This is a genomic window from Marisediminitalea sp. (assembly GCF_984433645.1).
The window spans coordinates 1-42,724 of record NZ_CFIDRX010000016.1; the positions used below are offsets into that span (position 1 = coordinate 1).

The 42,724-nt window shown below is 49.6% G+C and carries 42 protein-coding genes and 1 pseudogene; 15 read left to right on the forward strand and 28 right to left on the reverse strand.

The features are described 5' to 3' along the window. From AC4MRN_RS03870 to AC4MRN_RS03890, 5 genes are all read right to left on the reverse strand, one after another. On the reverse strand, positions 1 to 477 hold a 477-nt coding region (locus AC4MRN_RS03870; protein ID WP_491202555.1), incomplete at its 3' end, for a hypothetical protein. A 251-nt stretch (positions 478 to 728) separates the two neighbouring features. Next, entirely contained in the window at positions 729 to 1,256 is a 528-nt protein-coding gene (locus AC4MRN_RS03875; protein WP_255051612.1) for a DUF6436 domain-containing protein, read from the reverse strand. Continuing rightward, positions 1,256 to 2,734, reverse strand: coding sequence for a methyl-accepting chemotaxis protein (locus AC4MRN_RS03880; protein ID WP_155016252.1), 1,479 nt, complete (start codon positions 2,732 to 2,734; stop codon positions 1,256 to 1,258). Before AC4MRN_RS03880 ends, AC4MRN_RS03875 begins: the two co-directional genes overlap by 1 nt. A 255-nt stretch (positions 2,735 to 2,989) precedes the next feature. Next, the gene (locus AC4MRN_RS03885) at positions 2,990 to 3,961 is read right to left on the reverse strand and encodes a zinc transporter ZntB (RefSeq protein ID WP_491202556.1); all 972 of its coding nucleotides are present in this window, start codon (positions 3,959 to 3,961) and stop codon (positions 2,990 to 2,992) included. Then, positions 3,958 to 4,836: a mechanosensitive ion channel family protein gene (locus tag AC4MRN_RS03890; RefSeq protein WP_073317370.1), complete on the reverse strand. Its 879-nt coding sequence runs from the start codon at positions 4,834 to 4,836 to the stop codon at positions 3,958 to 3,960. The genes AC4MRN_RS03885 and AC4MRN_RS03890 overlap by 4 nt, the downstream gene beginning before the upstream one ends. Positions 4,837 to 4,952: 116 nt before the next feature. Between AC4MRN_RS03890 and AC4MRN_RS03895 the strand changes: the two genes are divergently transcribed. Together AC4MRN_RS03895 and AC4MRN_RS03900 are read left to right on the forward strand one after the other, a co-directional pair. Further along, complete coding sequence (locus tag AC4MRN_RS03895) at positions 4,953 to 5,474, forward strand: YceB family lipoprotein (RefSeq protein WP_370242600.1); 522 nt, start codon at positions 4,953 to 4,955, stop codon at positions 5,472 to 5,474. 4 nt (positions 5,475 to 5,478) lie between these two features. Continuing rightward, positions 5,479 to 6,351, forward strand: coding sequence for an ATP-grasp domain-containing protein (locus AC4MRN_RS03900; protein WP_490711376.1), 873 nt, complete (start codon positions 5,479 to 5,481; stop codon positions 6,349 to 6,351). Between the two features lie 41 nt (positions 6,352 to 6,392). Here AC4MRN_RS03900 and AC4MRN_RS03905 read toward each other — a convergent pair whose 3' ends face one another. The 4 genes from AC4MRN_RS03905 to AC4MRN_RS03920 form a co-directional block, all read right to left on the reverse strand. Continuing rightward, complete coding sequence (locus AC4MRN_RS03905; protein ID WP_491202557.1) at positions 6,393 to 7,676, reverse strand: DUF3300 domain-containing protein; 1,284 nt, start codon at positions 7,674 to 7,676, stop codon at positions 6,393 to 6,395. A gap of 123 nt (positions 7,677 to 7,799) precedes the next feature. After that, positions 7,800 to 8,417, reverse strand: a complete 618-nt coding sequence (gene ribA, locus AC4MRN_RS03910; RefSeq protein WP_073318621.1) for a GTP cyclohydrolase II — start codon at positions 8,415 to 8,417, stop codon at positions 7,800 to 7,802. A gap of 91 nt (positions 8,418 to 8,508) precedes the next feature. Continuing rightward, entirely contained in the window at positions 8,509 to 8,838 is a 330-nt protein-coding gene (locus AC4MRN_RS03915) for a hypothetical protein (RefSeq protein ID WP_491202558.1), read from the reverse strand. Continuing rightward, positions 8,826 to 10,250 (reverse strand): protein adenylyltransferase SelO, encoded by a 1,425-nt coding sequence (locus tag AC4MRN_RS03920; RefSeq protein WP_488801883.1) that lies wholly within the window; start codon positions 10,248 to 10,250, stop codon positions 8,826 to 8,828. Before AC4MRN_RS03920 ends, AC4MRN_RS03915 begins: the two co-directional genes overlap by 13 nt. 126 nt (positions 10,251 to 10,376) lie before the next feature. Between AC4MRN_RS03920 and AC4MRN_RS03925 the strand changes: the two genes are divergently transcribed. Further along, a complete protein-coding gene (locus AC4MRN_RS03925) occupies positions 10,377 to 11,051 on the forward strand; it encodes a glutathione S-transferase (protein ID WP_488799432.1) in 675 nt (224 codons plus the stop codon). A gap of 54 nt (positions 11,052 to 11,105) precedes the next feature. Here AC4MRN_RS03925 and recQ read toward each other — a convergent pair whose 3' ends face one another. Continuing rightward, the gene (gene recQ / locus AC4MRN_RS03930; protein WP_487964959.1) at positions 11,106 to 12,959 is read right to left on the reverse strand and encodes a DNA helicase RecQ; all 1,854 of its coding nucleotides are present in this window, start codon (positions 12,957 to 12,959) and stop codon (positions 11,106 to 11,108) included. Positions 12,960 to 13,086: 127 nt separating this feature from the next. Here recQ and AC4MRN_RS03935 point away from each other — a divergent pair, with 127 nt between their 5' ends. Further along, entirely contained in the window at positions 13,087 to 14,424 is a 1,338-nt protein-coding gene (locus AC4MRN_RS03935; protein ID WP_490711378.1) for a magnesium transporter, read from the forward strand. Between the two features lie 39 nt (positions 14,425 to 14,463). After that, positions 14,464 to 15,351 carry an EamA family transporter RarD gene (rarD, locus tag AC4MRN_RS03940; protein ID WP_491202572.1) on the forward strand — a complete coding sequence of 296 codons (888 nt, stop codon included), beginning with the start codon at positions 14,464 to 14,466 and terminating at the stop codon, positions 15,349 to 15,351. Positions 15,352 to 15,391: 40 nt separating this feature from the next. Here rarD and AC4MRN_RS03945 read toward each other — a convergent pair whose 3' ends face one another. Next, positions 15,392 to 16,432 (reverse strand): zinc-dependent alcohol dehydrogenase family protein, encoded by a 1,041-nt coding sequence (locus AC4MRN_RS03945; protein ID WP_491202559.1) that lies wholly within the window; start codon positions 16,430 to 16,432, stop codon positions 15,392 to 15,394. A gap of 144 nt (positions 16,433 to 16,576) precedes the next feature. Here AC4MRN_RS03945 and AC4MRN_RS03950 point away from each other — a divergent pair, with 144 nt between their 5' ends. Together AC4MRN_RS03950 and AC4MRN_RS03955 are read left to right on the forward strand one after the other, a co-directional pair. Further along, positions 16,577 to 17,044, forward strand: a complete 468-nt coding sequence (locus AC4MRN_RS03950; RefSeq protein WP_491202560.1) for an Lrp/AsnC family transcriptional regulator — start codon at positions 16,577 to 16,579, stop codon at positions 17,042 to 17,044. Positions 17,045 to 17,218: 174 nt separating this feature from the next. Next, the gene (locus tag AC4MRN_RS03955) at positions 17,219 to 17,668 is read left to right on the forward strand and encodes a nuclear transport factor 2 family protein (protein WP_491202561.1); all 450 of its coding nucleotides are present in this window, start codon (positions 17,219 to 17,221) and stop codon (positions 17,666 to 17,668) included. 14 nt (positions 17,669 to 17,682) lie between these two features. Here the strand turns inward: AC4MRN_RS03955 and AC4MRN_RS03960 are convergent, their stop codons facing one another. The 4 genes from AC4MRN_RS03960 to uvrD all read right to left on the reverse strand — a co-directional run bounded on the left by AC4MRN_RS03960 (position 17,683) and on the right by uvrD (position 23,119). Further along, the gene (locus AC4MRN_RS03960; protein ID WP_491202562.1) at positions 17,683 to 19,047 is read right to left on the reverse strand and encodes an MATE family efflux transporter; all 1,365 of its coding nucleotides are present in this window, start codon (positions 19,045 to 19,047) and stop codon (positions 17,683 to 17,685) included. Positions 19,048 to 19,068: 21 nt separating this feature from the next. Then, positions 19,069 to 19,521 carry a MarR family winged helix-turn-helix transcriptional regulator gene (locus tag AC4MRN_RS03965; protein ID WP_370242591.1) on the reverse strand — a complete coding sequence of 151 codons (453 nt, stop codon included), beginning with the start codon at positions 19,519 to 19,521 and terminating at the stop codon, positions 19,069 to 19,071. Between the two features lie 180 nt (positions 19,522 to 19,701). Further along, complete coding sequence (locus tag AC4MRN_RS03970; RefSeq protein ID WP_491202563.1) at positions 19,702 to 20,940, reverse strand: GGDEF domain-containing response regulator; 1,239 nt, start codon at positions 20,938 to 20,940, stop codon at positions 19,702 to 19,704. Between the two features lie 10 nt (positions 20,941 to 20,950). Further along, positions 20,951 to 23,119: a DNA helicase II gene (gene uvrD, locus AC4MRN_RS03975; protein WP_491202564.1), complete on the reverse strand. Its 2,169-nt coding sequence runs from the start codon at positions 23,117 to 23,119 to the stop codon at positions 20,951 to 20,953. Between the two features lie 295 nt (positions 23,120 to 23,414). On the opposite strand from uvrD, the gene cysE reads away from it, so the two are divergent. Continuing rightward, positions 23,415 to 24,224 (forward strand): serine O-acetyltransferase, encoded by an 810-nt coding sequence (gene cysE, locus AC4MRN_RS03980; protein ID WP_073317324.1) that lies wholly within the window; start codon positions 23,415 to 23,417, stop codon positions 24,222 to 24,224. 104 nt (positions 24,225 to 24,328) lie between these two features. Here the strand turns inward: cysE and AC4MRN_RS03985 are convergent, their stop codons facing one another. From AC4MRN_RS03985 to AC4MRN_RS04020, 8 genes are read right to left on the reverse strand one after another with little or no spacing between them, the layout of a single operon-like run. Then, the gene (locus AC4MRN_RS03985) at positions 24,329 to 25,048 is read right to left on the reverse strand and encodes an HAD-IA family hydrolase (RefSeq protein ID WP_491202565.1); all 720 of its coding nucleotides are present in this window, start codon (positions 25,046 to 25,048) and stop codon (positions 24,329 to 24,331) included. 23 nt (positions 25,049 to 25,071) lie between these two features. Next, complete coding sequence (gene xerC / locus AC4MRN_RS03990) at positions 25,072 to 25,995, reverse strand: tyrosine recombinase XerC (RefSeq protein WP_491202566.1); 924 nt, start codon at positions 25,993 to 25,995, stop codon at positions 25,072 to 25,074. Then, positions 25,995 to 26,693, reverse strand: coding sequence for a DUF484 family protein (locus AC4MRN_RS03995; protein ID WP_491202567.1), 699 nt, complete (start codon positions 26,691 to 26,693; stop codon positions 25,995 to 25,997). The genes xerC and AC4MRN_RS03995 overlap by 1 nt, the downstream gene beginning before the upstream one ends. Then, positions 26,690 to 27,520, reverse strand: a complete 831-nt coding sequence (dapF, locus tag AC4MRN_RS04000) for a diaminopimelate epimerase (RefSeq protein ID WP_491202568.1) — start codon at positions 27,518 to 27,520, stop codon at positions 26,690 to 26,692. Before dapF ends, AC4MRN_RS03995 begins: the two co-directional genes overlap by 4 nt. 36 nt (positions 27,521 to 27,556) lie before the next feature. Beyond that, on the reverse strand, positions 27,557 to 28,807 hold the full coding sequence (gene lysA, locus AC4MRN_RS04005) for a diaminopimelate decarboxylase (protein WP_073317308.1): 1,251 nt from the start codon (positions 28,805 to 28,807) through the stop codon (positions 27,557 to 27,559). Then, complete coding sequence (gene lptM / locus AC4MRN_RS04010) at positions 28,807 to 28,959, reverse strand: LPS translocon maturation chaperone LptM (RefSeq protein ID WP_139241476.1); 153 nt, start codon at positions 28,957 to 28,959, stop codon at positions 28,807 to 28,809. The genes lysA and lptM overlap by 1 nt, the downstream gene beginning before the upstream one ends. 52 nt (positions 28,960 to 29,011) lie before the next feature. Beyond that, positions 29,012 to 30,079, reverse strand: coding sequence for an MJ1255/VC2487 family glycosyltransferase (locus AC4MRN_RS04015; protein ID WP_073317305.1), 1,068 nt, complete (start codon positions 30,077 to 30,079; stop codon positions 29,012 to 29,014). Between the two features lies 1 nt (position 30,080). Continuing rightward, positions 30,081 to 30,599, reverse strand: a complete 519-nt coding sequence (locus AC4MRN_RS04020; protein WP_084526120.1) for a phosphatase PAP2 family protein — start codon at positions 30,597 to 30,599, stop codon at positions 30,081 to 30,083. A gap of 205 nt (positions 30,600 to 30,804) precedes the next feature. Here AC4MRN_RS04020 and rraA point away from each other — a divergent pair, with 205 nt between their 5' ends. Further along, positions 30,805 to 31,290, forward strand: coding sequence for a ribonuclease E activity regulator RraA (gene rraA / locus AC4MRN_RS04025; RefSeq protein ID WP_073318612.1), 486 nt, complete (start codon positions 30,805 to 30,807; stop codon positions 31,288 to 31,290). Here the strand turns inward: rraA and AC4MRN_RS04030 are convergent. The 3 genes from AC4MRN_RS04030 to mpl are packed head-to-tail and all read right to left on the reverse strand — an operon-like array spanning position 31,287 to position 34,090. Next, positions 31,287 to 32,084 carry a S1/P1 nuclease gene (locus AC4MRN_RS04030; protein ID WP_155016234.1) on the reverse strand — a complete coding sequence of 266 codons (798 nt, stop codon included), beginning with the start codon at positions 32,082 to 32,084 and terminating at the stop codon, positions 31,287 to 31,289. The two genes, rraA and AC4MRN_RS04030, sit on opposite strands and share 4 nt — an antisense overlap. 21 nt (positions 32,085 to 32,105) lie before the next feature. Beyond that, on the reverse strand, positions 32,106 to 32,726 hold the full coding sequence (locus tag AC4MRN_RS04035; protein WP_073317300.1) for a flavin prenyltransferase UbiX: 621 nt from the start codon (positions 32,724 to 32,726) through the stop codon (positions 32,106 to 32,108). Between the two features lie 11 nt (positions 32,727 to 32,737). Beyond that, positions 32,738 to 34,090: a UDP-N-acetylmuramate:L-alanyl-gamma-D-glutamyl-meso-diaminopimelate ligase gene (mpl, locus tag AC4MRN_RS04040; protein WP_370242582.1), complete on the reverse strand. Its 1,353-nt coding sequence runs from the start codon at positions 34,088 to 34,090 to the stop codon at positions 32,738 to 32,740. Between the two features lie 201 nt (positions 34,091 to 34,291). Here mpl and AC4MRN_RS04045 point away from each other — a divergent pair, with 201 nt between their 5' ends. The 4 genes from AC4MRN_RS04045 (at position 34,292) to AC4MRN_RS04060 (ending at position 37,086) form a co-directional block, all read left to right on the forward strand. Continuing rightward, positions 34,292 to 35,260, forward strand: coding sequence for a class 1 fructose-bisphosphatase (locus AC4MRN_RS04045; RefSeq protein ID WP_073317294.1), 969 nt, complete (start codon positions 34,292 to 34,294; stop codon positions 35,258 to 35,260). 119 nt (positions 35,261 to 35,379) lie between these two features. Next, positions 35,380 to 35,913, forward strand: a complete 534-nt coding sequence (ppa, locus tag AC4MRN_RS04050) for an inorganic diphosphatase (protein ID WP_155016231.1) — start codon at positions 35,380 to 35,382, stop codon at positions 35,911 to 35,913. Positions 35,914 to 35,986: 73 nt separating this feature from the next. Next, on the forward strand, positions 35,987 to 36,469 hold the full coding sequence (locus AC4MRN_RS04055; protein WP_255051585.1) for a DUF3299 domain-containing protein: 483 nt from the start codon (positions 35,987 to 35,989) through the stop codon (positions 36,467 to 36,469). Positions 36,470 to 36,552: 83 nt separating this feature from the next. Beyond that, the gene (locus tag AC4MRN_RS04060) at positions 36,553 to 37,086 is read left to right on the forward strand and encodes a PH domain-containing protein (RefSeq protein ID WP_370242579.1); all 534 of its coding nucleotides are present in this window, start codon (positions 36,553 to 36,555) and stop codon (positions 37,084 to 37,086) included. Positions 37,087 to 37,285: 199 nt separating this feature from the next. Here the strand turns inward: AC4MRN_RS04060 and AC4MRN_RS04065 are convergent, their stop codons facing one another. Then, positions 37,286 to 39,268 (reverse strand): alpha/beta hydrolase family protein, encoded by a 1,983-nt coding sequence (locus AC4MRN_RS04065; protein WP_491202569.1) that lies wholly within the window; start codon positions 39,266 to 39,268, stop codon positions 37,286 to 37,288. 378 nt (positions 39,269 to 39,646) lie between these two features. Here AC4MRN_RS04065 and AC4MRN_RS04070 point away from each other — a divergent pair, with 378 nt between their 5' ends. Next, positions 39,647 to 40,507, forward strand: a complete 861-nt coding sequence (locus AC4MRN_RS04070; protein ID WP_491202570.1) for a CPBP family intramembrane glutamic endopeptidase — start codon at positions 39,647 to 39,649, stop codon at positions 40,505 to 40,507. Here AC4MRN_RS04070 and AC4MRN_RS04075 read toward each other — a convergent pair. Beyond that, positions 40,504 to 42,132, reverse strand: a complete 1,629-nt coding sequence (locus AC4MRN_RS04075) for a family 43 glycosylhydrolase (protein WP_491202571.1) — start codon at positions 42,130 to 42,132, stop codon at positions 40,504 to 40,506. The two genes, AC4MRN_RS04070 and AC4MRN_RS04075, sit on opposite strands and share 4 nt — an antisense overlap. A gap of 392 nt (positions 42,133 to 42,524) precedes the next feature. On the opposite strand from AC4MRN_RS04075, the pseudogene AC4MRN_RS04080 reads away from it, so the two are divergent. Further along, a pseudogene (locus AC4MRN_RS04080) lies at positions 42,525 to 42,724 on the forward strand (ammonia channel protein); the annotation flags it as partial.

Below are 42,724 nucleotides of genomic sequence, written 5' to 3' on the forward strand. Positions count from 1 at the left end.
AAAAGGTACCAGCAGTACCAAGCCTGCAGCCGGTATCATCCAATGCAGATCGGTCTCGTAAGGGATCAACCAAGGGGCTTGCCAGGTAACCGCAAGCACTTTTTCAACGGGGGAGTCTATGCCGTAAGCCCTGCCTCCGCTTGTCGCTATTTGAACGCCGACCAGCAGTAACCAGGTAACAGGAATGCCAACCAGCGTTGAAGCAAGGTTGGATATGCTCACTGTTTTTAATGACTGTCCGAAGGACAAAGACAATCGCTGCGCACAATAAACGGACTCGATAAAGATAATGGGTAACAGCGACATGAGCAGGGCAGGCATCGCCAGAAATAGCATGGGCACGCCTGCGTTAGCGTTTGCCGCAAAGGGAAGCGCAAGGAAACACACCGGCAATACCAATATCCATGATTTTAACTTGCGCTGTCTATTTGGATGTCCGGGTAAGGAATCGGGATTGCGCTGAATAACGGGGAGCATTGGGTTGTCATCCTTGTTACACCAGTTGTTTACAAAGCTTTAGTGAATATTTTAATTGCAAAGTTCCCTTAAAATATCAGCGAGTGCTTTTGGACTATTGTTTGCCTCATTGGGGAGATGAAAGTCCAGAAAAAAGGAATTAGTGCCGAGGTGGATAATTGTGCCCTGTAGACAGTAGCTATATAGAAAATTGGGTAAGGCTGATTAGTGAATCAATTTTTGACTATCTATTTTATGAAATAACTGCGTGTCTACACATTACAAAAACACCCGCGGGCCTCAGTGTTTACCGTAGCCCCGAAGTACTGCTCAGTGGTGGCGATTCGGGCAATATCGTCCACTAAGTCATTGCCCGTAAAGCAGCCAAAACCCGTTGCATAAGGGCCAACATAGCGCAGATTACCGTTGTTATCGATAACAGCAAGGGCGGGGAAGTGGCTGATGAGTTTGCCAATGGCCGGATTTTCAGACAGCGACAAGGTGTTAAACTCATAGCCTTTGTCGGCGAGTGATTGGGTTATATCGTATTGATGGCCCTTGCTAAGGTCATTGCAAAAGCAATTGCTGTTAGCGCTAAGATGCACAATAGAGCCGTTGCTCACACCTGCCTCTTGCAACATGCCTGTAAAAGCACTATCGAAGTTCTGCTGGCTGGCAGCTTGCGCTAGTGAGGCGTCTGGATCAAAGTCCTGCATCTGATTACTGTTCGCTATGAGCAGGGCAACCAAAATAGCGGTTGCCCAAACGCCAACCAGTATCGTTGTTGTACGGCTACTCATTACACTACAAAACGTCTTACCATGGTTTGCAGTGTCTGACACAGAGTGGCCAACGATTGCGACTTTTGCTCCAGTTCCGCGGCGGTACGCGCTTCCTGGGTCGCCAGCTCGTAAATTTTTGCCGTGCTGGCCGCTATCGATGAGGACGCAGTTTCCTGTTCAACCGCCGAGGTTGCGACTTCCATCATGTTGTCCGAGGCCGCCTGGATTTTAGATTCGATGCCTTGCATGTGCGTGGCTGCGCGGTCTGATGCGCTTACTGCTTCGTCAACCAGTTCGATGCACTGATTCATCTGCGTCACTGACGACGCTGTGCTGGCCACTAATTGCTCGGTGATGGTAGAAATCTCGTCGGCACTTTCTTTAGAGCGTATTGCCAGGGTGCGGACTTCGTCAGCAACGACGGCGAAGCCCCGACCGTGCTCGCCGGCACGGGCCGATTCAATGGCTGCGTTAAGCGCAAGCAGGTTAGTTTGTTCCGCTACGGCGGTAATTGAACGCATGGAATCAGAGATACTGGCGCATCGCTCGTTCAGCTCCTGGTTGGTTTGCGCGGCACTGTTTAATCTGTCGCGCAATGAGCTAATGGTGGTCTTGGTACTTTCAACGGACGTTCTCGACTCTGATGTGTTCGCTTTGGCTTCCTGAGTGATGTCATTGGCTGCGTTAGTGCGCTCAGATGTGTCTTGCATGGTGACCGCAATTTCTTCCGATGCGGCGGAAATACTTCCGATTTCCTGATGACTCTGCTGGGCGTGCTCACTTAATTCCCGGGTAGCATTTTGCATGAAAGCACTAGTGTCAGCTACGTCATCTGCAAGCTTGGCGGCATTGCTCACCAATTGGCGTATAGCATCCAGTAGTTCGTCAAAGGTGCGCATTACGGGCACCGATTTGTCTATTTTCACCGCAAGGTTGAGACTTTCTTTGTCGCGAATGATGTCTGCAATGGCGGACTCCAGCAACGCGCCCCCTACACCGTCTTCATGACTGCGTTTGGTCATGTACATCAGGGTCAGGCCCTCAGCAAGGGCAAACGCGGCATGCAATAACAAAATGGAGAAGGTGATGTGGTTTTCTTCGAAAATGAATACCCCGGAACCGCCTGCTTGCATGAAAAAGAATAAAATATGGTGCACCGCAACCGTGGCAGTTGAGGTTGCAATGATGCGCCAGTTGCGGAAGTAAGCCAGCATGGCGAGCAGAACAAAAATCTCGAAATGAATTTCGATAAGCCCAAATGCCTGATGGATGTGCAGTGCCGTCATCAACTGAACGCCAATGCCAACAGCATGTCCGCTTATCTCTGATTCCGGGTTAGCATAGCTAAGGTACAAAGGGAGCGCGATAATCGGAATACCCAGCCAGAACGCTATCATTAGCTCGCCGGTAATCAATCCGATGACTACTGAGATAACCAACTGAACAATCAGAATAACTCTGAATATTTGATGGCCTTCTTTAACCCAAGAGAACATACAACACACTCCAATTTGCCCGTTACACGCTAAGTGTAGGACAGCATTTACAACTCGCCAGTTAATTCACACAGCTTACGCACCGTCAGCAAAGGGAGCCTTGATTCGAATCAACTGACCATGAGAAAAAGTAAACGAGATTCAAAGACAGAAATAACGAAGTAAGTAATTATTAAATAAGGAAAAGGATCAGTCGATTAACCAAAAGTATGAAGGCGGGCATTGTTTGCCCGCCTTGAATGGTTTGTTAGCAATCTATAGCCAGCGTTTCCATAGCATGGCAATGAGCATGACAACGGCAATCCCGCCCATAGCCATCATGAGCGTTGTAAATGCATCAGGGGCTTCGGTACCTGGCAGGCCGGCCACGTTCATACCAAATACACCGGTTAAAAAAGACAGTGGTAAAAATATGGCTGTGATCATCGATAGCACATACATGCGAATGCCTTGTTGATCAGCTATTTGGTTGCGTAATTCGTCCTGCAATACCAGTGAACGTTCCCTTGCCAGGTCGAGATCTTCAACGTAACGAGTCATGCGGTCGGCTTGGTCGCGCAATTCAAAAATCAAGCTGTCGTTGATCAGGTTTGGCGTTCGAATCAGCGTGTCCAGGGCATCGCGTTGCGGTGCCAGGTGGCGTCGAATAATCGCGGTTTGTCGACGTAACATAGCGAGCTGCTGTCGATCCTGTTTATTCAGGGCATCAGCTGTTTCGTATTGAGCAAGCTGTTCGTCAATATCTTCGATTTTGTCGTGTATGCGGTCGGCTATGCGGGTAAGCAAAGTGACTAGCAGCTCAGCAGTCGTCGCCGGGGCCTCGCCGCTTTCAATCATTTCCCGGGTGTCCTGCACACTCATCAGACGACGGTTCTGACGTCGCGCGGTCACCATCAGGTTAGGGGTTAACCACAAGCGCAATGACACCATATCATCGGGGTCTGCACCTGGATTTGCGTTAATGCCACGCAGGAAAATCAATGCGCCTTCTTTTATTGGCAGCACGCGCGGACGGGTTTGCAGTGCCATCAGGCTATCGGCCACTGAAGACGGCAACGCGAGGGTATCTAATAGTTGCTCGGCATCAGACTCGTCAGACTGCAAATGAACCCATCGATAGGTGTTAGGGGCAATCGGTGTGGTGATGGCTGCTTTATCTACCGTGGCAATGGTGCCGTCAACGCTAATATCGTACGCCCATAAAAAGGCCTGGTCTGCATTGCTCATGCATTTTCCTTAGGAGATTGAACAAGTTGTAACGTACCATCCAAATGCACATCGCGCTGCGGGTAGGCAATAACGATGTTGTGTTGGTTAAACAGTCCGTCGATGGTAAAGCGAATGTCACTGCGTATTTTGCGTAAATCGCGCTCTGCCGTGGCATTGATCCAAAAATACACCTCAAAAATTAAAGCGTTATCGCCAAAGTCATCAAAAATCACTATGGGTTTGGGCTCGGGCAGAATTTCAGTTTGTTCCAGTACTGCTTGTTCTATAAGACTGGCAACCAGCTTACAGTCTGAGCCATACGCCACGCCGACTTTTACGGTGGTTCGGGTAAGCAAGTCAATCAGCGTCCAGTTGATCACCGTGTTTTCCAACAATTTGCTGTTCGGAATAAGCATGTGTACTCCGTCGACACGGCGGATTCGTGTTGAACGAGTATTAATAGCTTCCACCACGCCGCGCGCGCCGTCGACCTCCAGTACATCTCCGATGCGGATGGGGCGTTCCCACATGAGTATCCAGCCAGAGATGAAGTTATTGATAATGTTTTGCGCACCAAAACCCACACCAATCGCTACGGCGCCCGATAAAAAGGCGAACGCAGTCAGTGGCACATTCATCATATCCAGCGACGTGACGACCAGAATAGCCATGGCCAGGATATAGAAAATACGTTTAAACAGGTGAATGGTATCGGGGCTGGCACCGGACGAGCGCAGGCGATAGGTTGCCAGGTGCGCGAGTTTTCGAATCACCCAGATGCCAACCACATACAGCAGTGGCACGGCTATCAGCCCGCCAGTAGTAAACGTGATGTCGAACAGGGTAAATAACTCTGTAGATAAAAAGTTTTTAACTTGTTCAAATGTTTGCATGGTTAAAACCGTTGGATGTATTTGCGCCACATAATACTGGCGCAGCCTCTGGCGGGGCAATTCTTTTATACAAAAACATGTTAGAATGCGGCAAATTTACTGGTGTCTATGAATCTATGAAGTACCTCTTTGCCGGCGCATTGGCGCTTTGTTTGTGGGCCGTTGGCGGTATGCATCAGGCACACGCATTTATGCTTACCTTGTCTGAGTCACAGCTAAACGCCATGGTGTCTGCTGTATTTCCGCAAACCCGGGTGTATGAAGACACCCAGTTCACATTTTCTAACCCTGCTGTCGACCTTGATCCGCTGGAAGATGAAATCAGTGTGAACGTGACCGTCCTGGCAGAGCGGGATGGTTTACAGCTAAAAGCCACAGCGACATTGTCGGGTGAATTGTTCTATCACGCGCAATTGGGTCAGTTGCAAATCAAAGAGCCGACACTGGATGAACTCGAGTGGGCCGAACACGGTAATCTGGTACCCGAGTCGCTGTTAAACAGCCTGAAGCGAATGGAAGGCAAACGCTTCCCGGTAATCCTGTTGCTCGACTTCGAACAGTTAGACTTATCGGCCTGGGGTATCCGGCAGCCCAAGCGAGTCGAAATCACGCCAAACGGCCTGTTGATAGAAATCTGATCCCATGAAAAAAATCGCGTTTCTGTCGATGGACAGCCTGGAAGACTTTTTTGTATACGACGACCTACTCATCGAGCCGTTTGCCAATAATGGCTATGACGTCGAAACCGTGTCGTGGCGCAACAGCAGTTGGGATTACAGTGACTATGAGTCGGTTATTGTGCGCAGTCCGTGGGACTATCAGCAGGCACCAGAGGCCTTTATGGCTTGCCTGGAGCGGATTGCAGGGCAAACTCAGCTGATAAACCCGTTAGCGCTGATGCAATGGAATCTGGATAAGCGCTATTTGCGAGACCTGGAAGCCAGTGCAGTGGCTGTACTACCGACTATTTGGCTTGATGACTACGATCATGACTCACTCGCCGGTGCTTTTGCCGATTTCGATTGCGATGAGATTGTCATCAAGCCGTGTATCAGTGCAAATGCCGACGATACTTACCGTTTAACGCGCGAATCGTTGTCGGCTCAGCAAGACACACTGGCTGCTGTCTTTGCCCGTCGTCCAGCTATGGTTCAGCCGTTTGTGACCAGTGTTGTTGAACAGGGCGAAGTGTCGTTATTTTATTTTGCAGGTGAGCTAAGCCATGCCATTCTGAAAACGCCTAAACAAGGTGACTTTCGGGTGCAGGAAGAGCACGGTGGCAGTCTGGCAGTGATATCTCCTGATCAGGCAATGCTAAACAGTGCAGAGCTGGCTTTGCAGGCGATGCCAACTGAGTATTTGTATGCCCGGGTAGACTTGCTTCAACACAACGGACAGTGGTGCATTATTGAGTTAGAGCTCATTGAACCGTCGTTGTATTTTAATCTGGATACGCACTCTCCTCAGTGCTTTGTAAGTGCTTACTTGCGATATATGTCTAATAAAATAAAGTGACAAAAATAAGGCATACCGAGGTATGCCTTATTACTTTGCAGTTAGTGTTGCTTAGAGTGTTGCCTGTTATTATGCGACGCGCTTTGACGCTGAGACTGTTTTACCTGGCGTTGCTTAGACGCCTGACGTTGCTGCGACGGTTGACGGTGCGCTGTCGTTTCGCGCTTCACCTTTCGCTCGTGCTTTTCCTGTTTGTATTGCAGCTTACCGGGTTTAGAATGTACCGGCTGCGTTGGTTTGTGTTGCTGCGCGACATTTGGGTGTGCACGTTGTGGGTTCACTGCCCGGTGCTCAGCGGCCTGGCGTTGAGGCTTATTGACCTGGGTATAACGTTTTTGCTGTTCGCGAGCGGTCGGCTTATGCGCTTGCTGTTTAAGCTTTTTCTCTATTCTTTGCTGGTGAACCACAGGGCGAACCAGGCTTCTGTCAGGCGCTTGTGCCGAATGATAACGCACGGTCTTGTGCTGCTTAATTACCGACGGCTTACGTTCAACCACGCGGTGCGAATAGCGGGCATGTCGGTTGGCACTATTGTGTTGCCAACGATGGTATTCCCGCACGTTGTAACGCTTACGGTAAGACACACTTGGGTAGTGATGAACGGTTCTGTGACTAACAACAATATGGCGGTCTGGCCAGAATATATGCCCGAAGTAAAAGCCCGCGCCAATGGTGACCCGACTTCCCCAGTAAAAGCCATGATGCAAGCGCACGTTCACATAGCCTGGCCAAATGACCGGGGCGATTGGATGGTGCCAGTGACCATAGGTGATCATTGGATCATAATAGGGCACATACACTACGCGAGGCTGACGCGGCTCTATAACAATGACCCTGTCTTCGTAGCTAACGCGCTGGTAGTCGTTAGTTTCCAGGTTACCGTGCTGCCAGGCTTGTAAACGCAGCGCCTGAACCCGGTCCAGTACCCAGTCCTCATCGGTGAGTACAGCATCACCTACTGATTCCAGCCAGTTCAGGTCCTGACTCATGCGCGACAGAATATCCGGAAATGGCACCAGGGCCTTCACGCTGGGATCCCAGGTTTTAGTATCAAGCAGCTCGGCCAGCGTATCGTCACTGAGATTGTCATTGCTCTGCTGCCAGCGCTGGGCATCAATGACCTGCAGCGGGTAGGTACTGGCTATCAGAATATGGGTAACCACAGAATCAGGGTACAGGGCAATCGGGGCGAGCAGGGCGTCGAGCTCGGCTTCAGAGACGCGTTGGCTCTGCACCAGTTCGGTTGATTCAGGGGCGCTCATGGCCTGAACCTGTGTGCTTCCCAGCAGGGAAATCAAAATCAAAGACAGGATGCGTTTGTGCATACAGACTCCTCGCGCAAATGCGCTGTGTAATTGGTCTGTATACCGTTATACGCGTGGGTAAATTAACTTTACCTGAACCAAACACAACTCGTTGGTTCAGGTTTACACGCCCGTTAGAGGGGGTTAGTCACCGAGGACATGCGGATCAAATGCATGACCCAGTTTTTCGGTTTTGGTGCGGATATAGTGTTTGTTGTCTTTGGTTACGCCGTGATCAATGGGTTTACGCGCGACCACATTAATCCCTAGCGCTTCCAGCGCTGCCGTCTTGCGGGGATTGTTGGTCATAAGCTCAACGTTTTTGACCTTCAGGGTATCCAGCATCACTTTACACATGTCGTAGGTACGCATGTCGGCATCAAATCCGAGGTGTTCGTTTGCTTCTACCGTGTCCATACCGTTATCCTGCAGGTGGTATGCGCGGATTTTGTTGATTAAACCAATGCCCCGACCTTCCTGGCGCAAGTACAGCAATACACCGTAACCACGCTCCACAATGTTTTCCATTGCCCGTTCCAACTGGAAGCCACAATCGCAACGCGTTGAAAATAAGGCGTCGCCGGTTAAACATTCTGAGTGGATACGAATCGGCACAACGTCGTCGGGTTGCCAGGAACCATAAGACAGAGCAACGTGTTCAGTGCCACCCTCTTCGACAAAACCATGAATGGTAAACTCGCCTTTGCGGGTGGGGAGTTTGGCTGCGCTAACAAAACGATACTGTGGGGATGTACTGGTCATGAAACTCAATGCCGGTTTAAATCTGACTGTGCTATATGGGGGTTGGGCGGCCCTTTGCAAGGCCTGTAACTGATTTAATATAGCACTTTTTTCATTCATTAGCCACGCGGCAGAGCAATGCTTGCAGCGCCTCAGTGGCGTTTTGGTAATTCTGTGTGTAACCCGACGGGGTGAGCCACATGGCCTCGCACAACCATTCGGCTTGCAGTAACAAATCCATATCGGGGAGTAAATATCGGGCCTGCGCCCGGTCTGCGCCCCATTCCAACTCCGTGGGCGGCTGGTCGAAAACCTTGCCGAGTCCTTCACATAAACGGGTAAATGCCAGCGGCGTGGCTGGCAAGGGAAGGTTGATCATCAGTTGGCCATTGTCACTTAAACTGAGTGCTTCAGTGAGGCATTGCGTGGTTAACTGCTGCATGACAAACTCACTGTTTCGCTGCTGTCATCCGGCTGTTCAAAAGGCTCGCTTGCTGTTGTCGACTGATACGGCGTCTGCAACGCTAGCAACAATTGCTTTGCAATCGAAAAATCGCCTTGTTCTGCCGCTGCAATGGCTTGCTGCAGGGTATGGGTACGGGCAATCACCGCAGGGTTTCTGGCTAGCATGCTTGCCTGGCTCTCAGTAGAAGACTGGCGGCGCTGACGATAGTCCTGCCACCATCCGTCAAAGGCATTGCGGTCGATAAAGTGATCGCGCAGCGCCGGTGTTAATGCGTCGTGGTCGGTACTGGCAAGCCATCTGAAGCTTTGCGTGTAGTCGATAGGGTTTTGAGCCAGCATCGCGAGCCACTGATTCAGACAAGCCTCGTGCTCTTTGTCGTTGTCTAAGCCGATACGCGCCAGCATGGTTTGGCGATACACAGCTAAAAAAGCAGGTTCAAACTGCGTCAGGCAGTCTTTGATATCATCAATACTCATGTAGCGAGAAAACGCGTACGCCATGGCATTTAAGTTCCACAGGGCAATTCCGGGCTGGCGATCAAAAGCATAGCGACCTTCGTGATCAGAATGATTAAACACCGCGTCCGATTTAAATTGCTCCATAAATGCATACGGGCCATAGTCGAAAGTAATGCCGTGAATCGACATGTTGTCGGTGTTCATTACCCCATGCACAAACCCATGTACCTGCCACAAGGCTACCATTCTGGCAGTGCGTAATGTAATTGCTTTCAACAAGGCTTTGTGGGGTTCTGCCTGCGACGCACAGTCCGGGAAATGGCGTGTCAGGGTGAAGTCCATGAGCTTGTCTAAAATGTCGAACTCTTTGCTGTGAAAGTAGTATTCGAAGTGCCCGAAGCGCAGGTGACTGGGCGCCATTCTAATCATCATGGCACCCGGCTCGGGTAGTTCCCGGTATACGCGTTCATTGCTTGTGAACATACACAACGAACGTGACGACGGAATGCCGAGATGATGCAAGGCTTCAGAACCAATATATTCCCGTAACGTTGAGCGCAATACGGCCCGGCCATCGGCATGACGGGAATAAGGCGTCTGCCCCGCACCTTTGAGATGCAGATCAAATTGCGCCCCCTTGTCATCGGTCACTTCGCCAAGCAGTAACCCACGCCCATCACCCAGATACGGATTCCACTGACCAAACTGGTGTCCGCCATATTTTTGCGCCACCGCCTGTTTACCGAGGGCGCCCTGCTCAGAAAAAATCTGTTCAATGATCCCCTGGTCGGTAAACCAGTCGGTTGGTAAATTGAATTGCTCTGCCAGTGCCGTATTTGTCAGGCATAAAGTCAAATCGCTGAGCGGTTGTGGTGTGACTGCACTGACGGTTTCAGACAGGTCGGTGGCGTAATGGTGACTTAGCTGCATAGAAAACCCAAATACTGATTATGTGCGTATCCTATCATTGAGATGCGCATTTCCGTAATCAAACAATCTGTTGATCGGTTTGCGGTGCCTGGGCGTATACAATAGGTTTATATTAAAGGAGCCATCATGACAACTTCACCGGAAATCGTACTTCACCATCTTAACAACAGCCGCTCTCAGCGTATTCTCTGGCTTCTGGAAGAACTGGGACTTGCGTACACGGTGAAACACTATCAGCGCGATGCAAAAACGAATCTGGCTCCGGCCGCGCTGAAAGACGTGCATGCACTAGGACGCTCGCCGGTGCTGACCCATGGCGATCTGGTGTTGGCGGAATCCGGTGCCATCATTGAGTTTCTGGTAGACACCTATGCGCCTCATTTAAAACCGGCGTCAACGGCAGACTTAATGCAATATCGTTTCTGGATGCACTTCGCGGAAGGAAGTCTGATGCCGCCGTTAGTTGCCCGCCTCGTGCTCGGCAAGGCCAAGGAAAAAGCAGGTCCGTTTTTCATTAAGCCTATTGTAAACAAGCTGGTCGACGGCATTATTGCTGCCTATTACGGCCCTAATCTTGAACAAAGCCTGAAATACGTGAACGACTACCTGTCTGATCACGAGTGGTTTGCCGGCGATGCACTGAGCGGCGCGGACTTCCAGATGAGCTTCCCGCTTGAGGCAATGCAAGGGCGCGTTGGAAAAGGTCTGTATCCGGGCATAGACGCATTTGTTCAACAAATACACGCGCGTGAAGCCTACCAGCGGGGGCTGGAAAAAGGCGGTGAATACGCTTACGCGTAGCCTTGTTTGCTTCGTATCAAATGGGACATTGTAAGGGGTTAAAAGCGCGGTGACTTAGTCGTCGCGTTCCAGATAGTCCTGAATCAGTTGTAAAAAGGCGTCGCCGTACCGCTGCAGTTTGGTTTTGCCCACGCCACTGACTTCAAGCAGTTGGGCTTCGCTGGTGGGTTTGGCGTCTGACATTTCAGCCAGGGTCGCATCACTGAAAATAACAAAAGGCGGTACATCGTGCTCCTGAGCAAGGACTTTTCGCAAATGTTTCAGACGAGCAAACAGGGCTTTGTCGTAGTTTTTCAGGGCGCCGCGCGCGGGCTTATCCTGTTTGATTTCCAATCGTGGTGTCGCCAGTTCCACTGGGACTTCGCCTTTTAATACTGCCCGGGCGGCTTCTGTCAAACGTAACACTGCATGGTTAGCAACATCGATACGTACATAGCCCCGGTGAATTAACTGGTTAATAATATTGTGCCAGTACTGGTCGCTTTGCGACTTACCAATCCCCCAGGTCGAGAGCTTTTCGTGGCCGGATTCCTGAATGCGTTTGTGTGATTTACCGCGCAGCACGTCAATGACGTATTGTGTGGCAAAGCGTTGCTCCAGTCGAAGAATACAGCTGAGCACCATCTGTGCCGTCACCAGTCCATCGAACGGACGGGGCGGATCCAAACAGATATCACAGTTACCACAGGCTTTGTCACTGAATTGCGAAAAGTAGTTCAGCAGTACCTGACGACGGCAGGTCTGTGCTTCCGAGAACGATTCCATGGCACTGAACTTCTGGAGTTCAATCGCATTGCGCTCGGCATTTTCGCCCTGGTCAATCCATTGCTTCACCCGTGCACTGTCTTTTTCGTCGAACAGCAACATGGCTTCCGCAGGCAAACCGTCACGCCCGGCCCGGCCGGTTTCCTGATAATAGCTCTCAATGCTACGCGGCACGTCATGGTGAACAACGTAGCGAACGTTGGATTTATTGATGCCCATACCAAAAGCGACCGTGGCGACCACAATGTCGATTTTATCGGTAATAAACTGCCGCTGAACAAAGGCGCGTTCATCTGCCTCCATACCCGCGTGATAGGCCGCGCAACGCATGCCCTGGCGGTGAAGCTTGGCGTTTAAATCATCCACCTTGGCGCGTGAATTACAGTAAATAATCCCGCTGCCATCCTGTTGCTTGATATAAGTAACAATCTGGTCAAAAGCTTTGTATTTTGGCACCACCCTGTAGCGAATATTGGGTCTGTCGAAGCTTCCCCGATACACCAGTGGATCGATTAATCCTAACTGAAGCAGGATATCTTGCTGCGTTGTGGTGTCTGCCGTGGCGGTTAAACCAATGAGGGGCACATTCGGAAAGCGCTGCTTGAGTAAGCCTAACCCCCTGTAATCCTGACGGAAATCGTGGCCCCAGTGGGACACACAATGCGCTTCATCCACCGCGAATAAGGCAATCGGTAACGATGCCAGCATATTCAGAAAATACGGTTGTAACAAACGTTCAGGCGACACATATACCATGTCGTATTCGCCGTCTTTCAACCCTTGCGTGGTGCTGTGTAGTGTTTCCGGATCCAGGCTCGAATTGATATAAGCCGCTTTTACACCGGCTTCACGTAATTGTTCAACCTGATCCTGCATGAGAGAAATGAGAGGCGACACCACAATGCCCGTGCCATCGCGTACCATGGCCGGGATCTGGTAACACAGCGATTTTCCGCCACCAGTGGGTAACAATACCAACGCATCTGCGCCGTCAATCAGTTGTGCTATGACTTCAGCTTGCCCATCGCGGAACTCGCGATAGCCGAAGGTATCTTCCAATACTTGTTGGGCACGCGCGAGCGCCTCGGTGTTGTCCGAGGGGAAATCTGACTGTGGAGCAGGGGATGGGGATGTCGCTATCATTGGGCGAAGATTTTACGCGTTTTTGAGGAAATTATCAGGCCTTTTTAAGATCAGTTTTTCCCATTCGGAATTTAAGGAAAAGTGCTATAGTGACGCCCAGTTAACTTGTACCTAGGCGGAGTGCTCTATGGCCGAACCATTACCTAATCTGATTGAAGAAATTGTTGCCGACAATGGAAATGATGACATGCAATCGGTGGCGGAATCGTTACTGCCCGCAGAACATGTAGAAATAGCAACGCTACTGGAATCACTGCCGGTTGAAGAGCGTTTGTCGTTGTGGGAAGCCCTGCCGGATGACCGCAAAATTGACGTGCTGGTAGAAATGCGGAGCGACCCTCGTGAAGTGCTGATTTCAGCCACCGAGGACGATCAGTGGAGCAAAATCCTCACTGGTATTGACGCCGAGGACTTACTCGAGCTGATGGATTCATTGCCTGCCAAGCTGATGGAGCTGGCATTTCAGGCACTGGACGACCAGCAACAGGGTTACTTCCGCGACGCGACACAGTTTCCCGACGAGCAAATTGGTCACTGGATTTCGCATGACGTACTGGCAATGCCATTAAATGCCAAAGTACGCGACGGTTTGCGCCGCATTCGCCGGAATGTGCCACAGCATTGTGATACGATCTTTTTGATCAACCGTTCCGGACAGTTTTCTGCCGCTGTGAAGCTAACCAAAGTGTTCGGTGCACCAGAACATTTGCCACTGGTGGAACTTACCGAGGAGTTTATTCCGGTAATTAAAGGCTCTGACGACAGTACTACCGCGTCTTTACAGGTGCAGCGAAGTGGCTTTTCTGCGTTGCCGGTGGTCGACGATACCAACAAACTGTTAGGCCGGGTCGACATTTTAAGTGCCAGTGAACTGGTCAATGAAAACTACGAGCGTCAGGTGATGGCCACCGCGGGTATGGATGAAGACGAGGATTTATTTGCGCCCGTCGCTAAAAGTGCCCGTAGTCGCGCGCTGTGGTTGGGGATCAACCTGCTCACCGCATTTCTGGCTTCCTGGTTCATCGGGTTGTTCGAAGCAACGCTACAGCAAGTTGTGGCGCTCGCTGTGCTGATGCCTGTGGTAGCAAGCATGGGCGGGATTGCAGGAAGCCAGACGCTAACGCTGATTGTACGGGGTCTGGCACTAGGCCAGGTTACAGGTGCCAACCTGAAAGCTCTGATGACCAAAGAACTGAAAGTCGGCGGAGTGAACGGCGTTATCTGGGCGTTAGTTATCGGCATTGTGGCGTTTTTCTGGTTTAGTGACCCGCTGCTGGGCTTGGTGATCTGCCTGGCAATTTTTATGAATATTCTGGCCGCAGCCCTGGCCGGTGTATTACTGCCTGTGGTGCTGGATAAGTTGAAAATCGATCCTGCGCTTTCCGGGTCGGTTATTCTCACCACGGTTACTGATATTGTGGGATTTGTTGCATTCCTCGGCCTCGGCAGCCTGTTTTTATTGTAGGGAGATAGTGTGTCAGCCAAACCGGTTGCTTTTGCGGGTATGTTTTACGCTACTGCGGCGTATACCATGTGGGGTATTGCACCGCTGTATTTCAAGCAAATTACTGAGGTTCCGCCTACCGATATTTTAATGCACCGGGTGATATGGTCGGCGTTATTGCTGTGTGTATTGCTGGTGGCGTTAAAGCAAATCGGCAAAATGAAGGCGATTTTTGCCAGCAAAAAACTGATGCTCAGCCTGGCCGCGGCCAGCGTATTGCTGGGTGCAAACTGGTTGCTATTCATCTGGGCCATTAACAGCAACTACATGCTGGAGGCCAGTTTAGGCTATTACATCAATCCCATTATTAACGTGTTTCTCGGGCGGTTGATTCTGCAAGAACGCCTGCGGCCATTGCAAAAGTTTGCTGTATTCCTGGCCATCGCCGGTGTGGTAAACATTATTGTTGCGCATGGCACGCTGCCCTGGATTGCATTGACGCTGGCGTGCACCTTCAGTGTCTACGGCTTAATCCGCAAGCAAATCCCGGTAGAGCCTATGCCGGGCCTCTTTATGGAAACCCTGGTCTTATTACCCTTCGCAATACTGTACTGGGTAATGTTCGCGGGTGAGCAAAGCAATATGCTTACCAATGACTGGGAGCTCAATGGCTGGCTGCTTGCTGCCGGTGTTGTGACGACCATGCCATTACTTGCCTTTAACGCTGCGGCAAAACGCATCCTGTTCACTACCCTGGGCCTGTTTCAGTACATTGGCCCTACCCTGATGTTCATTCTGGCGGTATGGCTTTATCAGGAGCCACTTGAACCTGCTCGATTAACCACTTTCGCCCTGGTGTGGGTTGGTTTGCTGTTGTTTAGCATTGATGCCTGGCGGGGCTTTAGGAAGCAGCGCAAAGTGGTTGCCAGTGTGGTGACTGAAGAGTAAACACCAGAGCGATTTACTACACATTCGCTCTGGCTTCTGATCAAAAGTGAGTCACTACGGTCACGCCAACAGATGTTGATGTGTCCATGTCTACCATTGCATCAATAGCGTCTTCCAGCGCAATGGTTTTGCCAAGTAGCTTTTCAGGTTGAAGTTTACCTGACAAGATTAGTGCCATCATGGCGTTGTAGCGAAAAGCCTGCATACCGTGACTACCAAGAATTTGCAGTTCGTTAGCAACGACATTATCCATCGGGATCGGCGGTGTAGCATGTTCAGCCAATAACAAGCCCACCTGAATATGTTTACCGAGCTTACGCAAACAGTTTATTGAATTCACACAGGTAACGGGATGTCCTAGCGCATCTAATGAAACATGTGCTCCGCCTTTGGTTACTTCTTTGATAGCGGCAGCAACGTCATCGGTATTATTCGCATTCAACGTGATGACAGCACCCAGTGATTTAGCTAATGCCAGTTTGTCCTCGGCTATGTCCACAGCGATGACGTTTGCACCTGCTGCGCTTGCGATCATGATGGCAGACAGCCCGACACCACCGCAACCGTGAACAGCAACCCACTGACCGGCAGTTACTCCGCCTTGGTCTACGACAGCTCTGAACGCAGTCACAAAACGGCATCCCAGGCTGGCTGCTGTAGTAAAATCCATGTGTTCAGGCAGTGTGACTAAATTTACGTCAGCGTGGTCGACAGTCGTATATTCAGCAAATGAACCCCAATGGGTAAAGCCTGGCTGAGTTTGATTTCCGCACACCTGATGATTGCCTGAATGGCACTCGTTACAATTTCCACAGGCATTAATAAATGGCACGGTTACCCTGTCACCTACCTTGAATTTAGACACGTCTTTACCAACAGCTTCGACAATACCTGCAAATTCGTGACCCGGTACATGGGGAAGTACTACATCCGTGTCATGCCCTTGCCAGCAGTGCCAGTCACTTCGGCACACACCTGTTGCTTTTACACGAATAACAACGCCATGATTGTTGGGTGTAGGGTCAGCTACCTGTTGAATTGTTGGACGTTGAGAAAATTGTTCTATGAGGACGGCTTTCATGGCGAGTCATACTCCCAATGGTCAAATTTTAGATGGGTTAAATGATAGACGGTTGGATTGAAATTACCTTGTTTTGTTGCGTTGAATTTTCATAGGTTGTGAAATAGTCTTTTAATAGTTGTTTATTTATAGGGGATTCTTGCTATGAGTGGTTTGGACGAAACAGATGTATCTATTTTGCATCATTTGCAGGAGGATGGCAGGCTGACTAATGCCAAGTTGTCTACGCGCCTTTCACTTAGTGAGACACCTTGCTGGCGCAGGCTAAAGCGGCTTGAGTCGGAGGGATTTATTGGTAGCTATCAGGCTAATCTGGATAGACGCAAGCTTGGATTCGGGGTTCTCGCTTTCGTACAGCTCTCATGTACACATCATGATGAGGAAAGTACTCGGGTGTTTGAACAAATTATCACAAACTCCGAGAATGTATTGTCGTGCCACAATACAACGGGTGAGTCAGATTTCATGTTGCAAGTTGTTGCTAAAGACCTCGACGACTACAGCGTGTTTGTGGAAAAGGTGTTGCGTAAATTACCGGGTATTTCGGCAATTCGTTCAAACATTTCGTTGCGTGAAGTCAAAGCGTCCAACCGTTTGCCCTTGTTAGGTTAAAGGGCAGAGTAATCCACCAAGACTAATGAAAAGGGCTGGAAGTTAGTTCGATGCACGGCTTTAGTTCACGACGTTGCTGGTGACATGATTGGTAACAGTTCGCCAGTTTACAGCCCATACAATTACGTTTAGTTTTTTGGCTACTATTTCTGTGTGGAGAAAGGAAGCCAAATAATGAAGACTAAACGATGGGGTTTACTGGTATGGTTTGTAGCTGCGCTGTGGACGTCACTTGTAAATGCCGCAGAATTGGATCCTGAACAGGCTAAAGCCCTGGTGCAGCAACAAGTTGACGCGCAACTGGCGTTTGATGCCACTACGCTGCAACGTATATTGCACGATAGCTATCTTGAAGTCTCTCCGGTCGGTGAAATCGACACCAAAGCAAAGGTTGTGGCGTTTTACGATCCGGCAAAAAAACGCTCAGGGCCTGTTGCGACACTCAGCGATCTCAATGTGCGCGTTTATCAGCAAACCGCGGTGGTGACCGGGCACGTCGTATTTGCGATGACGATGCCGGACGGTAAAGAAAACCGCTTTACGATGACCGGCAGTTGGGTAATAGCAGAGCAAGAAGGTGCTGCTTCAATTGTATCGGCACACTATACGCCGGTACGAAAATAGCGAGCACCCTTGCCTCAGCTGGCGCTGGTCGGTATCGAACTGGTGTCAGGTTGGAGCGGACGCAAAACACGTCTCACTAAAAACAACGACAAGGCTGATTGCACACACACGGTCGTTACCGACAAATACCAGACTTGCTCAATATAAAAGTCGGGCTGTGCAGTTAGCCACATCAGCGGCACCGCAAAGGTGACCAGTCGTGTGGCAGAGCTCCACAGACTCGGCCAGGTATTACCAACCCCCTGAAAAATGCCCGAACAGCTAAAAATCACGCCGGATGGCACAAAGTTAAAGCACACAATGCCGAGGAAGCCTGCGCTGACAGCCAGCACCGCCGCATCGTTGGAGAATGCGCCCAGAAATACGCCGGGTTGCCAAACACAGAACAACGTGAGTGCGAGCATGAGTGCACAGCAGATACCGACTGCATGCCTGAAAGCATCTTTCACCCTGTGCGGCAATTGCGCACCAAAATTCTGACCGGCAACCGCGGGCAAAGCGAATGCCACCGCCATCGCGGGTAACAGAAGTGCCTGCATCATTCTGGAGCCGATCCCAAAGCCCGCTGTTGCGCTTGCGCCAAACCGCTGAATTGCCCAATACACCAATGCCATATAGGTGAACATAAGGAAAAACTCAGCCCCCGCCGGAAAGCCAATTTTAAACAAGCGCTGCCAGGTTGACGGATGAGGCGCCAGGTGTTGTTTATTCACGCTGAGGTATTGTGTCATGCGGCTGAAATAGCGCCACAGCAACAGCGTGGCAAACAGCGCCGATAGCGAACTGGCAAGTCCTGCGCCCGCTACGCCCATGGCATAGCCCGTAAGCCAGCCGTGGATCAGAATTGGTGTCAGTACAATATTGACCAGCAATGAGAGCATTTGCACCTGCATAGCCGGTTTTACAATGCCTGTGCCTCGCATGGCGGCGGTCATAGCAACAATGGCAAATTGCAATGCCAGGCCGGGCAGGAACCAGTACAGATAATTGGCCCCCAGCATTTGAACCTGCGGGTCAAGGCTCATGGTATTCATATAGGGTTGGGTCATCGCGATACCAGTAATCAGCACAAGAGCCGCCATAACTGCTGATAGTGTAAGGGACTGGTTAAACACCTTGTTGGCGTCATGCTGATCTTTGCGGCCTACCGCATGAGAAATTAACGTTGCCGTGCCAATATTCAGCATTTGCGTGATTGCCAGTACAAACATCGAAATGTTAGCAGCGGCGCTGACACCAGCCAGTGCGTGTTCACCGAGTTGCCCCACAAAATACAGGTCTATCATGAGGTACAGTGTATGCACCAGCATGCCAATGGCCATGGGAACGGCAAGTTTAATAAGATGTTTGGGAATCGATCCCTGAGTCAGGTCTTCCATGTGTTTCTCGTTATTCCGCGGTTAGGAGAGTTGAGCAGCATCGATGGCTGACAGGTGCAAACTCGACAATAGCCCCATGCACTGCTCTATCTGTTGCTGGTTCATCATATTGGTCACCCGGTTAGCAGCATGTTCGATACTGTTAGTTGCTTGTTGATACGCTTCCAGCCCTCCAGATGTAAGTCTTACCAGGCTAACCCGGGCATCTCTAGCATTTGTCACGCGTTCTACCCAGCCGACTTTTTCCATGGGCAATAGCAAACGCGTTACCCCGGAGGCCGTAACACCAATTGCGTCGGCCAACGAGACGCGTTTAATAGTGTGATCGCTGGACTGGTATAGGCGGTGCATAACCAGCCATTCGGTAAAACTGATGCCATGCACAGACAATGTACTTTCCAGAGGTTTGAGTACCTGACCCTGTGTTTTCACCAGCGTTAAAATTAACTGCATGGAGTGTGTGAGTGAAGACATAGTGGTTCCTTAACATTAAACTGCTTGCATAATACTTGAGTAATCAAGTTTATTGCAAGTAATAATTGATCGTTTTTTGAACCGTGATGTTAAGCAAGTAGTATTGGTTGCTGGTTTGACAGAGCAGAAATAGGTAGAAGCTATTGATATTCGCAAAGAAAAAGGATTTCTCGTGAGGGACTAGTCGTGCGCCACCTGATTCCTTCCGCCGGTTTTCGCCTGATATAAAAGTTTGTCAGCACGGGTAAGCATCTCATGAACGTTAGTGGACGATGCTGTCGTTAGCCCAATACTGGCGGTCACGGGTAACATCTGGTCCTTAAAGTTCACGGGTTTTGAGGCAATGTGTTGGCGCAGCGCTTCGATTCTCTCTATTGCTGCTTCAGAGGGGAGGTCGGGCAGATACACACAAAACTCTTCACCGCCAAAGCGCGACACTACCAGGTCGGCACAGTGACTCGCAATACGTCTGGCGACGGCTTTGAGCACAGCGTCCCCCGCATCGTGACCGTACGTATCGTTGATTCTTTTAAAGTGGTCCAGATCAATCAGTGCTACTGACTGGTGAGACAGCGGGGTCTGTTGATACTGGTCTACGGTGTAAAAGAAATGCCGGCGATTAGGCAGTCCGGTAAGGTAATCGGTGTTTGCGGTTCGCCGAATCGTTTCGACTTTTTCAATCAGGTCTATGTTGAGCGTGATCCGGCATAGCAACTCTTCGTGACAGAACGGCTTTTTTACAAAATCATTGGCGCCGCTCTTTATGAAGCGAGCTGACAGCAAATTGTTCTCGTCGGCCGATAAGCCTAGTATTGCTAACGTTTCTTTGCTGTATGTTTTGCGCAGGTGGGCAACAAACTGCGTGGCCAGTTCGCCTTTTATTTCGCTGTCTATCAGCAAGAGTTTTACATTGGGGTGTGAGGCTAAGAGCGCTTCTACGTCTTCAGTTGTTGCGCATTCCAACGTAATAAAGTTGTGTCGGCGCAGTAACGCGGCCATGGCAGTACGGCTTTGTCTTTTCGGGTCGGCCACAATGACTTCGATGCCTTTGTTTTTTTCCAAACGAGACAGCAGTCTCATCAGGTAGTCGAATACCTGGGCATTTTCCTTGGGTATGTAATCAACTACATCTTTTGCCAACACCCGGTTGCGGGTATCTGCATCGAGTTTACCCGTTGACACAATGGTGGGAATGAAACTATCTATGGCATAATCTATGGCCTCGCCATTAGGCGCATCCGGCAAATGATAGTCTACAATGGCACATAAATAATCTTCCGGTTCACTGTGCAAAAAGATATGACGCGCTTCTGCCAGTGTCGTGGCGACGACCGGTTTAAGTCCTGCTCTCTCTACCAGTTTCTTTAGTAGAGCCAGACTGGTACTGCTGTCTTCGATTATCAGGACTTTTTGTTGCATTGAGGTTTCCTCATGCCGGTTCGAGTTTTGCGAAACTTAGTACCAGCCACTTACTGCCAAATTCGTCAAAATTCACCTGAACCCTGGCGTGATCACCGCTACCCTCATAGTTTAGCACAACACCTTCACCAAACTTTCTGTGTCGGACGCGTTGTCCCAATGTAAAGCCGCTTTGTTCAAAACTCTCGTGAGACACTGAGCGACTAAAGCGGTTCGGCACCGGGCGGGAAACTGTGGTCTTGAGTCTTATCTCTTCTACGCACTCAACCGGGATTTCGCGCAAAAAACGTGATGCCGTGTGGTATTTTTCTTGTCCGTACAGGCGGCGCATTTCTGCATAGGTCATATACAGTTTCTTCATAGCGCGGGTCATGCCTACGTAGCAGAGTCGGCGTTCTTCTTCCATGCGACCGGGTTCTTCATTGGTCATTTGGCTTGGGAACATCCCTTCTTCCACGCCAGCCATAAAGACCAACGGAAACTCCAAACCTTTTGCGGTATGGATAGTCATCAACTGCACTGCGTCCTGCTCGCCGGTAGCCTGGGTTTCGCCTGCTTCCAATGAGGCATGAGCCAAGAATGCCGCCAATGGTGTCATCTCATCGGCTTCTTCCGGCACCACAAATTGCTTACAGGCGGTAACCAGTTCTTCTAAGTTTTCCAGTCGTGCCTGGGCTTTTTCGCCTTTCTCGGCCTGATACATCGCGTACAAACCAGACTGCCTGAAAGCGTATTCCGCTTGTTCTTCTAACGGCAGTTCTGCACAGGCTTCATCCATGGCGGTAATCAGGTTAATGAACTGCTCAAGGGCATTGGCAGCACGGCCTTTCAGACCTTTTTCCTGCAATAACTGCAAGCTGGCCTGCCACATTGAGCAGTTCTGAACGCGGGCGTGCTCACGGATAGTGGCCAGCGTACGTTCACCTAATCCGCGGCTTGGGGTATTAACGACTCGTTCAAACGCTGCGTCATCATGGGCATGGCTCACTAAACGCATATAGCCCAGCGCGTCTTTAATTTCCTGACGTTCGAAGAATCGCAAACTGCCGTAAATACGGTATGGCAGTCCTTGATGAAGCAAGGCCTCTTCCAGCACACGTGATTGTGCGTTGTTGCGGTATAAAATGGCACTTTCGCGCAATTGATTGCCCTGGTTCTGCCAGTCGGCAATTTGCGAAATAATAAACCGGGCTTCGTCGAGTTCGTTGAACCCGGCATAAATGGAAATGGGTTCACCATTGTCTCCGTCGGTCCACAACTCTTTACCCAAACGCCCCTGGTTGTGTTCAATGACTGCGTTGGCGGCTTTCAATATAGTGCCAGTTGAGCGGTAATTTTGTTCCAGACGAATTGTGGTGGCGTCGTTGAAGTCACGCAGAAAGTGCTGAATGTTATCGACATTTGCGCCACGCCAGCCGTAAATAGACTGGTCGTCATCTCCCACAATCATAATGTTGTTATCGTGGCCGCATAGCAGACGCAGCCAGGCGTACTGTATGTTGTTGGTATCCTGGAATTCGTCTACCAGTACCGCGCGGAACCGGCGTTGATAGTGGCTCAGTAGTTCCGGGTTTTTGACCCACAGTTCGTGGGCACGCAGTAAGAGTTCTGCAAAGTCGACTAACCCCGAGCGGTCACAGGCTTCCTGATACGCCGCATAAATATCGCGCATTTTCTGCTGGGTGTGATCGCCGTGGGTTTCAATGTGCTGCGGGCGAAGGCCTTCGTCTTTGTTGCCGTTGATGTACCACTGAATCTGACGCGGTGCCCAGTGTTTCTCATCCAGGTTCATGGCTTTTAATACGCGACGTACCAGCCGGTATTGATCGTCAGAATCCAGGATCTGGAAGTTTTCCGGTAAATTGGCCTCGGCGTAATGTGCGCGCAGCAACCGGTGCGCTAAACCGTGGAATGTACCAATCCACATGGTATTGAGCGGACGCCCCATCAAGCTTTCGATACGCCCGCGCATCTCTCTGGCGGCCTTGTTGGTAAAGGTTACTGCAAGAATGCTGTAGGGAGCAATGTTCTCGACCTGCATTAACCAAGCGATGCGGTGTACCAGAACACGGGTTTTACCACTGCCTGCTCCAGCCAGAATCAGGCTGTTAGACAAAGGGGCGGCAACGGCTTCGCGTTGTTTATCGTTTAATTCGTCGAGTAACTCTGAGACATCCATAAGATCGAAAATGCCTGTATTTTTATTCAGGGGTTAGTTAATGGTGAGAGTATGCCATTAATGCGCAGTGCATTAAACCTTAAAGCCAAAGTGAATAAACCGCTTCATTCAACACGATGAAATTATAGTCATCTTTATGGTATGCTCTCGCGTATTCAGAACAGTTGCCCTATTTAGCATGTAAAACGATGTTGTTTACTGCTTACGGGTTTCTGCGCTTGAATTTTTTTGAACAGGCACTATCTCCTCGTCGTTATCAGGAACTGTCGTCCGCCTTACACATTGGGAAAGTCACATGCAAGCAATGACCGCTACAGCCGATTTTTGGCTAACGCTAAAGCACGAAGCAAAACGTATCGTTGAGCAAGAACCGCTACTGGCGAGCTTTATTCATGCCTGTATTCTTACGCACCATAATTTTGAGTCGTCGCTGAGCTTTATTCTGTCGAATAAAATGGCTGACGATATTATGCCGGCGTTAGCTATTCGCGAAGTGTTCGACGAAGCTTACCTGTTAGAGCCCGCCATTGTTGAAGCGGCCATCGAGGACATTCGCGCTATCTTTAATCGCGACCCAGCGGTAAAAGATTACATGACGGTATTAATTCACTTTAAAGGGTTCCAGTCGGTTCAGGTGCATCGCCTTGCGCATTATCTGTGGCAGCAAAAGCGCTATCAGCTAGCGTTGTTCCTGCAAAGTCGGAATTCGGAAGCCTTTGCAGTGGATATTCACCCTGCAGCGACAATTGGTAAAGGCGTCATGTTCGATCACGCCACGGGTATCGTGGTGGGTGAAACTGCCGTCATCGAAGACAACGTTTCGATTCTGCAAAACGTTACCTTGGGTGGTACCGGGAATGAAAGCGGTGACCGCCATCCGAAGATTCGTCAGGGCGTTATGTTGGGCTCAGGCGCGAAAGTACTGGGCAACATCGAAATTGGCGAAGGCTCTAAAGTTGGCGCTGGTAGTGTGGTGCTGAACGATGTACCTCCCCATGTTACGGTGGTGGGTGTACCTGCCAAAGTGGTGGGCCGTCCCTGTTGCAGCCGCCCATGCGACTCCATGCAACAAAACGTACTGGAAGACAATCAGCCGGTGGATTAAGCGGGGTTATTGAGGTCCCGAATTTTCCTCCCCTGTCATCCCGGCCTTGTGCCGGGACCCTTGGTCACCTTGCGCCGGGATCTTATTGAGCCTTGTGCCGGGACCTAGTCAACCATCAACAACAACTCGTCCAGTGAGGACAACTGCACACCTGGCAGGACAGCCAGTTTTTCTGCGCGTAAATCCATTTCCCGGTTACAGGCGAGCCAGGCAGTTTGCATACCGACTTTGTGGGCACCCAGCACATCTTTGATCAGGTTATCGCCAACGTGCATGATGTGCTGTGGAGGCAGCGAAAGGTGCTCAATGGCTTCTTCAAACATGTCCGGGTAGGGTTTGCGAGGGCGGGTTACACTTGCGTGTAGCGTTAAGCTAAAAAATGGCGCCAGGCCAATCATGTCTGTGTCTACGTTACCATTTGTGATAGCGACTAGCGGGACTTTCTCAGCCAGCTTTTCCATTACCGCGATAATGTCCGGGGCGACCTGGAAATTACTACGAGCAGCATAGAAAAAATCGAACAACTCACTTGCCGCCTGAGCACGTTCAGTATCAGGTAACTGTGCTTTACCTAACGCGGTAAATAACGTTTGCCAGCGCAATTTACCCATGTCTGATGCGAGTTTCGGGTTTTTGTTAATGAGGGCTTTTTTTATGGTAAACCAGTCGTCGTTGGTCATTGCGCTGAGTGCTGGATAATCGTTTCGAATCTTTTGATTCAGGGCGGCATCAGCGTGCTGAATAATGGGCTCGTTATTGTAAAGGGTGTCATCCAGGTCGAAGGTTAGGGCTTTAACCGGGTGCACCGGGCGATAACATTGCATAACAGACTCCTGAAGACGATGAATTACTTTTTACGGGCGCGAGGATGAGCGTTGTCGTATACCTTAGCCAAATGCTGAAAATCCAAATGAGTATACACCTGAGTGGTAGACAAATTGGCGTGTCCAAGCAGTTCTTGCACTGCGCGCAAGTCTCCGCTGGACTCTAGTACATGCGTGGCAAAAGAATGGCGCAGTTTGTGTGGGTTTACACCCTGGCTCATAGCCTGGCGTTTGGCCATTTCGTTTAACCGGTTTGCTACTTGGCGATTCGAAATGCGGTTTTGTCGCTTGCTGATGAACAGCGCAGACTCGCCTTCTTTGGTAAGCCACTGCCTTCTTACCTTTAGCCATTTGGCAATGGCTTCGCGGGCTTTTTTGCCGACCGGCAGCAGCCGCTGTTTGTTGCCCTTACCCGTTACCCGAACCTGATGGTCCCGGGTAAAATCAAATACGTTCAGCGAGGTCAGCTCGTTCAGACGTAATCCACAGCCATACATCAACTCGAACATGGCCTGATCGCGGATCAGAATCTCTTCGTCGTCCTCGTCATTTAACAGCACCGCCATATCATCGACCGACAGTTGTTTGGGGAGCGGTTTGTCAGCCTTCGGTGCGGACACACCGTCCACGGGGTCGGTGTCTAATATCCCTTGCTGCATTAAATACTGCACAAACGTGCGCAGTGAAGACAGGCGCAGTGCAATACTGCGTGGATGCAGATTTTGTTTTCGGGCAATGGCTAATGCTTGCTTTACTTTGGTTTGCGTCAGGGCCCGCCAGTCCTGAATTTCCAGGGACAGTGCGACCTGAGTGAGCTGTCGCTCATAATTACTCAGAGTATGTGACGATAAGCCGCGTTCATAGCGCAAATGCCCAAGAAATTTTTGCAGCCAGTGCGCGCAATCGGGGGCAAGCTGCAGGTCGGTTTCTGCGGCTTTCTTTGGCATTAGTACGGCAGTTTTGTGGGGAGTATATAGTTAAGCACTTCGCGCAACTGGTTTAAAAGCAGCGTATCCATGTCGGGAGTGAAGTGTTCGGCGTTGCGGCTGCCTACAGCCAGAATGCCTGCGTCACGCAGGTTGCCCAGCAAAATAAGCGCGGCGGACTCCGCTACCTGACCACCAAACATAAGCTGGCGTTCATGCTCGCTTAAACGACCAAAGAAGTATGGCGAGTCTTTAAAGCGTTTTTCTAGAAACAGCCGGCGTTGTAGTTCAGGTAAAGCGTTGGGGCCTTTGAACGATTTAAATTCGACAGTGGCCAACCCCAGTTCTTCCTGCAGCGTTTCCTGGAGAGCCAGTAAAATATCGGCCATTGTGTCACAGGTAAGTAAACGCAGGTTCAAATCGGCATAGGCGCGGTAAATTTTTTCGTTTTGTTTGGCAATGCTGATCAGTTGGGTGAGCTTGTAGTTAAGCAGACGCACTTTTTTGCGAAGTTGCTCGCTTTGGATTTCAACCAGCGACACGCTGCCTTTCTGGGCATGAGGAATTTGTAGTTGTTCAAGGATACTGGGGTGTTGAATGAAGAAGTCAGGGTTTTCAATTAAATACTGACTTACTTGTTCAGCCGTGACATCACCGACTTCCGGAAATTCGGTGTCGAACTGTAACGAAGTATTGCCCTGACCTGATAACTCATTCATATATTTATTGTTCCGTCGTATACATGCTCAGCAGGACCTGTCATTTTCAACGGGCTTCCCGCGCCCTGCCAGCGAATTCGTAAACTGCCGCCGGGCAGATCAACCCGGACGTCCTTGCTTAATTTACCCTGAATCTGGCCTATTGCAACTGCTGCGCACGCGCCGCTGCCACAAGCCAGGGTTTCGCCAGCACCGCGTTCAAACACGCGCAGGCGAATATGTTCTGCATTCACTACTTGCATAAAGCCCACATTGACGCCTTCAGGAAAGCGTTCGTGGCGCTCAAGAGTCGGACCTATCGATTCCACCTCGGCTGTGTCTACATTGTCGACTTCCAGCACACAGTGAGGGTTGCCCATGGAAACCGCACCACAAAAGAAGGTGCTGGCATCGGCGCGAACCAGATAGGTTTTTTCTTCTTTGTTGGCTTTTAGTGGGATCTCTGCCGGCGTAAAGTTCGGCACGCCCATGTTCACCGTTACCTGACCGTCTTTCTCAAGATACAGGATCATTTTACCGGCTTTGGTGCTCACCACAATTTTATTGCGGTTGATCAGGCCTTTTAATTTCACAAAGCGGGCAAAACAGCGAGCGCCGTTCCCGCACTGCGACACTTCGGAGCCGTCCGCGTTAAAAATACGGTAGTGGAAATCCTGGTCCGGATCGTAAGGGGGTTCAACCATCAAAAGTTGGTCAAACCCAATGCCAAAGTTACGGTCGGCGAGCTGCTGGATTTTCTCTTTGGAAAAGAAAACATTCTGGGTAACGTTATCGATGACCATAAAGTCATTACCCAGACCGTGCATTTTAGAAAAATTTACCAGCATTTCAGCGCAACAAGAATTATTAGAATTCCCTCTAGTTTACGTAAGTTTATGCTCACCTTTCCAGAGATCTTTTAGATTTTCTCGTTCTCGTACAACATGAACGTCGCTTCCATCTACCATAAGTTCGGCCGGACGGCAGCGGCTGTTGTAGTTTGACGCCATAACAAAGCCATATGCGCCGGCACTTCGCACGGCCAGATAGTCGCCGCTTTCGATGCCTAGCTCCCGGTCTTTACCAATGAAATCACCGGTTTCGCATACCGGCCCTACAACATCGTAATTGTGTGTTTCACGGTCCAGCCCTTCGACCACCGGAATAATGCTCATCCAGGCGGAATACAAAGACGGGCGAATCAGGTCGTTCATGGCAGCGTCGACAATGGCGAAGTTCTTTTCTTCACCAGATTTAACGAATTCTACTTTAGTGACCATGATGCCCGCGTTGGCGGCAATCGCACGGCCAGGTTCCATGATCAGAGTGAGGTTTTCACGGCCTTTCATTTTTTCTGCAATGGCAGCGGCATATTCACGAGGATGAGGCGGTGTTTCGTCGCGGTAGGTTACGCCCAATCCGCCACCGACATCGAGGTGCTTAATGTGGATACCTTTCGATGCCAGCTCGTCGATGAGTACTAACAACCGCTCCAATGCATCTACAAACGGACCGGTTTCAGTCAGTTGTGAACCAATATGGCAGTCCATACCGACGACGTTTAAGTTAGGTAAACTGTTGGCTAGCTCGTAAACCGCAATGGCACGTTCACGGGCAATACCAAATTTATTGGCTTTCAGGCCAGTAGAAATATACGGGTGCGTTTTAGCATCTACGTCGGGGTTGATGCGCAACGAAATAGGTGCTTGCTTGCCCACTTTGCCTGCAACCTCGTTGATGCGATGCAGTTCTGGCTCAGATTCAACGTTAAAACAGTGAATGCCTTCTTCCAGCGCAAATTCGATTTCTTCCGGGGTTTTGCCCACGCCGGAAAAGACGACTTTGCTCATGTCGCCGCCAGCGGCTTTTACACGGGCCAGTTCACCGCCTGATACGATATCAAAGCCCGAGCCCAGTTTAGCCAGCACACTCAGCACGCCAATGTTCGAATTGGCTTTTACCGCATAACAAATCAGGTGAGGGTGGTCGCCTAAGGCTTCGTCAAACGCTTTCCAGTGGCGCTCTAACGTAGCGCGTGAATAGATGTACAGAGGCGTACCGTACTGACTGGCAAGGTCTTTGACACTGACATCTTCAGCGTGCAGCGTTTGATTTTGATAACTGAAGTGATCCACTAGCGAACATCTCCGGATGATGGGGGAGTAGCTTGTGCACCTTTATTGGCGGGTGTCGCAGGGGCTTCTTTGGGCAAATACAATGCACCTCGATACCCACAGGCACTCAGCATAAATACCAGCGCCATTACCACACAAACACGTTTCGCCACGCGCCTACTCCCAGAGCAAAGAAAAAGGAGCCGATATCATCGCAGAGCGAAATTAAAATGCAAGCGACATCAACCGTTCACGCGTCTTTGGACCAAATTTAACCTGCTTCCACAATGCGCTGCACAGTGGTTTTGTGTCAGACCAGTTCCCGGCCACTAACCAATCAAGCATGGGCGTCGGGTCGTTGGGAAACTCAATGCCTTCGTTGTCGGGCTCGCTTAACCATTCTTCAACGGTATCGGTATCTAATTGATACAGTGGCTGACACAACCCCAGTGTGATCAGAGTTCGAAGGTTAGAGAGTTGCTCAAACTGGCCATGCAGCGGCTTTACCAGCAGCTTTTTGCCGAGTTGCAATGACTCACTGGCTAATTCAAATCCGCCGTTGCTGATCACCCCGGAACAGTGTTGCAATGCTTGTCTGAAGCCGGGCTTAGATGGCGGATTCCACTGAATATGGCCTTGTTTTGACGCAGTCTTTATTTTGGGGTGAAAACATACAAACTGCTGCTCGGTCAACGGCTCAAGCAATTGCTGAATATCCTGTAACTCTTCAAACGGCAAATACACCAGTGTGTGGGCTTTGCTGGGGTGTATGGCGGGTTTATCGATGATAAACGGCGGCACGATGGGTTGATCAAAATGGTACCAGTGCACGCCTAACTGAATATCGGTTGGTGCGAATGCACGCATAATTAAGCGGTCGCTCAGGCTTTCGCCTTCCCGCGGCACATCGTACGCAAACGCGGCCTGATGACTAACGGAAATCGAAGTCAGCCCCCGCCGTCTTGCAGCCCACGCAGTAATAGGCTCAAAATCGTTGAGCAGCACGTCGTAACCTGAGACATCAAACTGGTTAATATCGCGAAGCAGCGTAAGCGGTTTGGCCTGTTTCAGGGTCTGCCACTGGCTGACCTTGCCTTTTGCAGTAACAAAAGTGAGACCGTTGAATGTGCGATAGTTACCAAAACATTCCATGTCAAAATAGCCATCGGGCTCCCGTCCTGAGAACACAAAATCTACGTCTATGTCGTCACGCTTGGCCATTGCTTCGGCCATAATGCGAGCACGGGCAATGTGACCGTTGCCGGTACCCTGTACACCATATAAAACTTTCATGCTAAACCAGAATTGTCAGACTCAGTTGTGCGATTGTGATGCCAAGCAAGGTGCCGGCAATGACGTCGGTAGGGTAGTGCACGCCAAGTAAAATGCGTGACAAACCAATCAGTGTTGCCCAGGTATAAGCCAAGACAGCGAATGGAGGATAAAAATGCGCAATAATGGTGGCCATCAGCCAGGCGGCTGCAGTATGGCCCGAAGGCAGGCTAAATTTATCGGAAGGCGTAACATGTGCCGTCAGGTTACTAATAAAGTCACAGGGGCGAGGGCGTTTAAAGGCGCGTTTTAACACCACGTAAATTGGAAGCTCCAGACCATAGGCCATAAGTGCAGTGTAAAGGAAAAGCTCACCGTACTCAGGCTCAAACCACATCAGCGCCAGGCCAATGACCAAATACAAATACCCGTCACCGGTGCGTGATAACCAAATGATCGCGCGGCAATCGCGATTCAGGGTTAATCCGTATAACCAGTGAAATAAAACAGTATCGTATTTGGTAACGCTTTTCAGGCCCATCCCGAAGGCTCCTGTTTTTCGACTGTTTCAGGTTAAAAAGCCTCTGTGAAGTCCGGGTTACACTTTTGCGAAACCTTTATGACAATGTCACTGAGTAAAATTAATCGCATAATTTGTTGATTTAGCGCATGCAGGCCCTAGCTGTTATGGTCGCACCAGTGCTATGCTTTACTCACACACGCTTGTTTCTTATGAAGGTATTACCATGGACTACAACACTTCTGAGTTATGTGATTTATTCGCCGATAATGTGGATGTGGTGGAGCCAATGTTCACCAGCTACGGTGGCCGCTATTCATTTGGCGGAGAGGTGACTACCGTTAAGTGTTTCGAAGACCGCGAATTGATCGACCGTATTCTAAGTGAGCCGGGCGACGGCAAAGTGTTATTGATTGACGGTGGCGGCTCGTTGCGTCGCGCATTAATTGACACTGAGTCTGCACAGCTTGCGGTTGAAAATAACTGGGAAGGTATCGTGTGTTACGGGTGTGTGCGTGAAGTCGATAACCTGGCTGATTTTGACATTGGCATCTTTGCTATCAACGCCATTCCGGTAAATGCTGACTGTCAGGGTATCGGTGAAGTAGACATTCCGGTGAACTTTGGCGGGGTGACCTTCCTGCCGGAAGATCACCTGTATGCCGACAGCACAGGCGTTATCTTGTCGCCTGAGCCGCTGGATATTGATTAATCCGCGAATACCGCGTTTAAGTAAGCTGCAATCCGAATACCTGCCTGCTGTAAGCGTTTTTTCGCAGTAGGCAAATGTTCGTACTGGTAGTCCCACGACATACGGTTAGCATCTTCAGGGTAGATCGTATCCCGAATCACGGTACTTTCTGTAATCCATACTTCCGGGTCTGTGGTTGACCAGTCCTTGATGTCCTGCTCCGTGATTTTGCGATCCAGCCAGTTACTCCATTCGGTATATGACAGGTCGCGTTGATCCAGCATCTGAGAATCCCATACGCGGTGCAGGTTTGAGTCCTGCCAGAAAAATCGTACTTTTACATCGTTTCCGCCTTTGTCGGTGCCGTTACCTGCGTGCAGCGGTTGGTGTAAATCACCGATGATATGCACAATAAAGCGCAGCGCTAATTGCTTGTCGGCAACCGACGCTTTGGGATCTTTCAATGTTTTAGTGAACGACGCCAATGCCGATGCCGCGTCGCCTTGTTCCGGGGCTCCTACTTCGTGATAGTGCTTGCCGGCAGGCACTGTTACATAGTGCCAGGGCCCGGCGGTTTTCTGCCAGAATACATCCGGGTTAGATCGCATGTCATCGGCATAGGTCGAGGCCTCTGCCAATGATTCATTGGGAATGAGCGCTTCAATGTGTTGTTTTGCTGAAGGTGTCAGGTGACGCTCGGCAATTTCGCCGGTAACCCGGTGGCCGGTTTGCCCCCAGCCAAGCGCAGGTAAACTCATTACCATGGAAACGGCGCACACCAGTGAAGCTGATTTAGAAAAGGCGCGTTGGAACATTCTGTCTTCCTTTAATAATTGTTATTTTGAATCAGGTTGATAACCCCAGCGCGCCATTAATGATTGGTCCACGCCCAGGTGGTCGAGAATCCTGGCGACAACAAAATCAACCAAATCACTGATCTGTTGTGGTTGATGATAGAAACCGGGCGCTGCCGGCATAATGGTTGCGCCCATCTTCGACAGTTTTAGCATATTTTCTAAATGTATCGTCGACAACGGCATTTCCCGAGGGACCAGTATAAGCTGCCCACGCTCTTTGAGCACTACGTCTGCACTGCGTTCTATCAGATTATCACAGGCGCCTATCGAAATTGCCGACAAAGTGCCAGTGGAGCAGGGGCACACGACCATTTGTTTCGGTGCGGCAGACCCTGAGGCAACCGGGGCAAACCATTCCTCTTTGCCGCATACGCGTATCTGGCCCGGTTTGGCATTAAATCGGTTAGTGAAAAACTCGCTTGCAGCGTCGGGTTGCGCGGGGATTTTTACGTTTTCTTCAGTGGCAAACACCACTTTTGCGGCAGACGAAATCAGTACGAATATTTCCTGATAGTCTGCTGCTACTAACTGTTCCAGTAAGCGCAGGGCATAGGGCGCGCCGGACGCGCCTGTAATGGCAAGGGTGATAGACTTTTTCATAATGGCCTTTTTTAAGCTTTACCGGCTAATACATCCAGCAGCTTCTGATGGATCCCACCAAAACCGCCGTTACTCATTATTAGCACGTGGTCGCCTGGCTGCAACTGGGTGGTTAGCTGATGAATAATCGCATCTACGCTTCTGAACACCTGACAAGGGGCCGTGCTTTGTTTGGCTAGCTGAGACAGCGACCAGCCCAGGTTATCGGGTTCAAACAGAAGCACTTCATCGGCGGCTTGCCACGAGTCCACTAATTGCTGTTTGTGTACGCCCATTTTCATGGTGTTGGAGCGCGGCTCCAACACGGCAAAAATACGTGCGTCACCCACTTTTTTGCGCAGGCCGTCAATAGTGGTATCGATGGCTGTGGGGTGGTGGGCAAAGTCATCGTACACCGTGATGTTCTTCACACAGCCGCGAATTTCCATACGACGCTTCACATTCACAAACTCGCCCAGAGCGGCAATGGCATCGGGTAAGGTCACACCGGCATGATGTGCTGCAGCAATAGCCATAAGGGCATTATCGACATTGTGTTGGCCCAGCAACTGCCAGTGTACTTCACCTACTTTATCCTGTTGGTAAAACACTGAGAACGCAGAACCGTCCTGATTAATCAGTTCAGCGTGCCAGTGGCGTCCCAGATACTGTTGTTCACTCCAGCAGCCCCTATCCAGAACGGTTTGTAAATTCTCATCTTTCTCCGGAGAAAGGACCAGGCCAGTTGCGGGCACGGTGCGAACCAGATGATGAAACTGGGTTTGTATCGCTGCCAGATCTGCAAAAATATCGGCATGGTCGAATTCAAGGTTGTTCATTACCAACGTACGTGGACGGTAATGCACGAACTTTGAACGCTTGTCGAAGAAAGCACTGTCGTATTCATCGGCTTCAATAACAAAGAAAGGGCTGGCGCCAACACGGGCTGAAATGCCAAAGTTTTGCGGAATACCGCCGATCAGAAAGCCGGGTTCGAGACCTGCATATTCTAAAATCCAGGCTACCATGGATGACGTAGTGGTTTTCCCGTGGGTACCGGAAACTCCCACCACCCAACGGTCGGTGAGCAGGTTGTCCAGCAACCACTGGGGTCCACTGGTGTAGGGCAGGTTGCGGTCCAGTACATATTCTACAGCTGGGTTACCCCGCGACATGGCATTGCCAATGATCACCATATCCGGTACCGGGTTAAACTGTGCCGGGTCGTAGCCTTCTGTTAGCGTAATACCCAATGATTCCAACTGTGTGCTCATAGGAGGATAAACATTGCGGTCGGAGCCGGTAACCGTGTGGCCCAGTGATTTAGCAATGGCGGCAATACCTCCCATAAAGCTACCGCAAATCCCCAAAATATGTACGTGCATTAACCTTCCTGCAGTAATTTCATATCCGGATACTTTAACAGAAGCCTGCGGTGTTGCCTAAACATCTGATTTCCTTTCGGGGCTCAGTCAGTTTACAATCTATACAGGCTCGATTGCTGGCAGGCAGCAACGGAGAGAGCCAGCATTATTCTCCCCGTTTAATGCGAAGTTACCCTACACAAATAAAGGCTTACACAAACCATGAAACGACTTAACTCTCAACTGCAAAAAGACGGCGCACCGCTGGAACTTATTTTGTTGATCAGAACTCTGCTGGCAGGCTGTAAGGAAATTTCCTTCCGGGTTAGCCAAGGCGCATTGGCAGGCGTGCTGGGCTCAACACTGAGTGAAAACGTACAAGGCGAAACACAAAAGAAGCTGGATGTGATTTCGAATCAGATTCTGAAAGACATTCTGAAAGAATCAGGCTATGTGAAAGCCATCTCCTCTGAAGAGGAAGACGACGTGGTGGCTTGCCACCCGGACGGAAAATACCTGGTGAGCTTTGACCCATTGGATGGCTCATCAAACACAGAAATTAACAGCCTGATTGGCACTATCTTCTCGATCTCACACGCGCCGCAGTGGATGGAGCCGGATGATCCTTCTGCGTTCCTGCAGCCTGGTACTCAGATGGTTGCAGCGGGTTACGTGCTGTACGGTCCGTCAACCATGCTGGCGATGACCACTGGCCGCGGTACGCATATTTATACGCTGGATAAAACCCACGGCGGTTTCCTGCTGACGCACCCTAATATTGAAGTGCCGACCGAAACGAAAGAGTTTGCGATAAATGCGTCAAATCAGCGTCATTGGGAAGCGCCAATGCAAAACTACATCACCGACTTGTTGGCTGGTGAAGACGGCCCACGCGGCAAAGACTACAACATGCGCTGGGTTGCGGCCATGGTCGGTGACATTCACCGCGTGCTTTGCCGTGGCGGTATCTTTATGTATCCCTTCGATAAGCGCAACCCGGCTAAGCCCGGTAAACTGCGTTTATTGTACGAAGCCAACCCTATGGCCTTCCTGATGGAACAAGCAGGTGGCCTGGCGTCTACCGGCGAATGCCGCATTATGGAAGTGATGCCCACCGAAATTCACCAACGCGTGCCCGTTATTCTTGGCTCTAAAGACGAGGTTGAAGCCTGTCTGAGTTATTACGACTAATTGGTTAGTGAAAATAGCCCATGAGTATGGCCGAATATGGCCTCATGGGTTTTTATTTTTGTTGTGTTGGCCTTATACTTGACGCACATTTTTTTTGATTAACGAAAGGACAATTAAGCATGAGCTTGAATGCCGTACCTGCAGGTAAGAAACTGCCTGATGAAGTAAACGTAATCATTGAGATCCCAGCACATGCTGATCCAGTGAAATACGAAGTAGATAAAGACACCGGCGCGATTTTCGTTGACCGCTTTATGGCGACTTGTATGCACTACCCTACTAACTACGGTTATGTGCCTAACACACTGTCTGAAGACGGTGACCCGGTAGACGTACTGGTTATCACGCCTTTCCCTCTGCTGGCAGGTTCTGTGATCAAGTGTCGTCCAATCGGCGTACTGAACATGACCGACGAGTCTGGTAAAGATGCGAAAGTACTGGCAGTACCAATCGACAAGCTGTCGACTTTGTACCGTGAAGTATTTGAAACGTCTGACGTACAGCCGTTATTATTAAAGCAAATCGAGCACTTCTTTGAGCACTATAAAGATCTTGAAGCTGGTAAGTGGGTTAAGATCGATGGCTGGGCGGACGCTGCCGCTGCTAAAGCTGAAATCGTAAACAGCGTTAAGCGTTTCGAAGAAGGCGAGTAAGTCGCATAAGCGCATCACAATCTTTATGCACAAAGGCTCGTGAAAACGGGCCTTTTTTATTAGTGGAGAATCCATGAGTAAGTTGTTGTCTTTCCGCGTGTTGTGGGCAGGTGTATTACTTTGTCTGTCGATCGGTGCTGTTAAAGCCAGCGAGCCGATTGAACTTTACTGGGAAGACTTAGTGCCGCCAGACTTTAATGAACTGGCACCTCAATCAACCAATCACGACAATAAAATGGCTCAGCTTCAGCCAGACGCGCCGGTGGTGGCCTTGTATAACAATAAGCGAGTGAAGTTGCCCGGTTTTATTGTGCCGCTGGAGGGCACTGCCGAACTGACTACCGAGTTTTTACTCGTTCCTTTCTTTGGCGCGTGTATTCATGTGCCACCGCCAGCATCCAATCAGATTGTCTATGTCAAAATGGACGAAGGCGTTCCGGTAGAAAACCTGTACGATGCGGTGTGGGTCGAGGGCGTGTTTAATACCGTTCGTTGGGAAGGCGATATCGCAGCAGCCGGTTACAGCATGCAAGGGAAAACTGTAACAGCGTATTAACCCTTGCTGCCCTTGCATTGCAACTTTTTGGCGAGCATGAGATAACAGCAGACAACTTTTAGCGTTATCAAGGAGTGATTCCCATGTCTGAAAACGTGTTATTACGTGCTTCGTTTAACCCGGCCGTTAAAAAATACTGGCTGGTGAGCTGGTTAATTGTGTCGTTTTTTACCGTTATCGGTATACCCCTGCTTATCTTGTCTATTCCTATCTTTTTGTTTATCAGCGGCAAAATGCTGAATGCTATGTCGGCGACGCTTACTGAGCGCAAGCTGGTAGTAAAGCGCGGTATTCTGTTTAAAGTGGAAAAATCTATCCCACTTGAAAAGATTACCGACGTGGCCATGAGCCAAGGGCCGCTCATGCGCGCCTTTAACTTACAGCGATTGAGTTTTGAAACGGCCGGGCAGTCTGGCCCGGGCGCGCTGGTGTCACTGATTGGAATAGAAGATGCCGCAGAGTTCAGAGAAAGCATTCTATCGCAGAAAGACAAAATGAGTGGTGATGCCAAACCTGTAAAGGCAAGCTCAGAGCCATCTGAAGGTGACCTTGCTGAGTTGACCGCCAGCGTAAAACGTATTGAAGTGTTGTTGGAAAAGCTGGTGGCGTCCAAGTAACGCCACAGTTCAGATAACGCTACTATTGAGCCAACGCCACTATTCAGACAACGGCACAAACCAGACCAGGGTAATCAACGACATTGCTGTCGCCAGACAGAGAGCAACACCGTCTGCGAGTTTTTCACCCTGTAGAGATGAGAGTTAGGTATGCACAACACGCAACGTTCTGCGCATACCTGAATAGCTATATCTGAGGTTATTTTAAGTGCTCATTCAGAAAATCCAGCAGACCCTGATATAGCTCTTGTCGATTTTCCTCATTAAAGACACCATGGCCTGCCTGAGCATATTGGAGATATTCAGCAGGGTTGTTTGCCTGCTCTAGTTTTTCGGCGAGCACTTCCGAGTTGATCTCCGGTACACGTTTGTCTTTCGAACCATGGATCAGCATAACCTTTGCTTTGATGTCATTGACATGGTAAATCGGCGAATATTCTTTTAGCTGTTGCGCGTCTGTACCCAACACGCGCTTTAAGTAAGATCGTCCGCCCCAGCTGTTAGGTATATCACTTTCTGAGTACATGTATTGCAAGTCATAAACGCCAACATAACCGATAGTACAGCGATAAAGGTCCGGTGCTCTAACTACTGACATTAATGCAGCATAGCCGCCATAGCTGGCTCCGTAAGCACAAATTCGCTTACTGTCTACCAGCCCTTGACTGGCCGTCCACCTTACTGCGTCGTTAATGTCTTTAATCATTGCACCACCCCACTCCCGGTAACCCAGACGCTCAAAACGGGTACCATAGCCATCGCTACCCCGGAAGTTGACACGTAACACGGCAAAACCTCGGTTGGCGAGAAGTTGAGTTTCCGCATCATAGCGCCAGAAATCCCGGGTGCCAGGCTGATGAGGGCCACCATGAATAAGCACAACCAGAGGTGGTTTAGCCGATTTGGATTGCCCGGCGGGAGGCAGAGTCAGATAGCCATGCAGCGTTTCACCATCTTCGGTGGGCACTGCAATAGGGTGCATGGGTTGCAGTGTTCTCGGGTCAATCCAGGAGTTGTTCGCCCATACAAAACGCGCATTCCGGCTGTCACTGTCAAACAAGTAGTATTCGCCAGGATTAATATCACTGCTTACATGAACCAGTAGAGTTTTCCAATCCTTGGTGGTGCTGGTAATATTAACGGTTTGACCTTCAAAGGCCTGAGCTAGTTGCTTGTGAATTGCCTTGATGGTTGTGTCAGCTCTAGCGTATTCATAAGCCGATTTATCTGGATAGGTTATTCCCACAGCAGGCATTCCATTGCGGTCTAAAATGATCTTTTCGATATCCGTCTTATGATCAGCAAATATTCTTGTATATTCGCCAGATTCTAAGCTCAGTGAATAAAGTGTAGATATGCCATCGTCTGAGTATCTGCCAGACAAATAGAGTGATTTGCTGTCCTCGCTAAGCCCTAAAGGAATATGTTCTTCTGGTAATTCAAAAACTTCATTAAGGGGTGTCCATGGGGAGTCATTGCTATTGCGATAGGCAGAATGAAGTGTGCCGTTTTTATCTCTCCAGGTCATAAATTTAACCTGTCCATATCTTGTAGCTAGCGCACGACTGTTTCCATGGGGAAGCGTGTCGAGTTCGCGCTTCCTTCCGGAATGAATATTTAACTTACTTATGATCGGTTGTATAACACCATCATTGTAATAAACGTTCCCTCGCTTAGACCAAGGGTATTCAATAATCAGAATATGCTCGTCGTCGTCATCTAGCAGGCTCAACACTTTCTGGCTGGCTTTAGTGTTTTCCTTCGACGAAATACGAGACCCGGTTTTTTTGTCGCTTGCTCGAAAGCCGTAAAGCATTTCGTTCTTTGAGCCATCCAGATTTACCGCAAACAGCTCGCCAGTGGGTACTGGGTTGTCAATATAGCTGTATTTTTCGGCATATTCGTAAAGTAGTCTTTCGTTATTAACCCAACTGACTCTGTGGATTATGTCATTATTGAGTGGTTTGACACCACCCACCAGTTCCATGGTTTCACTGTCTAAAACAGCCAGGAACACTCTGCCGTCGTGTCTGACCCGGGCAGCTATATGTTTACCATCGGGGGATAGCTTCAGGTTGAGGTAGTCACCGTGCTTTATAAAATATTCGAGGGGTAATTGTTGCGAAGCATAAATACCAGTGCTTAACAACAAAACGAAAGCTGTGAACAAAATCCTTTTCATATCAATCCTTGTTATTACAGTTTTTTAATCCTATCGTGACAAGACTGTCTCTTAAGAAGTCTAATGTATACGTTAAGTGGTTAAAAGGGCGTCCTCTCTTAGTTCATACAAGGACGTCACAAACCCTTATATTAATTGCAATATAAAAACGAATAACTGTACTCAGGTAGCGTATTATCTTCTGCGTCTTAGGTGGATACTAAGCGAGCATGACTAGTTGTGTTTTTCAACTTGTGTAGTGGAGTCCGATAATGAGATAACTCCGATCAGAATTAGGGATACACTGATTGAATCGAGTTACCCTGGTATTGATTTGACATATGACGTTACTTACTAACTCAAAAGCTAATTCCAAGCGAAAATCACAAGGGAGGGGGTATGCTCAACGCCATGAAAGGAAACGTGTTTATACGGTTACTCAGTTTCTACGTTTGTGTGACCGTCGGCATGTTTTTAACAGAGCTAACGCTTTCAAAACCGCTGGAGTATTACCTTTCTCCCTATTCAGAGTATGCTGTTCAGATTGCTTTTAGAATATGTAATCTGTTGGTTTTACTGTTATTTGTTCAGCAGTTTCATAAACACTGTGACGGCGTTTCTTTACGGCAAACGACCTTATTGAAACCAGTCAACGTTAGGCTGGTATTCGGCTTCGGATTACTTGGAGCAGGACTGCTTTCATTGGTCGCCTTGATCCTGTTTGCAGCGGGTATAACAGCGCATTCGCTGACAACTGTCGCTTTATCACAACTTTTACCCTTGGGCGTACTCTTATTGCTGTCAGCGCTGTTTGAGCAAATACTGCTGAATGGCGTGGTGCTTGTAAGCTTGATGAGAAAAATACGGCCTGAGTTTGCCCTGTTAATCGCCGGAGGATTTTTCTCGTATCTCCACCTCAGTAACGACCATTTTTCTCTCGTAGGCGCGGTAAATACTTATCTTGCTGGCTGTTTATTTGGTGTGATTTTTCTTAAAACTCAAAGCTTATGGCCAGCGCTGGCTTTTCACTTGTGTTGGAACGTGTCACAAAGTCTGATTTGGGGTTTTAATGTGAGTGGGTACGCATTTATAAGCCTTGTTTCTACGCAATCTACGGGGCATCCCTTATTGACCGGAGGAAACTACGGCCTTGAAGGTTCTCTGGTGACATTGGCAATGAATGCTGCCCTTATCTGGTTTCTTTTAAAAAATACCAGTACACACTGGTGGCGTCGGCGTAACGCCACCGTATTAAATTAAAGTGTTTCTTCTATCGCCCGATACTGGAAATCCCGTAAAGTCACACTTCCCTCGCCAGTACAATAAAGCGCAACTTTAAGGCTTAAGAATCCACCGAACACGTTGTGATGCATGCCCGACACTTCCATTCTGGTGCCGTGCAGGAGCCAGGTCCTACCGTTATCAAAGGAATAATGATAGGTCACCACGTGACGGTTGTTGGTGAGTTTAAAGCGCACCTCCCGACTGTCGATTGGACGTCCTGCCCACTTGAGCTCTTCAGAATACTGATACAGTTTCAGAACCTTTTGAGTAAACCCTAGCCCGACATAGGCTTTGTGGTTGTAAAACAATAAAATGCCTGCTTCCGTATCTGTGTTATCCGATAACGTCATGGCGACTTCTACTTCATAGGCTCTATCGCTTACCGGGCAGGTTAATGGCGAGCTGTCTGCCGGAGAACTGCCATGGGCAGATAACAGCAATGCTTTGTCGCCATACCGTACCCGAGCCATCTCTTCAGGGCGAGGGTTGTGAAAACTCCACTGAATGCCAAATTTGTTTTGGCTGAAGTCGTCAGACAGCGCGAACCCAGATGTGGAAAGGGCTTTTCTTGTGGGTTTGGGTAACGGCTTCGACAAGTCACCCCCGGTTGCATAGAACCAGCCATCATCCCGCCACTCAATAGGTTCAAGCAGGGTTTGACGGCCGAGAGTTCGGAACCCATTCTCGTAACCGTGATAAACTATCCACCAGTCACCCTCCGGACCTTGCACCACCGTAGCGTGTCCTTTTGACCACCAGGGTTCTTGTTCTGACTGGGTGCGAACTAGAGGATTGTGTGGACAGTGTTCCCATGGACCATGAATGGATTTTGAACGTGCTGCAATGACCATATGACCGGTTACCGGGCCAGCCGTGCCACCCACTGCGGTCACCAAATAGAACCAGTCGTTATGGCGAAATAATTTAGGCCCTTCAGGCGCAAAGTTCTCTACTATCCAATCGCTGGGGTAGCGCCAGGGGTCGTAGGCCATTTCCAGTTCACCGTCGGTGGCCAGTCCATCGTCGGTGAGTCTGATCTTGCGAATGCCGTTCACAAACAGATAGCGTTTACCGTCTTCACCAACGATATGACCCGGATCGATACAGCCGTCGATGTGCAGGTTGATCGGCTCACTCCACGGGCCTGCTATATCATCTGCCCAAATTGCGTAAATAGACCAGCCTTCGCCCTTTGGGTCAGCGGGAATATAGATAAAGTAACGATCATCGTGCTTGCATAAATCCACGGCCCAGATAACCCCTAGCGATGTGGTTAGCGTTGGCCCAATTGGGGCCCAGTTAACCAAATCTTTCGAATGCCAGATAATCAGCCCCGGATAGGAGTAAAACGACGAAAACGTCATGTAGTAGTCGTCACCGTCTTTTAAAATAGTGGGGTCCGGATGATCACCGCTCACAATCGGGTTTAAGAATGTACCGTTGCCTAAATCGGCTTTGCGTTGGCCTTCAACGCCTGGCGGCCAGGCTTTTATTGGCTTGTTGCATGCTGATGGCGTTGAGCTGGCGGCTAACAGTGAAAAAGGTGCGGCAGTGGCACCGGCGACCATCGACTTTAAGAGGGTCCGTCTGCTGGTGGTCATAAGTATTGTAATCCTGGGTTATACCTTCAGACGAACAGGCGTCTGAAAAAACATTACAGCAGCTTAAAAAGTCACCAGCAATTCTCATTTACTTAATTTAATAGCGCCGTTGCGAAAATTAAGAAGCCACCTCATGCTGCAACATTTGGCGGCTATTTCACCAAAAATGCATAATGGTGAATAAATATGCATAAATTTAGACTTTTTAATAATACGTCTGTCAGGTATATTTTTGCTAAAAATACGCTTCGTAAAAATAATTCTAAAAACGCGCGGCACGGAACGAGGTTTTGATGTGTTTTTCACTGAGAATGCCACGGCCCACAAAAATAAAATAAGCGCCAATAAGGCGTAAAAATCCAAAACTCATTTTTACAATTCAGGACAACAATATGCGTAACTGGCTTTTAGCTGTTGCTTTACTTTTGCCGTGCTCGGCATTTGCGCAGGAAACCGCAGACAGCGGCGACACTGCATGGATCCTTACCTCTACCGCACTCGTGTTATTTATGACGTTACCCGGCTTGTCGTTTTTTTACGGTGGCCTGGTTCGCAGTAAAAACGTGCTGTCGGTCCTTATGCAGTGTTTTGC

Excerpts from the sequence above, each read along its gene's own strand:
- AC4MRN_RS03875 (WP_255051612.1), bottom strand. The coding sequence starts at position 1,256 with ATGAGTAGCCGTACAACAACGATACTGGTTGGCGTTTGGGCAACCGCT.
- AC4MRN_RS04070 (WP_491202570.1), top strand. The coding sequence starts at position 39,647 with ATGCTCAACGCCATGAAAGGAAACGTGTTTATACGGTTACTCAGTTTC.
- AC4MRN_RS03950 (WP_491202560.1), top strand. The coding sequence starts at position 16,577 with ATGAGTGGTTTGGACGAAACAGATGTATCTATTTTGCATCATTTGCAG.
- AC4MRN_RS03945 (WP_491202559.1), bottom strand. The coding sequence starts at position 16,432 with ATGAAAGCCGTCCTCATAGAACAATTTTCTCAACGTCCAACAATTCAA.
- AC4MRN_RS03905 (WP_491202557.1), bottom strand. The coding sequence starts at position 7,676 with ATGCACAAACGCATCCTGTCTTTGATTTTGATTTCCCTGCTGGGAAGC.
- rarD (WP_491202572.1), top strand. The coding sequence starts at position 14,464 with ATGTTTTACGCTACTGCGGCGTATACCATGTGGGGTATTGCACCGCTG.
- AC4MRN_RS04055 (WP_255051585.1), top strand. The coding sequence starts at position 35,987 with ATGAGTAAGTTGTTGTCTTTCCGCGTGTTGTGGGCAGGTGTATTACTT.
- uvrD (WP_491202564.1), bottom strand. The coding sequence starts at position 23,119 with ATGGATGTCTCAGAGTTACTCGACGAATTAAACGATAAACAACGCGAA.
- AC4MRN_RS04015 (WP_073317305.1), bottom strand. The coding sequence starts at position 30,079 with ATGAAAGTTTTATATGGTGTACAGGGTACCGGCAACGGTCACATTGCC.
- xerC (WP_491202566.1), bottom strand. The coding sequence starts at position 25,995 with ATGCCAAAGAAAGCCGCAGAAACCGACCTGCAGCTTGCCCCCGATTGC.
- dapF (WP_491202568.1), bottom strand. The coding sequence starts at position 27,520 with ATGCTGGTAAATTTTTCTAAAATGCACGGTCTGGGTAATGACTTTATG.
- ppa (WP_155016231.1), top strand. The coding sequence starts at position 35,380 with ATGAGCTTGAATGCCGTACCTGCAGGTAAGAAACTGCCTGATGAAGTA.
- AC4MRN_RS04030 (WP_155016234.1), bottom strand. The coding sequence starts at position 32,084 with ATGTTCCAACGCGCCTTTTCTAAATCAGCTTCACTGGTGTGCGCCGTT.
- AC4MRN_RS03965 (WP_370242591.1), bottom strand. The coding sequence starts at position 19,521 with ATGTCTTCACTCACACACTCCATGCAGTTAATTTTAACGCTGGTGAAA.
- AC4MRN_RS03960 (WP_491202562.1), bottom strand. The coding sequence starts at position 19,047 with ATGGAAGACCTGACTCAGGGATCGATTCCCAAACATCTTATTAAACTT.
- ribA (WP_073318621.1), bottom strand. The coding sequence starts at position 8,417 with ATGACCAGTACATCCCCACAGTATCGTTTTGTTAGCGCAGCCAAACTC.
- AC4MRN_RS03985 (WP_491202565.1), bottom strand. The coding sequence starts at position 25,048 with ATGCAATGTTATCGCCCGGTGCACCCGGTTAAAGCCCTAACCTTCGAC.
- AC4MRN_RS04060 (WP_370242579.1), top strand. The coding sequence starts at position 36,553 with ATGTCTGAAAACGTGTTATTACGTGCTTCGTTTAACCCGGCCGTTAAA.
- AC4MRN_RS03900 (WP_490711376.1), top strand. The coding sequence starts at position 5,479 with ATGAAAAAAATCGCGTTTCTGTCGATGGACAGCCTGGAAGACTTTTTT.
- AC4MRN_RS03915 (WP_491202558.1), bottom strand. The coding sequence starts at position 8,838 with ATGCAGCAGTTAACCACGCAATGCCTCACTGAAGCACTCAGTTTAAGT.
- AC4MRN_RS04045 (WP_073317294.1), top strand. The coding sequence starts at position 34,292 with ATGAAACGACTTAACTCTCAACTGCAAAAAGACGGCGCACCGCTGGAA.
- AC4MRN_RS03970 (WP_491202563.1), bottom strand. The coding sequence starts at position 20,940 with ATGCAACAAAAAGTCCTGATAATCGAAGACAGCAGTACCAGTCTGGCT.
- AC4MRN_RS03880 (WP_155016252.1), bottom strand. The coding sequence starts at position 2,734 with ATGTTCTCTTGGGTTAAAGAAGGCCATCAAATATTCAGAGTTATTCTG.
- AC4MRN_RS03995 (WP_491202567.1), bottom strand. The coding sequence starts at position 26,693 with ATGAATGAGTTATCAGGTCAGGGCAATACTTCGTTACAGTTCGACACC.
- AC4MRN_RS04035 (WP_073317300.1), bottom strand. The coding sequence starts at position 32,726 with ATGAAAAAGTCTATCACCCTTGCCATTACAGGCGCGTCCGGCGCGCCC.
- rraA (WP_073318612.1), top strand. The coding sequence starts at position 30,805 with ATGGACTACAACACTTCTGAGTTATGTGATTTATTCGCCGATAATGTG.
- AC4MRN_RS03920 (WP_488801883.1), bottom strand. The coding sequence starts at position 10,250 with ATGCAGCTAAGTCACCATTACGCCACCGACCTGTCTGAAACCGTCAGT.
- AC4MRN_RS03935 (WP_490711378.1), top strand. The coding sequence starts at position 13,087 with ATGGCCGAACCATTACCTAATCTGATTGAAGAAATTGTTGCCGACAAT.
- AC4MRN_RS04075 (WP_491202571.1), bottom strand. The coding sequence starts at position 42,132 with ATGACCACCAGCAGACGGACCCTCTTAAAGTCGATGGTCGCCGGTGCC.
- AC4MRN_RS03885 (WP_491202556.1), bottom strand. The coding sequence starts at position 3,961 with ATGAGCAATGCAGACCAGGCCTTTTTATGGGCGTACGATATTAGCGTT.
- recQ (WP_487964959.1), bottom strand. The coding sequence starts at position 12,959 with ATGATAGCGACATCCCCATCCCCTGCTCCACAGTCAGATTTCCCCTCG.
- cysE (WP_073317324.1), top strand. The coding sequence starts at position 23,415 with ATGCAAGCAATGACCGCTACAGCCGATTTTTGGCTAACGCTAAAGCAC.
- AC4MRN_RS04020 (WP_084526120.1), bottom strand. The coding sequence starts at position 30,599 with ATGGGCCTGAAAAGCGTTACCAAATACGATACTGTTTTATTTCACTGG.
- AC4MRN_RS03890 (WP_073317370.1), bottom strand. The coding sequence starts at position 4,836 with ATGCAAACATTTGAACAAGTTAAAAACTTTTTATCTACAGAGTTATTT.
- AC4MRN_RS03895 (WP_370242600.1), top strand. The coding sequence starts at position 4,953 with ATGAAGTACCTCTTTGCCGGCGCATTGGCGCTTTGTTTGTGGGCCGTT.
- AC4MRN_RS04065 (WP_491202569.1), bottom strand. The coding sequence starts at position 39,268 with ATGAAAAGGATTTTGTTCACAGCTTTCGTTTTGTTGTTAAGCACTGGT.
- AC4MRN_RS03925 (WP_488799432.1), top strand. The coding sequence starts at position 10,377 with ATGACAACTTCACCGGAAATCGTACTTCACCATCTTAACAACAGCCGC.
- mpl (WP_370242582.1), bottom strand. The coding sequence starts at position 34,090 with ATGCACGTACATATTTTGGGGATTTGCGGTAGCTTTATGGGAGGTATT.
- AC4MRN_RS03955 (WP_491202561.1), top strand. The coding sequence starts at position 17,219 with ATGAAGACTAAACGATGGGGTTTACTGGTATGGTTTGTAGCTGCGCTG.